General features: G+C 43.1%; 43 protein-coding genes. 13 read left to right on the forward strand and 30 right to left on the reverse strand.

The genetic code is table 11. From position 1 onward, the window contains the following. Positions 1-230 precede the first annotated feature (230 nt). Complete coding sequence (locus F0364_RS15530; RefSeq protein WP_153798715.1) at positions 231-1,298, forward strand: PAS domain-containing sensor histidine kinase; 1,068 nt, start codon at positions 231-233, stop codon at positions 1,296-1,298. A 211-nt stretch (positions 1,299-1,509) separates the two neighbouring features. Here the strand turns inward: F0364_RS15530 and F0364_RS15535 are convergent, their stop codons facing one another. The 12 genes from F0364_RS15535 to coaE all read right to left on the reverse strand — a co-directional run bounded on the left by F0364_RS15535 (position 1,510) and on the right by coaE (position 13,116). Next, a complete protein-coding gene (locus tag F0364_RS15535) occupies positions 1,510-1,884 on the reverse strand; it encodes a VOC family protein (RefSeq protein WP_153798716.1) in 375 nt (124 codons plus the stop codon). Between the two features lie 50 nt (positions 1,885-1,934). Next, positions 1,935-4,379, reverse strand: coding sequence for an ABC transporter permease (locus F0364_RS15540; RefSeq protein WP_153798717.1), 2,445 nt, complete (start codon positions 4,377-4,379; stop codon positions 1,935-1,937). Positions 4,380-4,825: 446 nt separating this feature from the next. Next, positions 4,826-5,761, reverse strand: coding sequence for a proline dehydrogenase family protein (locus tag F0364_RS15545; protein WP_153798718.1), 936 nt, complete (start codon positions 5,759-5,761; stop codon positions 4,826-4,828). A 312-nt stretch (positions 5,762-6,073) separates the two neighbouring features. Beyond that, positions 6,074-6,820 (reverse strand): LCIB family protein, encoded by a 747-nt coding sequence (locus F0364_RS15550; protein ID WP_153798719.1) that lies wholly within the window; start codon positions 6,818-6,820, stop codon positions 6,074-6,076. A gap of 360 nt (positions 6,821-7,180) precedes the next feature. After that, positions 7,181-7,852, reverse strand: a complete 672-nt coding sequence (locus tag F0364_RS15555) for a potassium channel family protein (RefSeq protein WP_153798720.1) — start codon at positions 7,850-7,852, stop codon at positions 7,181-7,183. Beyond that, positions 7,852-8,172, reverse strand: coding sequence for a nuclear transport factor 2-like protein (locus F0364_RS15560; protein WP_207632706.1), 321 nt, complete (start codon positions 8,170-8,172; stop codon positions 7,852-7,854). The genes F0364_RS15555 and F0364_RS15560 overlap by 1 nt, the downstream gene beginning before the upstream one ends. A 102-nt stretch (positions 8,173-8,274) precedes the next feature. Further along, positions 8,275-8,634 (reverse strand): DoxX family protein, encoded by a 360-nt coding sequence (locus tag F0364_RS15565; protein ID WP_153798722.1) that lies wholly within the window; start codon positions 8,632-8,634, stop codon positions 8,275-8,277. A gap of 12 nt (positions 8,635-8,646) precedes the next feature. Next, entirely contained in the window at positions 8,647-9,216 is a 570-nt protein-coding gene (locus F0364_RS15570) for a hypothetical protein (RefSeq protein ID WP_153798723.1), read from the reverse strand. A gap of 649 nt (positions 9,217-9,865) precedes the next feature. Further along, positions 9,866-11,455 (reverse strand): family 43 glycosylhydrolase, encoded by a 1,590-nt coding sequence (locus tag F0364_RS15575; RefSeq protein WP_153798724.1) that lies wholly within the window; start codon positions 11,453-11,455, stop codon positions 9,866-9,868. A gap of 330 nt (positions 11,456-11,785) precedes the next feature. Next, the gene (locus tag F0364_RS15580) at positions 11,786-12,136 is read right to left on the reverse strand and encodes a hypothetical protein (RefSeq protein ID WP_153798725.1); all 351 of its coding nucleotides are present in this window, start codon (positions 12,134-12,136) and stop codon (positions 11,786-11,788) included. Between the two features lie 34 nt (positions 12,137-12,170). Beyond that, positions 12,171-12,530, reverse strand: a complete 360-nt coding sequence (locus tag F0364_RS15585) for a cupin domain-containing protein (RefSeq protein ID WP_153798726.1) — start codon at positions 12,528-12,530, stop codon at positions 12,171-12,173. Then, entirely contained in the window at positions 12,523-13,116 is a 594-nt protein-coding gene (coaE, locus tag F0364_RS15590; RefSeq protein ID WP_153798727.1) for a dephospho-CoA kinase, read from the reverse strand. Before coaE ends, F0364_RS15585 begins: the two co-directional genes overlap by 8 nt. 155 nt (positions 13,117-13,271) lie before the next feature. Between coaE and F0364_RS15595 the strand changes: the two genes are divergently transcribed. Next, positions 13,272-14,708, forward strand: a complete 1,437-nt coding sequence (locus tag F0364_RS15595) for a hypothetical protein (protein WP_153798728.1) — start codon at positions 13,272-13,274, stop codon at positions 14,706-14,708. Between the two features lie 5 nt (positions 14,709-14,713). Here the strand turns inward: F0364_RS15595 and F0364_RS15600 are convergent, their stop codons facing one another. The 5 genes from F0364_RS15600 to F0364_RS15620 form a co-directional block, all read right to left on the reverse strand. After that, positions 14,714-15,265: a hypothetical protein gene (locus F0364_RS15600; RefSeq protein WP_153798729.1), complete on the reverse strand. Its 552-nt coding sequence runs from the start codon at positions 15,263-15,265 to the stop codon at positions 14,714-14,716. A gap of 8 nt (positions 15,266-15,273) precedes the next feature. Beyond that, on the reverse strand, positions 15,274-15,876 hold the full coding sequence (locus tag F0364_RS15605; protein WP_153798730.1) for a coiled-coil domain-containing protein: 603 nt from the start codon (positions 15,874-15,876) through the stop codon (positions 15,274-15,276). A 33-nt stretch (positions 15,877-15,909) separates the two neighbouring features. After that, the gene (locus F0364_RS15610; protein WP_153798731.1) at positions 15,910-16,356 is read right to left on the reverse strand and encodes a hypothetical protein; all 447 of its coding nucleotides are present in this window, start codon (positions 16,354-16,356) and stop codon (positions 15,910-15,912) included. A gap of 184 nt (positions 16,357-16,540) precedes the next feature. Continuing rightward, positions 16,541-17,572 (reverse strand): YpdA family putative bacillithiol disulfide reductase, encoded by a 1,032-nt coding sequence (locus tag F0364_RS15615; protein WP_153798732.1) that lies wholly within the window; start codon positions 17,570-17,572, stop codon positions 16,541-16,543. A 656-nt stretch (positions 17,573-18,228) separates the two neighbouring features. Next, complete coding sequence (locus F0364_RS15620; protein WP_153798733.1) at positions 18,229-18,954, reverse strand: DUF5020 family protein; 726 nt, start codon at positions 18,952-18,954, stop codon at positions 18,229-18,231. A gap of 135 nt (positions 18,955-19,089) precedes the next feature. Between F0364_RS15620 and F0364_RS15625 the strand changes: the two genes are divergently transcribed. After that, entirely contained in the window at positions 19,090-20,295 is a 1,206-nt protein-coding gene (locus tag F0364_RS15625) for a hypothetical protein (RefSeq protein ID WP_153798734.1), read from the forward strand. A 53-nt stretch (positions 20,296-20,348) separates the two neighbouring features. Further along, positions 20,349-21,044, forward strand: coding sequence for a DUF1345 domain-containing protein (locus F0364_RS15630; protein WP_153798735.1), 696 nt, complete (start codon positions 20,349-20,351; stop codon positions 21,042-21,044). 334 nt (positions 21,045-21,378) lie between these two features. On the opposite strand, the gene F0364_RS15635 is transcribed toward F0364_RS15630, so the two are convergent. Then, positions 21,379-22,611 carry an NADP-dependent isocitrate dehydrogenase gene (locus F0364_RS15635; RefSeq protein ID WP_153798736.1) on the reverse strand — a complete coding sequence of 411 codons (1,233 nt, stop codon included), beginning with the start codon at positions 22,609-22,611 and terminating at the stop codon, positions 21,379-21,381. A gap of 102 nt (positions 22,612-22,713) precedes the next feature. On the opposite strand from F0364_RS15635, the gene F0364_RS15640 reads away from it, so the two are divergent. Beyond that, the gene (locus F0364_RS15640; protein ID WP_153798737.1) at positions 22,714-23,448 is read left to right on the forward strand and encodes an SGNH/GDSL hydrolase family protein; all 735 of its coding nucleotides are present in this window, start codon (positions 22,714-22,716) and stop codon (positions 23,446-23,448) included. A 280-nt stretch (positions 23,449-23,728) separates the two neighbouring features. Beyond that, complete coding sequence (locus tag F0364_RS15645) at positions 23,729-24,301, forward strand: hypothetical protein (RefSeq protein ID WP_153798738.1); 573 nt, start codon at positions 23,729-23,731, stop codon at positions 24,299-24,301. 194 nt (positions 24,302-24,495) lie between these two features. Here the strand turns inward: F0364_RS15645 and F0364_RS15650 are convergent, their stop codons facing one another. Genes F0364_RS15650 through F0364_RS15660 form a run of 3 tightly spaced genes read right to left on the reverse strand, consistent with a single transcriptional unit; the run spans position 24,496 to position 26,827 of the window. Next, positions 24,496-25,392, reverse strand: coding sequence for an FkbM family methyltransferase (locus tag F0364_RS15650; protein ID WP_153798739.1), 897 nt, complete (start codon positions 25,390-25,392; stop codon positions 24,496-24,498). Further along, the gene (locus F0364_RS15655) at positions 25,389-25,964 is read right to left on the reverse strand and encodes a class I SAM-dependent methyltransferase (RefSeq protein ID WP_153798740.1); all 576 of its coding nucleotides are present in this window, start codon (positions 25,962-25,964) and stop codon (positions 25,389-25,391) included. The genes F0364_RS15650 and F0364_RS15655 overlap by 4 nt, the downstream gene beginning before the upstream one ends. Continuing rightward, a complete protein-coding gene (locus tag F0364_RS15660) occupies positions 25,961-26,827 on the reverse strand; it encodes a glycosyltransferase family 9 protein (RefSeq protein WP_153798741.1) in 867 nt (288 codons plus the stop codon). Before F0364_RS15660 ends, F0364_RS15655 begins: the two co-directional genes overlap by 4 nt. A gap of 48 nt (positions 26,828-26,875) precedes the next feature. Between F0364_RS15660 and F0364_RS15665 the strand changes: the two genes are divergently transcribed. Further along, on the forward strand, positions 26,876-27,826 hold the full coding sequence (locus tag F0364_RS15665) for a glycosyltransferase family 2 protein (protein ID WP_153798742.1): 951 nt from the start codon (positions 26,876-26,878) through the stop codon (positions 27,824-27,826). A 66-nt stretch (positions 27,827-27,892) separates the two neighbouring features. On the opposite strand, the gene F0364_RS15670 is transcribed toward F0364_RS15665, so the two are convergent. Both F0364_RS15670 and F0364_RS15675 read right to left on the reverse strand, forming a co-directional pair. Next, entirely contained in the window at positions 27,893-30,394 is a 2,502-nt protein-coding gene (locus F0364_RS15670; protein ID WP_153798743.1) for a YfhO family protein, read from the reverse strand. A 122-nt stretch (positions 30,395-30,516) separates the two neighbouring features. Then, the gene (locus tag F0364_RS15675; protein ID WP_153798744.1) at positions 30,517-30,927 is read right to left on the reverse strand and encodes a hypothetical protein; all 411 of its coding nucleotides are present in this window, start codon (positions 30,925-30,927) and stop codon (positions 30,517-30,519) included. Between the two features lie 730 nt (positions 30,928-31,657). Between F0364_RS15675 and F0364_RS15680 the strand changes: the two genes are divergently transcribed. The 5 genes from F0364_RS15680 (at position 31,658) to F0364_RS15700 (ending at position 39,422) form a co-directional block, all read left to right on the forward strand. After that, on the forward strand, positions 31,658-32,614 hold the full coding sequence (locus F0364_RS15680; RefSeq protein WP_153798745.1) for a formylglycine-generating enzyme family protein: 957 nt from the start codon (positions 31,658-31,660) through the stop codon (positions 32,612-32,614). A gap of 116 nt (positions 32,615-32,730) precedes the next feature. Then, positions 32,731-34,059, forward strand: a complete 1,329-nt coding sequence (locus F0364_RS15685) for a Gfo/Idh/MocA family protein (protein ID WP_153798746.1) — start codon at positions 32,731-32,733, stop codon at positions 34,057-34,059. A gap of 78 nt (positions 34,060-34,137) precedes the next feature. Next, on the forward strand, positions 34,138-34,461 hold the full coding sequence (locus F0364_RS15690; protein ID WP_153798747.1) for a hypothetical protein: 324 nt from the start codon (positions 34,138-34,140) through the stop codon (positions 34,459-34,461). Positions 34,462-34,830: 369 nt separating this feature from the next. After that, the gene (locus F0364_RS15695; protein ID WP_153798748.1) at positions 34,831-36,456 is read left to right on the forward strand and encodes a beta-N-acetylhexosaminidase; all 1,626 of its coding nucleotides are present in this window, start codon (positions 34,831-34,833) and stop codon (positions 36,454-36,456) included. A gap of 161 nt (positions 36,457-36,617) precedes the next feature. Beyond that, a complete protein-coding gene (locus F0364_RS15700) occupies positions 36,618-39,422 on the forward strand; it encodes an ELWxxDGT repeat protein (RefSeq protein ID WP_153798749.1) in 2,805 nt (934 codons plus the stop codon). An 8-nt stretch (positions 39,423-39,430) separates the two neighbouring features. Here F0364_RS15700 and F0364_RS15705 read toward each other — a convergent pair whose 3' ends face one another. From F0364_RS15705 to F0364_RS15715, 3 genes are all read right to left on the reverse strand, one after another. Beyond that, on the reverse strand, positions 39,431-41,308 hold the full coding sequence (locus F0364_RS15705) for an Nramp family divalent metal transporter (protein ID WP_153798750.1): 1,878 nt from the start codon (positions 41,306-41,308) through the stop codon (positions 39,431-39,433). A 3-nt stretch (positions 41,309-41,311) separates the two neighbouring features. After that, the gene (locus tag F0364_RS15710; protein ID WP_153798751.1) at positions 41,312-41,980 is read right to left on the reverse strand and encodes a metal-dependent transcriptional regulator; all 669 of its coding nucleotides are present in this window, start codon (positions 41,978-41,980) and stop codon (positions 41,312-41,314) included. Positions 41,981-42,486: 506 nt separating this feature from the next. Further along, positions 42,487-42,663, reverse strand: coding sequence for a hypothetical protein (locus tag F0364_RS15715; RefSeq protein WP_153798752.1), 177 nt, complete (start codon positions 42,661-42,663; stop codon positions 42,487-42,489). A gap of 228 nt (positions 42,664-42,891) precedes the next feature. Between F0364_RS15715 and F0364_RS15720 the strand changes: the two genes are divergently transcribed. After that, positions 42,892-43,260 carry a response regulator gene (locus F0364_RS15720; protein ID WP_153798753.1) on the forward strand — a complete coding sequence of 123 codons (369 nt, stop codon included), beginning with the start codon at positions 42,892-42,894 and terminating at the stop codon, positions 43,258-43,260. Positions 43,261-43,393: 133 nt separating this feature from the next. Here F0364_RS15720 and F0364_RS15725 read toward each other — a convergent pair whose 3' ends face one another. From F0364_RS15725 to F0364_RS15740, 4 genes are read right to left on the reverse strand one after another with little or no spacing between them, the layout of a single operon-like run. Continuing rightward, a complete protein-coding gene (locus tag F0364_RS15725; protein WP_153798754.1) occupies positions 43,394-43,993 on the reverse strand; it encodes a chemotaxis protein CheB in 600 nt (199 codons plus the stop codon). Continuing rightward, on the reverse strand, positions 43,975-44,796 hold the full coding sequence (locus F0364_RS15730; RefSeq protein WP_207632707.1) for a CheR family methyltransferase: 822 nt from the start codon (positions 44,794-44,796) through the stop codon (positions 43,975-43,977). Before F0364_RS15730 ends, F0364_RS15725 begins: the two co-directional genes overlap by 19 nt. 5 nt (positions 44,797-44,801) lie before the next feature. After that, positions 44,802-45,170, reverse strand: a complete 369-nt coding sequence (locus tag F0364_RS15735; protein WP_153798755.1) for a response regulator — start codon at positions 45,168-45,170, stop codon at positions 44,802-44,804. 17 nt (positions 45,171-45,187) lie between these two features. After that, positions 45,188-48,796, reverse strand: a complete 3,609-nt coding sequence (locus F0364_RS15740) for a response regulator (protein WP_207632708.1) — start codon at positions 48,794-48,796, stop codon at positions 45,188-45,190. Between the last annotated feature and the right edge of the window lie 423 nt (positions 48,797-49,219).

Consider the following 49,219-nt stretch of genomic DNA (forward strand, 5'->3'; position numbering starts at 1 on the left):
CCGCTGTTGCCTTCACAATATTGGGCTTCCTGCACCAAAGAATAACCTTGTAAACAATATAACCCACAGCATACTGTCAACGGATTTGTATATCTTCATTTCACTGTATTTTACCGTTGCTACATTAAACCAAACTTACGGGTAAATACCAGTACTTTACCGGTAAAAAACAGCAGCGCTTGTTTTTACAGCGGACGATTGCAACACCATAACCTTTACAGCTATATCCCATGGAGAACACGAGCCTTAATTTTGAACTTTTTTTTGAATTATCCCCAGACCTTTTGTGCATTGCAGGATATGATGGCTATTTTAAGAAGATAAATAAAGCCGTATCTACCCTGCTGGGCTACAGTATGGAAGAACTGTATGCCAGGCCCATAAACGATTTTGTTTACCAGGATGATAAAGACACTACCGCCAAAGCAAGGGAACAGTTAACCAAAAGAAACCCGCTTTACAACTTTGAAAACAGGTATACTACCAGCAGCGGCGAAATTGTTTGGCTTTCGTGGACTTCGCTGCCCGTGGACAGCGACCAGCTTATTTTTGCCATTGCCAAAAACATTACCCACAAAAAAAGGCTGGAGGAAGAGCGGAACAACATGCTGGCCAACCTGGCAAAAGTAAATTATGACCTTAAGCAATTAACCTATACCACATCACATGATTTAAGGTCGCCAGTGAATAACCTGCTTTCCATTTTCAGCCTGATAGATGTAACAAAGATTAACGATGAAGGCACTGTTGAACTGATAGAAATTTTAAAATCGGCCGGTGAAAACTTAAAGCAGGTACTCAACAATTATGTGGATGCACTAAGCGAAAAACATAAATCGTACGCGCCACTGGAAGAGGTTAACCTGCAGGAAAGCCTGAACACGGTGCTGCAATCTGTAAACGTTTTGATAAAAAGTTCAAAAGCTGTTATCCATTCGCAACTTGCGAAGCCAGCCACCATTAGGTTTAACAGGGCTTACATGGAAAGCGTATTTCTTAATTTAATAACCAATGCCATAAAATATGCCCGGCCCGGTTATATACCGGAAATAGTGGTGTATTCTGAAAAAGCAAATAACAGCAGCCGCCTGGTTGTTGCTGATAAAGGGCAGGGCTTTGATATGGAAAAGGTAAACGGGAAGATTTTTGGGCTGCACCAGAAGTTTCACAACCATACAGATAGCAAGGGCGTAGGACTATACCTGGTACACAGCCATATTACCAGCCTGGGCGGCCATATAAGCGTAGAAAGCAGGGTTAATGAGGGTACCAGGTTTATTATGCAGTTTAAGGAGTAATGCTTGCGGCAGAACGAATTGCACTATCCTTTGTTGATGGGGCGTGGCTGCAGGAATAACCATGAAGGTCCGCTGAGCAATCTTGCGTGGCAAGGCAGCCGCGAAATTTCGGAAGAACACTTGTACGCCGCCGCTATGGGCAACTGCAGATTACCCATCCCGGAACATCCGGGAAAGGGTTCTTTAGCATCCTCAGCCATAGTAATGCCAGCTAAGGCTTTGTGGGAATTCCAAAACAATGAGAATACCCGTCACCGTCGGTAACAAAGAACTCAGTTTGCCCGTAATCTCTTTGCACAATGTCTGACACTTCGAACCCAAGCTGCGTTAAACGCTCCCTTACCCCATAAATGTCCGAAGGCATCCAGTAAAGCCTGATGCCTTCATAATTTTCCGGCCTGGCCGGCGTATCATCTTTTTCGTTAAGCCAAAAACAGGTGTACTCATTGTGAACCATGCAGCCAATAAGTTTCTCTCCCCTTTTCATTTCTCTGTCCATTGTAAGGCCAAGGCCCTCCACCCAAAAACGCAGGCTTTTCTCCAGGTCAACACTGGGTATTACAGGTATGCAGGATTTGACAGTCATATAAATGGTTGTTTATAATACAACGTCTATTGTTTTTGGCAGCGGCTAAACTATTCCGTCCTCAAACTCTTCACCGGGTTTGCCATTGCCGCCTTTATTGCCTGGAAACTTATGGTTGCCAGTGCAATAACTACTGCTACAAGACCGCCCGTAGCAAATAACCACCAACTGATCTTGATGCGGTACACATAATCCTGCAACCATTGGTGCATGAAGTACCAGGCAATGGGGGATGCAATTACAAACGCGATTGAAATAAGTACGATGAATTCTTTTGAAAAAAGATAGACAATGTTTGATGCGGTTGCACCAAGCACTTTTCTTATGCCCACTTCTTTTAATCTCTGCACTGCCATGAACGATGCTAAACCGTATAACCCTAAACAGCTCAAGAGTATGGCGATGGCTGCAAAAATTTTATACAACTGCGCCAACTGGTTTTCCTGTTTGTAAAAACTATCAATCTTATCATCAAGAAACCTGTACTCATAAACGAAGTTTGGAAATGTTTGCTCACATATTGTTTTAACAGATTCCAGCGTAGCGGAAATATTTGCTGTAGCCATTTTTATTCCCGCCTGGCTGTACATGGTGTTGTTGGTGGTAATGAGCAATGGTGCAAGATCATGACGGAAGGACCGGTTGTTAAAATCCTTCAGTACCCCAACAACAGGACATTTTATCCTGTCACCCCATATACTTATTTCTTTGTTCAGTATATCTTCCGGTTTATTAAAACCCAAGCTCTTCACCAGTGATTCATTCACCAAAAACTCCTGTGTGTAGCCGGAAGGCTTTAAGTTTCTTCCGGCAATTAAGGGCAGCTTGTATGCGGAAACATATTCGTCGTCAGCAAATTTTGTAATGACTTTGAAATCCGCCTCCTTAGTTGCACGGTCAAATTTAAATGTGCTCCATATATCATTAGCATCTTCAACCGGCGTGTTGGAACTGAAGCTTACATTCTGCACGCCGTTTACTGACAACAACTTTTCCCTCAAATAATCCAGCCTGCTAATGCGGAGGCTATCTACACGGAAAGGCACATTTATGATCGCTTCTTTATCAAACCCTATTGGCTGGTCCATAAAGTAACTCATTTGCTTAACAATGATGAATGTACCGATGATAAGCGCCTGTGCAATGATGAACTGAAATACTACCAATCCTCGTCGTAACGAAATTCCCTTTGCAGTATTTACCGTGAGTTTGCTTTTCAGAGCATTAACAGGATTAAAACGCGACAGAACAATAGATGGGTAAAAACCCGAGAGTGCAGTTACGGCAAGTGTTACCGTCAAAAGAAATAAAATGATCGCAGGATTAGTCAGCACGTTGAATGAAAGCGAAAGCTCCAGCAGTTGGTTTACATAAGGCATTACAAAGATTGCAACTGCTACAGCCAGCACTACCGCGCCTGTAACAATCAAAAATGTTTCGATGATGAACTGGAACTGCAATTGAAATTTGTTGCCCCCCAAGACTTTTCTTACACCAACCTCCTTTGCACGGTTAACGGCCTGCGCAGTAGAGAGATTGATGAAGTTTACACTGGCAATTAACAGGATGAATGCTGCGATAAGCCACAACACATTCAGCAGTTGCCGGCTGATTGTTTTGTTGCTGTAATTACCTGTTTGTGTATCGTAATGAACTTCGGTTAACGGTTGTACAACGTAACTATCCTTATTGCCGGCAGGTACCACTTTTCTTGCGTATGCCTGTAGCTGCCGGTTAAAATTATCGGCAGGAACATTGGGCGGCAACATAATGAAACAACCGAAACCAGCATTGGCCCTATCCCCCCAATCGGTAGATTTCTCAATAATACTTCCGGTAAAGCTTGACCCATAAGTCACCACAACCTTTAGCTGAAAATCAGTATTGGCAGGTATGGTTGCAAGAATGCCTGACACTTTCAATACTTCTGTGCCGTGCTCGAATATAAACCCGCCTGCTTCCAGCTTAACAGTTTTGCCCATGGCTGTTTTCCAGTCACCAAAATATTTTTCCGCCACTTCTTTCGTCAGCAATACATTGTTCGGTTCTTTTAAAGATTCGTACGACCCGGCAAGCAAAGGATAATCAAACATCTTAAAGAACGACGGCCCTGTAAAGAATACACCTTTAGCTTCTTTAAACGTTTTTACCGTTCCGTTATCGCCAGGTACCAGCAATTGATCATCGCTACTTGCAAAAACCGGGGCTACCTCCTCTATTTCAGGAAAGGCCGTTTTTAATGCGCCGGGCATGGGAAAAGGAACGTCTTTTCCATAAGAAATATCGGCCGCACCTGCGTGGTGATATTCAGTTAACACCCGATAGACACGATCTTTCTTTGAGTGAAAATTATCGAAGCTTGTTTGAAATTGTATAATAATGAAAATCGTCAGGCAAACAGCAATACCGACAGCCAACCCGGCGATGTTGATAATGGTGTAATCCCTGTTACGTGTTAAGCTTCTGAATGCGGTCTTAAAATAATTTTGAAACATACCCGGCGGTTTAAGCTTTAAGGGCGCAAACGGAATGCCATTACACAATCGGCAAGAGCAGCCCTTATCTGGCGCTGCCGGCAAAAACGGTACTGCACGTTTTTGATACATCAGTGTTCGTTTTTGTTACAGTAAAAATCAAAGTGTGCAGTAATATGTTGCAGTTTGTACCGTTTAGCCGCCAGGGCTGTAGCATTGTGATTGAGTTTAAAGCGTCGCTTTAAAAGGCCAGGGTATAGCCCCTAATGGTAAAACAGCCCTTACATGCCTAAAAACAATAGCGTTTGTGCCGGTGGCAACCCCGGCATTACAGCCTCCGAGGATGAGTTCAATACAATCGCAGTCCCGTAAACCCATAATTAGCATGCCTGGCTACCCAAGTTCAGTCAATATAGGCTTAAGCCGTACCTCGCTGCGTTTAAGCCCAATATTTTAGCAGTAGTCAACTATTCTACAATATCAGCAAGTCCTCTGAAAAGGTTTAGAGGGTATTCTGCCCAACGATTGCACAAATACAAGTACCATTCTTTTCCATAAACAACATAAATCCTGCATTTATAGCCCTTATCTTTAAAAGTTTTCAGTTCTTCATTGCAAATCCCTAAAAGTCTTTCTATTACGTAATTTGAAGGCGCATGTTTATCAATAAGTTCAATCGATCTATTATGAATTTTGCTATCGTGAGATGCAATCGCACATTTATGATTAGCCGCCAAAAGTTCCTCTACATAACTCAAATAAATTTCATCAAGTTCCTTTCCTCTGGCAATTGAAAGGCCTTTTGGTGTATCGTAAGCACCTTTTACCATTCTAATGCTTCCAGGAAGTTTGATTAATTTTTCAAAATCTTTTCTTGTTCTGTACAGGTAGGCTTGCAATGTGATTCCTAAATTTGAATGTGTTTTTAAAACTTCTTCATAAATTTCGATGATCAGATTAGTACGGTCAGTTCCTTCCATACTAATGATCACTTCCTGGTTTATCTTATTTGCTTCTTCACAAATAAGTTTCAAATTATTAATAGTCAAATCTCTTGAAACCAAAAGCCCAATATGAGATAAATCTAACGAAATTGAAGAGTTGAGGCTTTCAGACTTCACAGTTTTTGCAAAACGTATAAATTCACTAGCTGCCTCGTTAGCCTCTTTCTCGCTTCTAATACTTTCGCCCATAAAATCTGTTGTAACAACAAAGCCATTCTCATTAATTCTTTTGATGGTTAAAATAGTCTCCTCAATAGTTTCTCCGCCGATATATCTGTCAGCCGCTTTCTTTAGAGTATTGAAGAGTTTCTCGTTTTGAAGGATGAACTTTTTGACGTCTTCATTCAACGCTGCTTTTCTTAAAGCATCTGACGCAATTTTTAATAAATCTTGTTCCATAATTTCCCTGTCGCCTGTTTTCTGTTTGCATAACTGCCAAACCTTTTTGTAGAACTAAACCTTGTTAGCCTTTCCTGCTTTATGCCAAAGGTCAGAACTTACAGATTCAGCAAAAAGATACGCTGAGAGTTCCATCATAAGGATAAAAATACTCAAATGGCTAACCCCTTACCACGCCTGCAGCCCATTAAACCAAAGATTAACTCCACTCAAAATCCGTAACTCATTTACCCGGCTACCGAAGGTTGAGTCAGCATAGGCTTAAACCAAATCTTCCTTTTGTCTAAGCCCTATATGCTAAGTGCAGCAATTTTATGTCGTTAAGTAGTTCAAATTATTTTCTCTTGCTTTGGTTGTTAGGTCAATGACGTCAAAGCGTCTAACTTCTGTAAAACTTCCCATATCACTGTCGCTATTGATGAGGATTGCACCGACTAAAATTACGAATTTGCAGTTGTAATTTGTCTTGTCCACTAACTCGTTAATGCGTTTGTCAATGGCCTCGTAAATCACTTCTGTTGCTTCAAAAAGCGGAGTTTGGGCTTGCGTAATTCTGTCTTGCTGGTTCAGCAAAATTTGTTCAATGATGTTCATTTGATAGTCCAATTCGGTCACGCTTCCTGCCACAATTTGATTGTTGAGCAGTTTTCCTAACGCTCCTTTTGCCGCACCGCAGCACCCGCTATTTTTACTTTGGCCAAAGCGATGAATTTCGCCAATTGTACCACCTTTGGTTATTCCGATATGTGGGCCATAATAAATAAAAACAGCACCGTCATCTGGAACGTGGCTGGCAAATGCTCCCATTCCTGTAAGCCCTGTAAACGGGAAGCCGTCTAAGCCACCCATTTTAAATGGTCCCAAAAACTCTTGGGTTCGTGCAGGATATTGAATACTGTTTACATCATCGCTACAAATGCTGTCGGCCAGCATTACTTGTTTGGGTTCTAAATCCAGTTTGTATTCTACAAAGTCTATGATTTTGTTTACGCTGTCTATAGTGGTTATAGCTTTGGGGTACCACTTATGAATAACGTCTAACTTTTCTCTTTTTTTCATTTTAATTTATTATTTAAAGAATGATGTTGTTTTTGGGTTGAAAGGCTGATGGCAACTCGGTTTCGCCCAGCATTTCTCTCATGTCAATTTATATGGTCCGGCTCATTTGGGAAATAGGAACATCGTTGGCACTTCCTTCAAACGGATTTCGGTGCTCTCGCCTACCTGCTCTAACGATGTATAAACCCAGAAAATCAGAACACTAAACGGAATAACCAGCCAAACCATATTTAGCTAACCATTTTAAGCCTGCCACTTGATAGAGAACAACAGGAATAATTCCCATAATTAATGTGATGTAAATATTTCTTCTTGTCCAAAGAAGAAACTCTGAAAGTTTATATGATTTACCCGAATGCATTATTTTGAATTATTTGAAGTGAACTTACTTATTAAAATACCCACCAAAACGACGGAATAAAATTGCCCTGAAATGCCAAAAAAAGCGGTGATTAGTTTTGTATGATGAGTATTTGGCGTGATGTCTCCAAATCCGATACTGGTAAGTGTTATAGAACTAAAATAAACCAAATCAATATAGGTATTGGCAGGACTTGAAAAATCAATACCTTTAAATGATTGCGGGTTTTTATAAACGAAAAACTGCAACAGAAAAGTGCTGATTTCAATGAGCAAAAAATAGCCACAGGCCGAAGCCGAAATAATATCGGTATTGATATAACTTGGCTTGATTAGGTATTTTAGCACCTCCCAAAAAATAAAAAGAAAGAAAATAACATAGCCCATGTTTAGGAAAATAAAATAGTAGGGATTGTTGCCAAAAAATGTTAACCCAATTGGCAATGCAACAACCAAAAGAAAAAGTGCTTTCTGAATTCGATTTTTCCATTGTCCTTTTTGTATAAAAACACCAACACTTGCAATGCCTAAAATTACCATATTTACAGGCCAAATTATTTTTGTATAAAAATCTAAATCATCTAAAAAGATGCCAATAAAAAGATGCTGAATTAAAGCAAAAAGCAATAATTCATATTTTCGTTTGTGTATGTAGGTTAAAATATTTTTCATTAATTCGCTTGTCCTATATCCAAACGGTTTATTTTTCCATCGGAATTTATATGAAATTTAAAATAGGTTTTAAAGTCGCCCCAGCTTTCGGTGTGGAAGTTTCCTGTAATGTCAAGTCCGTTATTTTCCACTTTGTCAATGCTTGTAAATTTTTCATGTCCGCAAGCCTCGTTTACAAATTTTGAAAAGCTTCTTATATTTCCATCATCATACAATTTTGTGTCATCTGTAAAGTATGAAAGAAATGTTTTAATATCACCTTGTTGCCAAGCGTCAAAAGCTTTTTTTACGGTCTCGTTTATTAGTTTTGAAGTATCCATTTTGATATTTTTATTAACTTAATTTTGTTTTGCATTGGTTTGCCAACAAGCTGGAAACTTAAAGTTGAAAACATCCTGGTCGTGTAAATTATTTTGTTCAATTTAGTTGGTTTTAGAAAGTGGATGTTGTAAATAAATGATTATCAAATTGAGCAACAGAAAAGGCAATTCGATGGCAACGCCTTTTAGATCTTTTCCTAAGAGATGAAAGCAGATAATCATTAAAATTCCCGCTGCCATTAAAAAATTCCCCCAAATAAATGTCTTTGTAAAAAGGATAAGCAAAGCGCTAATAATTGTAACTGCCCCGTTTATCATTATGGCAGTTTTGCTAAAATTCCATTTACTGAACATTTCCAATATTTCAGTTTTCGCGGTCAGCATTGCATAGCCTTGTTTCAGTCCCATAAAAACAGCACAAAGCGTTAAAATTGAGTTGAAGATTTTGATTGCTGTTGTCATATTGTTTATTTATTAGTTGTTTGTCTGTCGACGGTTAGTACGGTCGTTCGTTAGGGTTGGGATTGTACCTAACGGGAACAGCTTAGCAAGGTGGCGGCAGTTGCAACTGATGCCTAATAGCAAATAAGAAGGTTGAGTATATATGCGCCGCCCAGCCAAATGGTCCAGCCGCTTGTTAATCAAAGATTGTTTTTTAGGTAACAAGATGTCTTGCGCATGATTGTTTGTCCCAACTAATTTTAGGGCCGTGTCACCAATTTTGGCAAATTGAAACTGATAGTAAGTTATGTCAACCTTTAAACGGCTTTTGAAATGGTTTAAGAATTTGTCCAGTTGATAGATGCTTAATTTGCGGGGATCCACAGATGGGTAAAACGAACAACTAAAAATTGAGCTGTCACCTGAAAGTCTGCTCCAAAAATTAGCTTGTCCTCTTTGTGCGTAATCCCAACCGCCAGGAAATTGAAAGGTTGCTGTGCCGATCTGTTGGATGATGTGATCAGCTTGTTCTTGGAATTTCTTCCCGCCACGTTTAGCGTTGTTGAAAAAACAGAATAAAACTGCAATAGAAAGAGTTGTCATTGTGGTACGGAATGTCATTTGTGCTTGCCTATAACGTTGCCGCTTTGGCGAAGGGCGGATACCCATCCGTCAGCCGGGAACTGTTGGTGGTTAAAGTTAATGAGTTGCTGATTATTGTTACTGCTTTATGTACAACATTTTGCCGGGAACTGCTGCCGCGTTGTGCCAGCAAGCCTTTTGTCTATGCACGGTTAACTGTAGCCTTGGGTAGCCGGCAACTGATAATTCATAAGCGCAGCAGCCTGCATAAACCCGGCAGGGCACCTTCGCAGCCTGGCCAAACAGGATAACCTAAATATGCGAAAAAAAATTAAACCCTGCAATATTTCTTACGGTCTACCACGATCCCTATTTACCCGGCGCTCTTAAATCCCTTAAATCCAATCATCAATATTGGCGGATTTTTACTTTACTGCTGTTAACAGTTTTGGCAAGACTGAGAAGAAATTTTTCTGTAGCCGAAGGCGGCAGAATCAAAGCCTATCCTGCGGGAAAAGCTGCGTAGCGAATCCCGCCGTTGAAGAGTGCGACGCAAGTAAAGCCTCATAGCAGTTCCTCTGCCGGGCTCAAAATAATTCTCTCAGTACATAGGGGCACAACACTTTAAAGCGGATGCCTGTAATTACTGTAAAAGTTGGTAAAGCGGTTATTAAAAGTACTTTATGCGAAAGTTGGAAAAACAGGCGGGCTCGTTTGCTCCGCCTTGCTGGTGCAGGCCCGGGCGTGGGGCACGGTCCCACTGTTTTAAAAAATCGGCACTTAAAAACCAGGCTTTGTCTGCACCGGCAGGTAATTGCTGCCAGTCTGTATTGTTGGTGCTGTAATAAAAACGTAACCGGTAGCCATTTTCTACGGCAATCTTTAGCTGTGCCGGTTTGGCGGCGTTTAACGTAGCGGAATACAATACCTGCTGGTTTCCTTTTTCTACTTTCCATACCTGCACGGCGCCGCCTGTTATACCTATGCCAGCGGCAGCATTATCGTCACCATATACCACCAGGCCTTTTAACGCGTTGTTTTCGTTTAGAATTTCAGCAGTTATCTCATAAGTGGCTTTTACCGGCCTTACGCAAAGAGCTGTGCCAGTACTGTTGTTATCTGCCTTGCCACTTAAAAAAAGCATGCCGCCCTCTGTTCTCACCACTGGCTGGTAAGCCCTGAAATTCCATTGCCAGTTGGCATTAAGGCTGCCGCCATCAAAATCATCCATCCATTCTGAAGATGCAGGCTGGTGAGAACCTTTTACAACAACAGGCGCCGTTACAGACGGGCTTCCATTGTTGTTAAAATATGGCCAGCCTGTGGCATCGTTCCAAAACATTTCGTCCAGCATACCCTGCCTGCCGGTAAAAACATTATCGCTGGTATGATAAGCATGGTATAAGTAAAACCAGCGCTTACTGTCTGCCATTACCGGCGTGCCATGACCGGTACACATCCAGTTACTGTTGCCCTGCAGAATAGGGTTAGCGCCATTTTCTTCATACGGCCCTTTAATGTTTTTTGACCGGGCTACACGCACATTATAATCGCAGGGCACGCCGCAGCAGCCACCTGCTGAATAAAACAGGTAATAATAACCGTTTCTTTTTACAATGCTTTGCCCTTCCATGCCATTACGGTTATCATCCCGCAGCAACGTAAATGGTTCTCCTTCCAGCCCAAGCCCATCGGCAGTAAGTTTACTCCCCAGCAGTTCAATGGGGCGCTTATCAAGCCCGTAAGCCTTCCAGCTTATATACAAATCATTGCCGTCTTTTATTACAAAGGCATCAATGGCTTCGGTACCAAACTTTACCAGCACACCTTTATCAGTAAAGCCTTTAGCCGGGTCATTGGCCACAGCCACACCTATATAAGAAACCTTGTTAGCATCTCTTGCCGTATAGTACACATAAAATTTTCCCTGGTAAAAGTAAAGTTCCGGCGCCCAGAAAGAGGACGTTGTCCACGCCGGCTTTGTAGAGAATATATAGCCAATCTGTTTCCACTGCACCAAATCTTTAGAGGTAAACAAAGGGTATTGCGGCCCCCATTCAGAGGACGTGCCGGTGGCATAATACGTGTCGCCTACTTTAATAACAGAAGGGTCGGCAAAGTCGCCCGGCATAATGGGGTTATGGTACACCGCACCGGTATCGGTTTTATAGCGGGCCTGCAGGGTGGTGCAGCTCCCATTCACCAATAATAACAGCAGCCATAAACGGGCAGCAACGGGCAGGTGGTTCATACGTAGCATGCAGTGTAATTTTCAGCAAAAGAAACTTATTATGCAAATATGATACCGCAGCGGCAGTATCATTTTTTATTCAATTTGTAACAATGGGCTGTTTTGGATACCAGCTATAGTACTTTGTGGCATCGTTCCTTGCGTCGCAATCCGTTCATCTGTTGGTTCATTGGGCGGCTTTTCAGACCCGGGTAGAGAATATCGAACAAGGAACAAGGAATTTTGAATGAGGAAGGAAAAGCCAAACTTGCGGTTCACGATTAACTCACGAAATGAATATCGAACAGGAAACAAGGAATTTTGAATGAGGAATTGAATTGTCCATTCACCACTCACCACTCACCGCCTCGCCAGGGCTTCTGTTTTACTGAAGAAGAAGTTTTTAAAGTGATAAGTAAGCGTGTAGCTGTTGGCAACCGTATCGTTATTGTATGATATCTCCAGGTTAAATTCAAAATTTCCCCTTTTAGCTACCCATTTATCCTTCTTTATTGTAAAAGAAGAATCCTTATCAGCAGGTTCTCCGATGAACAGCCTGTAATCATCCCGCTTTTGCTGCAGGGCTATACTGCGCCATTTGTAGGGCAACAAGGTTTTGGCGGTGGCGGGCACCGCTATAAACCAAACTATCGCATACAAAACAGAGGCTATGGCAAAAACAATAAGCGCAACTATGGTTAAAGGCTTCATGTATGTATATTTTTAGCAGCCCTGCAACCGGCCACTATATTATATCCAGTTCCTTCTTCGTAAACTCATTCTGTTGGTTGCCGGTGTTTAAGGTACTTGCAGGTTCAAAAAGCATCACCCATACTTCCTCCGGTGCATTGGGCCGGTGCTCAACACCGTGCGGAACAATAATAAATTCGCCTTCGTTTACCTGCACGTTCCTCTCACGAAACTCCATGATAAAGCTTCCTTTCACCACGTAAAACAGCTCATCTTCATTCTCGTGGTGGTGCCAGGTAAACGGGCCTTTAAACTTTACCAGTTTTACCTGCTGGCCGTTCAACTCGCCAGCAATAGCCGGCGACCAGTAATCTTTCACCAGGCTGAACTTTTCTGCAAGGTTTACTTTATTCATCTGTAGCTTTTTTCAATAGTTCTTTATGCAGGTTTACTACCTGCGGTAATACCAGTTGCTGTTCATCATTCACAATCACAAAATCGCACAACCGCATCTTGATGCTGTCATCAACCTGGCGGCCCATTCTTGCCATTACATCCTGCCGGCTAATGTTATCCCTGTCCATTACACGTTTAATACGCAGCGGTTGCGGGGCAAATACACCGATAATAACATCAAGGTGCCCGGCAGAACCAGCTTCAAACAGCAGGGCCGCCTCTTTAATTACATAAGGCGCATGCTGCTGCAGCATCCAGTCTTCCGCGGCCTGTATTGCCGCCGGGTGAACGAGTGCATTTAGTTGCTCCAGCCTGTAGGGGTTATTAAAAACAATGTCAGCAATGTACTTCCTGTTCAGCAGCCCGTTGCTGTAAGCGCCGTGGCCAAATGCCTGTATTATCTGTTCTCTTAAACCGGCATTATCGTTCATAATGCTTTTGGCCGCACGGTCAGCATCAAATACCCGTACGCCAAGCACTTTAAAAATTTCGGCTATTGTACTTTTCCCGCTTCCTATACCGCCTGTGAGGCCAACTTTTAACATGCGCAATTGCTTTTTTAACCGCCGTGAAGATACTGATTTGATATAGCGCTTACACGGATACATGTTAAACTATTAGGCTGCAGTAAATGGGAAATATACCGGCCAACCTTTAAATTTGCCGCGTTGTTAATCTGTTCACTACCATAACCACTGCTATGCTCCGCAAAATTGTACTGCTTACCCTTACAGCCGTTTTTTGTTTATCTGTTACCGGGCAGGACGCCAACTACTGGAACTCTAATTACGGGCCGGGGGCATTTTTTACACCGGGTGCTGTGGTGGCCTATAATAAAGACAGTGGCGTATTTTTCTTTAACCCTGCTTTAATGGGCCTCTCAACAAAAAGCAGTACCACTATCAGCGCCAACATTTACCAGCTATCCAATACAAAAATAAAGGATGGTGTAGGCACGGGGAAAGACCTCCTGGCATCCAATACCGCCATTGTGCCGCTGATGGTTTCGGGAAGCATTTCTATCAGGGGAAAAAAACCTTTTACAGTTGGGTATGCGCTGATGAACCAGCCGGTGGTTAATTATATTACCTCTCAAAGACTGGATGCACAAAAAAACGTGCTGGACGATTCTTACAGCCCCGGCAATGAATTTTTTATTGGCCAGTATTCTGAACAAAACAGGATAACACAAACCACGGGCATACTAAGCTTTGGCATAAAACTTTCTGAACGCTGGGCCGCGGGTTTATCTATAGAAGGCATGCTGCACAAACAAAATTACGATGTTGGCTATAGCGCAAGGGCTATTGTGAATGCGCCGGACAGCATCTTCCCTCCTCTTTCAAGCTTTGTAGTGAATTATATGGCAACCTACGTTAATGTAAACATGCGCTTTAAGGCTGGTGTTGCCTACAATGAAGGGCGCCACCACGCTGGCTTAACAGTCAGCACACCCACGCTGCGTATTGCCGGAACAGGTACTTTACTAAGCGATATTGTTATCAGCAATATCAGGAGCGTTCCCGCCAATATTAATATAAGCCTGCTGGCTAATGCCAGGCAGGAAAACCTTACATCCAGGCACAGGATGCCGGTAAGCATTGCCGGCGGCTACGCTTTTGATTTTAACAATGGGGGGCAAATTTATTTTGCCGCTGAATATTTTAACAGGCTTAAAGATTATAATGTGCTTTCGCCCAGGGGCGATTATTTTATAAGGCCCGACACCGGCGAAAACAACAAAAACACCACCTCCCAACTACGGCTAAGGGATTCCAGGAAAGCCATTACTAATTTTGCTATAGGACTAGCCTTGCCAGTAAAACAAAATGTAATGGGTTATGTTTCTGCGAGAACTGATTTTAACTACGACAACCTGCCATACGATGAAGAGGGTTATACCCCCAACATTTCAAGCTGGAACATCTACCACATGCAATTGGGCGTTAATGTAAAAAAACGAAAATTTAACCTGCGGACAGGTTTGTTGCTATCGTATGGTGTTACCAGCAAGCATTACCAGCAGGTTAACTTTGACAACCCTGATGAAAGCAATTTTCTGCTGGGTGTTACCGGGCAAACAAAAGCCAGGCACTATACATTGGGTGTCATGTTCTCCTATATTCATAACCTGTAGCGCCGCTATTTATTTTCCTGGAAAAAATCTATCAGCCTGCCGGTATTTTTCTGAATGTAGATAACCAGTGTTTTATCAGTACCCTGGTATAACAATTTATTGCGCTGTGTGCCGGCGTACATTACTGTGGGCGGGCCCAGGTGCTTTACAATATCATCATACCTTGAATGCCCCGGCCTTAGTTTACGCAATTTTTTAAGAAAAGACGGCGTGTTAAAACCCTCCTGGTAAAAAGTGGGATTTTCTTCTGTTTTTCTAAAGCTTTCTGAAACGAATGCATAGTCGTTTACCAGGCTGTCGACGGAGATAACTACCTTAAGGCTGTCACCAAAATAACTATACGTAAGCGTTTGGCCGGATGGCGCTTTAATAACAGATTCAGGTTCGCCGAAAGCTTTCAACACCTGGGAATAGGTAGTAAAGCCTGTTTGCAGGTTATCAACGGCTGGCTGGTATATTTTACGGTTAACGTCAAAAGGATTTTTCTTAATGCCTGCGCAGGATTGTATAAATCCGGCAACAGGCAAAAGAATACAAAGCAGTATGCTGTTTTTCATACGTGTGGCTAGTTGTTTGTTTTTTGCAGGGCGTCAATTTTTTCTTCCAGCTTTTTTAACTCTTTCGATTTACGCTTATAATGCCTTTTTTGGTCAGAAGTTGAACTTTGCAAATCAGCCAGCTCTGCCGTTACCTTTTTTAGCTGCGCCCTTAGCTCGTTCAGTTCCTTGTCTTTTTTATACACCTGCACCCTTTGGGGAAGGCTGGTTAAATAAGCCGATGCTTTGGCATACAGGTCGCCGTCAAGTGAATCAGACAGGTAAAGGCCATCCATTTTACGGAACGTCATTTCCACGGTGGTAATTTCATTTTTCCTGCGGCCTGTTGAATTCACTTTCCAGAACACATCCATTTCGTTATCAGACAACGTTTTCATTTTTACATGGCGCCCAATAATAAAGCCATCATCTTTTCTCACTTTACCTTCGTTTTCTTCCATCTCATGCTTAATGGCTTCTGTCACCAGGTCTTCTGATTCATTAAACGATAACGATAAAGCAGTGCAGGTTTTATCTTCCACCTGCAGGTAGGATTTTGTTACGGTTTGTGCGCTGATTGTAAGGCACACGAGGGTACAGAACAATGTTGTAATTGTTAGAATTTTTTTCATACTAAAATGTTAACTGGTAAATAAATTGGTTGGTTACTCAATAGAGCCGGAGGCTTGCAGGTTGCTGTTGTTTAAAACCCTTACAGTATAACCGGTTTTCCCGATTAGCTCTTCATACTTAACCGGCTGGTTGTTGCCGTCTGTTTTTACAGGGTTAATGCTGCCCTGGCCGGTAGCGCCGTCAACCGTGCCGAGTGTGGCATAAATAAGGTTGCTGCTGTCGGCAATGGTCATGTAAGCATTTAAGGTAACGCCCGGCACCAGGTAACTGTTAGATAGCTGGATGTTGATTGCAGCATTGCCGTCACTTAGCTGCTGCACAGTAAATACACCTGCGGGCATGGGTGTGCCAGATGACTGGTTAAACAGAACATACTGCCTTGAAGCAAGTGCCGGGCCATCATCTTTACTGCATGAAAACATCAAAATAAACGAAAGAAAAAGGGCCGAAATTACAGCAGTTTTTGTTAGTCTTCTCATACGTAAATGTTTGGCATCATTTAATCTAAAATGATACCACCACGCTACGGTAACCTGTTAAACATGCTGGCTATAATCGGGAAAATAGGAGGCTTTTAACAAGGGCTTTTCATATATGCCCAACCACTTAACAATTCATTATAAATCAACGGAAAATACTATAAAAATGTGCGGAATTTAATACTCAAACATGCCCTTTTCCGGCTGCGGGCATTACCCTTTTGTCAAGGTTATTGCTTCTTTCCTCACAAATATGTTTAACAATCCTGTCGGCATGTTCCCTTGAGTTTTCTATAAACCATTTATGGGTGTTCATACCGCCGCATACTACGCCGGCCAGGTAAACGCCGGGGTTATTCGTCTCCATCGTTTCTTCGTCATAAGCGGGACAAGAAACTTCATCTTCAGAAAGGTTAATACCAAACTTTTTCAGCAGGTCAAAATTGGGGCGGTAACCCGTCATGGCCATCACAAAATCATTGGCAACGGTTACCATTCCATCTGGTGTTTGTATGTCAACCTCATGCTCGCTGATGGCGGTAATTCCTGAGTTGAAATAAGCCTTTATACTGCCTTCCTTTATCCGGTTTTCTATATCGGGTTTAACCCAGTATTTAACCCTGTGGCCAATCTCGTTGCCACGTATAACCATGGTAACATCGGCGCCTTTACGCCAGGTTTCCAGCGCCACATCTACAGATGAATTGTTGGCGCCCACTACCAGCACTTTTTGAAAAGCATAATAATGCGGATCTCGGTAATAGTGCTTTACTTTGGGCAGGTCTTCACCCGGCACATTCATGTAAATTGGTATATCATAAAACCCGGTGGATACAATAATATTGCGGGCAGTGTAGCTTGCTTTAGAAGTAGCTACTTCAAACAAATGGCTTTCGCCAGCTTTGTTCAGGCGTTGTATGCCGGTTACTTCTTCAAACAGGTGTATGTTAAGGTCGTAAGTTTGTTTTACCCTGCGATAGTATTCAATTGCCTCCAGCCGGTTGGGTTTTGCGTTAAGGCTCATGAAAGGAACGCCACCAATTTCCAGCCTTTCCGACGTTGAGAAAAAAGTCATATAAAGCGGGTAGTTAAAAAGGCTGTTCACCAATGCGCCTTTTTCAATAATCACATAACTTAAACCCGCTTTTTTTGCCGCTATGCCACATGCCATGCCTATAGGGCCACCGCCTACAATTAAGATATCGTACCTGCTCATGTTTGCAAATGTCGTAACAATTGAGCAGATAACATGTAGCCGGTTAGCTTAACCGATAGTTATGAAATACAAAAGCGGGTGGATACCAGCGCCTGGTTTTTCATGGCATCGTCCCTTGCGTCGCAATCCGTTCATCGTTCCATTCATTGGGCAGCTTTTCAGACCCGTGTAGTGCCGGTGCGTGAAGACACGCACCAGGGTAGGTTGTAGTGCCTGCCGCCTTTGGCGCCAGACACGTTGCCTAAGAGGTTTAAACCATGATTTCAACAGATTCTGCTGATAATGACATGCATCAAGCCACCTCTGTTTCGGCGCAACACTTTACGGGCAGAACATGCCAAAGTGCTACCCGCTTTAGAGCGAAATGCTTTGTTTATATCTACGGGGATAAGCACAAACTGTTCCTCTGGAACATAAAAGAACGTTGACGGATATTCTGACGATCCTGGTAACAAACTTCACTTAATTTCTGCGCAGGCCAACTGTGAAAATCACCTTGAGTAATTAACCAACCCTTTAATAAGCTGTATGCCGCCAAATACAATGGCGCCCCAAAAGATAAAGCCAATATCTGCAAGCGTGGCAACTGTTGCTGGCGAACCTCCTTCGTCGGTTTGTGACGCATACCCCAGGAGACTGCACAGCCATACCAACCGCTAAAACTGGTACTTTACGCCAACGGTTGGATAAAGCTGGATAACATTATCGCTTTTGAATATGTGATAGAACACGTTTACGCGGGTGCCTGCGGATAAACCGCCTTTTATTCTTATCCAAAACTGCGGATCGCCAAAGAAGGCGAATTTTTTGCCTTTAAGATGTTGTGTATGCTCATTGCCCTGGTTGCGGTTTTCTGTCCAGAAAACAAAACTGCCCGCTGTAAAAAAACGATAGTTGCTAATGCCTTTGCCAAAGTAAAAGGTAAACTGGGGGTCGTAACTGGGTTTTGCAAAAGCATTGTACCGCACGGATAAATTGGCAGCCAGCCAGGCACCCTTCCACTGAAAGGGATAGGAAACGCCAATGCCATAGGAATTGGCAATATAAAACCCAAAAGACGATGGGGTTACACCCAGCCCGCCGCTATAGTTGAAGTAAAGGTACACGGGCGGTTTCCAGAAACGCAGCGATTGCGAAACCTGGGTAAACACCTGGCTTATGTTATTCTTTGTTCCATTCATGTCTGCCTGCACCTTTAACAAAAAAGACCCTGTACCGGCGGTGTCAATCAGCTTGAAATATTCAAAACTGAACGTTACGAAATTAGCGGCTGCCGTTTTGGGGTCCACCGTGTGCCTGAGGTCGTAATGCAATTGCAGGTTTTGTGACAGGCCCGAAACAGCGGCGAAGAAAAAAGCTAAAAAGAACATCTGTTTGTGCATACTTAATATTTTTATGTGCGTATTCCTGTTGCACAAAGCTCTCTTGCAGAGTGCGGCTGGTTTGGAACTGCAACGGAATTCCCCGGAATTGGGCTGGAAATCTGCAGCATCTGTAAGTAAATACCGAGTAATCCGATGAAAGATTTGAATGAGCAGGCTTTTATGCAATTATTTAAGGAGGTATGCCGGAAATGCTTTGGCCATACCCTTACGCAACCACTTTCTGAAACCGACAGCAAACTGTTGGCTAGTAAAATATTTGAACAAACCGGGTTAGTGATCGGGGTTAAAAGCATTAAGAATTACTCAAACTACATTTTAAGCCCGCTGGACGCAAAGAAGGAGAACCCCTCCGCCGCCACGCTGGATACCCTGGCCAGGTATGTTTTAAACGCTCCGGAAACAGATGAACTGCAACGCAAAAGCAAGGAAAGTCATTTTCCCTATTGGTTTGAGTACAGGAATGGCTTTACAAGCAGTAATCAAGCGGAAAATATGCCAGGGCCGGCCCGGCAAACAGGCAAAGTAACCCGCAAAAAGTGGCTGCTTGCGGTTAGCGCGATACTGGTTGTAGCAGTGGCCTTTTTTGCGGTAAATTTTTTGTTTACCCGAAAGAGCCAGGTTTTTTTTACAGATGACTTTAATTCCGTAGCTACCGACACCCTGGAAAAAAAGGGCTGGATAATTAAACAGCAAGACGGAACTTACTGGAACAGGCGCCACCTGCAAAACGGGCACCTTACTTTATTTACCCTGGTGGGCGATAACTGGCCAGATACTGCAAAACCAAAGCTAAAGGGCATAAAGAACTTACTGGTGCGCAAAATTGACAGCGATTGCTTTAGCACTGAAATTCACCTTACGGGTTTTGTACCCAACAGCAGTTGGCAGCAGGCCGGCATTTTGCTGGCAGAAGATTCAACATTTACGGGCAAGGCGTTGCGGTTATCCATTGGATATAACGATTTTTTTGGCGGGTACAGTAACCCAGCCGAAGTACTTATACAGGCCGTTGGATCTGTAATAGCTGACAACCGCAGCAAACCGGAGGAGATTGCGCATGTTGTGCTGTTTTCCGGCAACCCGCAGAAAGACAGCCTGATTGCAGGTAACCTATCCAAATCTGCTCTGAAAATTGAAAAGAAAGGTACCCAATACCGTTTTTTATATTCAACAGGGAAAATGGAAAACTTTGCGTTTAAAGAAGCAGCCCGCGGCGATTTTTCCATACAACCCAGGTATATCGGCATTTTTGCCATGCAAGGCTATGCCGAGACTGAAAAACCGCTGACAGTTTCATTTGATTCTTTTAGTTTGTTTGAAATGGATTGCAGCAATTAGCAAAGCAGGTACGTCAGTGCACGCAAATACATTAACGATTATTACAGCAACTTATGCCACACACTTTAGTCAAAACACCCAATTCCTACATCATTACCCGGCCATTGTACCGTGTACTGATAAGCGTTGCCGTAGCAATGATAACCTTCCTGATTATACGGAAAAGTAACCAGCAACCGCTAATGACCACCATGATAGTGTGGGATGTATTCGCTTTTTGTTATACCGTGGCAGGCTGGGTGGTATTTTTCCTGCTATCCCCTACTGCCATCCGCAATAATGCACAGAAAGAAGATGGCAGCCGGTTGTTTGTTTTTTTCATTATCGTTGTTGCTTCTTTTGCCAGCATGTTTACCGTGTTGCTGCTGATGCTTACTAAAGCATCTTTTTCCGGCCAGGGCAACGGGTTCGGATTGTTTTTACTGGTTGCCATTTCAGGCATGCTGCTTTCCTGGCTGATGGTACACACCACTTTTAGCTTTCACTATGCACACATGTACTATTCTGATGATGACACGGATAAAAAACAACATGCCGGCGGGCTTGAATTTCCAAAGGAAAAGCAGCCGGACTATCTTGATTTTGCTTATTTCTCCTTTGTTATCGGCATGACGTTCCAGGTGTCTGATGTGGAAATATCATCCCGCAGCATACGCAGGCTGGCGCTGCTGCAGGGGCTGCTGTCTTTTGGCTTAAACACTTTTGTGGTAGCACTTACCATTAACCTGGTTGCCGGGCTGATGAAATAAACGGCATAAACCCCGGAAAACAGGCAGGCCGGCTTATAGCCGGCCTGCAAAATGATTATTGTTAATCCTTCAGCAAATAAAGTAAGAATGATATTGTTCAACCCGTTTGGGGTTGGGGTTCGATTACCGCATGCTATCCCCGGATTTTAGCCGGGGCTATTCACATTTTAGCCCTTTGGGCTATGGCGCCAAAGGCGGCAGCAACAAAACTACCCTGTGGGAAAAGCTGCGTAGCGAACAGAACGTACAAGAGTGCGACGCAACGATGCCTCATAGTAGTTCCTACAGCCGGGCTCAAAAAAAAATTCTTAATCACCAGCCGGTTACCAACTACTTATTTGCCCAGTTTCTTCTTCAGGTTTTCGTCAAGTGCATCTAAAAACTCCTGTGTGTACAGGTAGTCTTTACCATGCTCAACTTTGTTGCCGTGGATACATACGGCCAGGTCTTTGGTCATTTTGCCGCTTTCAACAGTTTCTACGCAAACAGCTTCTAATGCATGGCAAAAATCAATCAGCTCCTGGTTACCGTCCAGCTTACCGCGAAACTCCAGGCCCCTCGTCCACGCAAAAATGGAAGCGATGGGGTTGGTAGAAGTAGGCTTGCCTTTCTGGTGGTCGCGGTAGTGGCGTGTAACCGTACCGTGTGCAGCTTCTGCTTCCATTACTTTACCATCCGGTGTAACCAGTGTGGAAGTCATGAGGCCAAGACTGCCAAAGCCCTGTGCAACGGTATCGCTCTGCACATCGCCATCGTAGTTTTTACAAGCCCAAACAAAGTTGCCATTCCATTTTAAGGCACTGGCCACCATGTCATCAATCAGGCGGTGTTCGTAAGTGATGCCCGCTTCGTCGAATTTGGCTTTAAACTCAGTTTGATAAATGTTCTCGAAAATATCCTTAAACCGGCCATCGTATTTTTTGAGGATGGTGTTTTTGGTAGAAAGGTACAGCGGCCATTTTTTCATGAGTGCCTGGTTAAAACAGGCACGGGCAAAACCGGTAATGCTTTCATCTGTATTGTACATGGTAAGCGCAACGCCGTCTCCCTTAAAGTTGAATACCTCAAACTCCTGCACAGTGCCGCCTTCACCTTCAAACTTAACGGTTAGTTTACCTTTGCCCTTGGTAACAAAATCCGTAGCACGGTATTGATCGCCAAAAGCGTGGCGGCCGATACAGATGGGGGCCGTCCAGTTGGGCACCAGCCTGGGCACATTGGTGCACACGATGGGCTCACGGAAAACGGTACCATCAAGGATGTTGCGGATAGTGCCGTTAGGGCTTTTCCACATTTGTTTAAGCTTAAACTCTTCTACACGGGCTTCATCGGGCGTAATGGTAGCGCATTTAATGCCCACACCATATTGCCTGATGGCATTGGCCGCGTCAACGGTAACCTTATCATCGGTTTCGTCGCGGTATTCAATACCCAGGTCGTAGTATTTTATATCAACATCAATGTAGGGAAGTATAAGTTTTTCTTTGATGAATTTCCAGATAATCCTTGTCATTTCATCGCCATCCAGTTCTACCACCGGGTTGGCTACTTTAATTTTTTCGGCCATTGCAATTGTTTTTGGGTTAAACAAAATGTGTACAAATGTAGGGGGTTTGAAATTTTTTTTGAGAGAAAACAAAAAGGTCATTTTTTCCGTAATTAGTATACAATGAAACGCTTTGCAGGCATATCTTCTTTACTTGTTCTGTTGTTGCTGGCGGCAGCCCATGGCTGTAAAAAAGCAGCCGCCCCACAAATTGGCAGCAACCCTCCAGGTGCTGATACCAGCCTTGTTGAGGATACCGCATCTTACAGTTTCCTGGCATTGGGAGATTCTTACACCATTGGCGCTTCGGTTCTGCCTGCGGAACGCTTTCCTGCACAAACGGTTGAACTGCTTAGTTCCATCGGTAAAAAAGTAGGGGCCTTGCAATATATCGCCACATCCGGCTGGACGACCAGTAACCTTATTGCAGCCATTAACCAGCAAAACCCGAAAGGCCCTTTTGACATTGTAACCCTGCTGATTGGCGTTAACGACCAGTACCAAAGCCGCGACTCCACCGGTTACCGGGAACGGTTTACCCAGGTATTAAATATGGCCATATCACTCGCCGGCGACAGGAGCCATGTATTCGTACTTTCCATACCCGACTACAGCGTAACACCCTTTGCGGCAGGCAGCGATAAGCCAGCCATTCGTGAACAAATAGATTGGTTTAACAGCATAAACCTGCAGGTTTGCAACGCTTACGGCATTAGTTACTCGGATATTACCGGCATCTCCCGGGAGGCTGCCAACGATATGAGTTTACTTGCTAACGACGGCCTGCACCCGTCCGGTAAAATGTACCTGAAATGGGCGCAATTGCTGGCGCCGAAGATTAAGGGGGTATTGAAGTGAACCTGCGGCTATTGAAGAATGGTTTGGTGGCCGGCAGAGGGACTTCGTGGCGTCCCGGTTGCGTCGCACTACGTTCATCGTTCTGTTCTTTGGGCGGCAGTTAAGCGTAGGGGCAAGAATAAGCCGTTATTTACCAGGCGAGTAACTAACATCAATTATGTTTGCAGTAAAAAACAAAATAATGCTTAACCTGTTGACAGACGTTATCACCAGACGAAAACACAAAGTCTTCTCAGATCAATAGACAATGGTATCGCAAAATTAAATGCGATGGCCACCTTTGAATTCATGGAAAAAAATCTTCACAATAATCCCCGCTATAGCGCCCCCCAAGAAACTGAATAGGTATGAGTTCCAGGTTTATTCGCAAAACGGTGAAGACGGTATTATTCATGAAATTTTTAAACGTATAGGGGTTACTAACAAATTTTTTATTGAGTTTGGAGTGGAAAACGGAACAGAATGCAATACTACCAGCCTGTTGTATAATGGCTGGAAGGGTTTATGGATTGGAGGCGAGAAAAAGTATGTTGAAAAAATTAATAAATCTTGCAAAAACATAATAGACCAAAAGAAGTTAACTATTATAAATGCTTTCATAACCGCTGAAAATATTGAATCACTGTTCTTAGAAGCCAATTCTCCAGCTGAGCCCGACTTACTATCAATTGATATTGACAGAAACAATTACTATGTATGGAATGCAGTAAAGAACTATTTGCCGAGGGTTTTGATTATCGAGTATAATGCAATTTTTAGACCAGGAGTTCGATTTTGTGTTCCATACGAAGCCGCACCCTCCTGGGATGGAACAAGTAGCTTTGGGGGCAGTTTAAATCTCTATATGAATTAGGATTCAAAAAGGATATTGCCTGGTGGATTCTGACTTTACCGGGACCAATGCTTTTTTTATAAGACAAGATTTGGTGACGGATTTGTTTCAACATCCTTTTACTCCGGAAAATCACGATGAACCCCCTCGGTATTTTCTGAATCGCAAGGATGGGCACCCACGAAAGATTAAACTTTGACACTTAAACACTTATTTTATTTGGCCAACAACTCGTTCTCGGTAATTTTTTTAGCCAAAGTCTCATCTTCCTTGTGAAAAAGACAGATATTATAGTAATAAATGAGGCTCCCACTTCCATTTGCGTAATGGTGCAATTGAGATACGATGTCTTCGTTTGACAATGAAGCAGATATGACAAACCTACCTCTGTCATCAAAAAAAAGTATGTCAGAGTAACCGAGACTGGCTAAAGAAAAAATAGTGGAGAGCCCATCTTCGCCGATAGCATTCATGTTATCTCTGTTATACTCAAAGTATACTACAGGTTTAACTTGCTTAAGATAATTAAAGGCACCTCGCAATATAATAGTATCAAAGCCTTCAGTATCAATTTTTAGAAACTTAATTTTGCTTTTATCCGGTATGTCATTTATAACTGTATCAAGTGTCAGGAGTTGCACTAAGCTGGCTCCTTCTTTGCCAGGAATGATCGTTGTATTCCAACCCTGTTTATCTAAAGTGACATTAATGCTTGAATCCGTTTCACCAAGAAATTGTTTTATCGTGGTAACGTGCTTAAACTGAGCAACATTTCTTTGCAAATAACGATAAGAAAGTTCATCCCCTTCTATGCATACTATAGGAATATCCTTGATTGATTTAATAATTGCTACAGTATCGCCTACATTAGCGCCAACATCCAGCAAAACAAGATCGGGATACTTTTCGTTAACAATATTTACCAACCTGGCAATTTCCCCATTAAAGTCTTTTTGCTCTTTGTAAGTACTAATGAGTGGATTGTTCGCAGGCAAAACAATTTCATAGTTGCCCACCATAACATTTTTGTCTTTCTTTAGTATCGGGGCAGCAGGTACTTTCATGAAATCGTATCCAAAATATCTCAAGCACTTTCGTAAAAATTTTTTCATCTTAATTTCTTTATTTTTAGAACAAGAACAACATTATAGTCTATTTCACAATCACTCTCAAAAAGAATAGTATAAGACAAATTATCCATCCCGTTTAATTGATTTAGCATGAATTTTAGCCCCATGTTTTTATGAACATGAAATAAATTTAATGGCTGCCCTGTCTTTTTGCAATAAGATTCATACTTAGGTTGATCCGGGAATACAAGAATGAGATTCCCCTCATTCTTTAATATCCTTGTAAATTTTTGTAACGCTTCGCGGGTATTGCTAAAATCTTCAATAAGATGACTTGTATAAACGTAATCGAAAGTATTATCCGCAAGAGGTATTTCCTCCTTCATTACATCGCAAGGTATGTCAACTTTGTCTTTTCCTGTATTAGCGTAGGGGTTTAGAAAATCAATACCCATACAATTTTCATTTTTAATTTTATCGCCACCAAAGCCAATATCGCAACCATTGCCGACACAGTATGGGGTAACCAAATGCCTCACTTTCGACGTTTCAGATGGATAGCGTTGCTTTATTCCCAGTTTTCTTTTGATTTTTCTGATTATTTTGCTAATCATTTTAGGTAAGTGTCTATGAGTTTATCAATATATTTCAATACGTATCCGGTTGTATGATTTGAGCATTTGGGTATTCCGGCCTCTCCCACAAGTCTGCATATAGGGCCATTTTTGCTTACAACATTATGGTAACAACCTGCAAATTCGCAATACTGCTGTAAAAAAAAACCTTTAAAAAGTTCCGGAAAATGCCTGAGAAGAGGGTTCACAGCTCCAAAAAATATCAGGGAAGGAACACCAAAACTTGCTGCAATATGACTTGGGCCAGAGTCAATACCGATAAAAAAAGAGCTTTTGCCAATAAGGGCAGACAATTGCCGCAAATTTGTTTTTATTACTTGGGCTCCAGGGATGTACTCAGGATTTTTTCCTATTTGTATTACTTCATACCCCAAGTCATTCATGTGTTTAATAATAAGCCCCCAATCAATGCCAAAAACCCTCCGATAATTTCTGTCCGAGAAAGTTTCTATATGCAATATCACATAACACTTGCCCACTGAATCCGAATGCATTTCATCTTTGTTCAGATAAATTCTTGGGTATTGATTGACTCTCGGAATTCCGGCTCTGTCCTGATAAGCATGCAACAAAGGCGTTTTTGGTTTTCTTTCATAGGAAAAATCAAGATTAACAAAAACGACCCTTGTCCCTAACAGTCGCTCTGCATTGGAAAAAATTTTTTCAAACAGGTTTAGCTCCTTCTTGAAAATGACGTTTTTATGTGGATAGTTATCGAACAGTTCATTAAACTTTGTATGAACTACTATTTTTTTATTTTTTTTGGCATATTCCCTAATTATCGGCTCTATCCATAAAACATCTCCGATTTGTCTTTTTCTTATGATATACTTGAAAATCATTTTCTTTAGTTCTTCGATGCAAAAAATATTTTAATACCTACATTTGCAATGATGGCAGGCAAAGTCAAAGTTTCTATCTGCATTCCCGCTTATAAGCGAACAGAATATCTAAAAAGACTGCTTGATTCAATTAGGCGGCAAACATACCAAAATTTTGAGGTTATTATTTCTGACGACAGTCCAGACAACTCTGTTAGCGACTTGATAAAAGATTTTGCGACAGAATTGAACATTAGGTACTATAAAAATAACGTTCCGTTAGGCACACCTTCAAATTGGAATTTTTGCATTTCAAAGGCTAATGGGGATTGGATCAAACTAATGCACGATGATGATTGGTTTACAGATGATAAGAGTCTTCAGAACTTTGTTAACCACACCAATCTGGGTAAAAAATTCATTTTTTCTGCATACGTTAATGTTTATGCAGGTTTCCAAGTGAAAAAAAATGCTGTTCACATAAAACATGCTTGGAAAAAAACGATTATAAAACAGCCCGGATTACTCCTCGCTCAAAATATTGTGGGGCCGCCTAGCGTTACATTGCTTCATCATTCCATAAAGGAAAAATATGATGAACGGCTGAAATGGAGAGTTGATATGGAGTACTATATAAGGGTTCTTAAAAACGAAAGTAATTTCACTTACATAGATATTCCTCTAGTTAATGTAGGAATTAGTGAAACTCAAGTTACTCAATCCTGCATTTACAAACCCGAAGTTGAGTTACCGGAAGGGTACATACTTCTGGAAAAGCATGGCACCGGGCAGTTAAAAAATATATGGATATACGATGCATGGTGGCGGCTTTTAAGAAACATGAAAATCAGGAAAAAGGAGCAATTGGAACGATACGTATCTAATGAATGGCCAGCGGCAATTGTTTCAATGGTATCCGATCTGGATACATGTCCTGAGATGTTTTTGAAGGCAGGAATTTCGTCCAAACTATTCATGGTAATTTCTTACTTCAAAAATTTCAGAAAAATAAAGCAATAGGGCTTTTGTAAGGCCAAACAGTAGCCATAAGCGTGTGGACTTACATTTTAGGGAATTGTAAAATTTTCAGGAAGCTTTATTTATATTTCTTTTTTTCCTGCGATATTCCTGCCATATTGCAATAATAATAACCAGCCAGCTTAAACCTGAAGCAACTCTTTGTATAGTAAGGCTTCCATAGTATGACGCTGGCTTGAACTCAAAGCGTATGGTATGAGTGCCAGCAGGGACCGGCAAGCCTCTCAAAGCATAATTAGTTTTAATTATCATTGCCTCTTTGTCATCAACGTAAGCTTTCCATCCCCTATCATAGTAGATATCGCTAAATACCGCAAATTGGTTACTTTTTGCTTTAAAGCTATATGTGGCTACATCATTATCATTGTCGATAAGTAATATCTGAGCACTTGAATCAGGTTGAGGTGAAAGGCCAATGCTCTTTTGATATGATTCTTCTATAATGGCTGTATCCCTTGTATTCGCAGAATCTAGGGCTTTCATAGCGCTGACCGGATCTCTAACATACTGAATACCCTTTACAAGCCAGCAGCTTCCAAAAGCATCAGGATTAGTATAAACCTGCGGTTGCCCCTGCTGGTCCTGCTGTATTACATATTTAGTATTAAGCATATTCAAAACCCTAAAATTCATTGGTTGTTTTCGGAGTTGATAATTGAGGACGTCTTCCGCTAGTCCAAGCTTTGCCGGACTGTATCCACCTACAGAATTATGATGATACGAAGTATGAGCATCGTTAAATATGTTCGTGGTTAAATTTAAAACCCTGTAATACCCCGTATCTTTTAGTATCTGCAGGTCAGCCGCAGATGGTTTAAAATAATTTTCATCATACTCTTCCTGCGTTTGAAAGCTTTCATCATTTAAGTATCTCCTACCAATTGCCAAAACATCAATAGAGCTCGACACAATCAGTACTATTATAGCTGCTCTTGCTTTTATTTTATTTTTAACTACCAGCCACAAAGTTCCGAATGCAAGACCAATAAAAATGATAGATCTTATCAGGTCTCCGGCAAACAGGGCTTTACGGTCTTGTATAAGGGCATTATAAAAGCTCTTTGCTTCACCTTCGTTACCACGGGTAATTTGTGATAAAAAACTTTTTACACTTTCATCATTATCCGCGCCAACATAAGTAAAAAAGAAGTACATGACTATAGCTACGCCCAATACACATCCTACAGCAAGGCCGGCATTCTTCAATGCCTTAAACCTTTGCGACAGGTCTTTCTCCTCGAAAAAGAATTTCTGCAATGCCAGTACTGCTAATAAAGGAAACAACAATTGAGGAATAACCGCTGCTTGAGAAGGGGCCCGAAACTTATTATAAAGAGGGAGATAATCAAACAAAAAATCGTTCAAAAAACTAAAATTCCTGCCCCACGAGAGGGCGACAAAGAAAACAGATGCGAACAGTATCCACCATTTATCTATTGATTTCACATATACCAAACCCAAAATAAACAAAAAACAAATGACCGCGCCCAGGTAAGCAGGTCCGGAGGTAGTCTCATTTGGTTTTGACATTCCCCCCCAATAAGCAGGCATATAAGAGGCTATCTGAACAGCCTGATCTTCAGGAATGCCTTTTTCTTCAGCCAGTTTTGCAATATGGGAAGTGCCGTCTAGTTCTCCGGAACTACTTCCCCCAAATATCCTGGGGATCAGCATAGTGAAACTTTCTGCCTTCAAGAAACTCCAGTTGAAAGCATAATCAATTGGAAGCCCGGATGTTTGTTTGCTTTTGCCTGCAGTAGTATCTATACTTAAAGTGCCGCCGCGCATAGTAGCTTTCGAATAATCCAAAGTCGTTGCTAATATAACTATGTTTCCCAAAATACCTATCACAACGCTTGATACAAGAGTAAGAGTAGATAGAGTGATATGTTTGTAATCTCTTCGTTTTATAAAGTAAACTGCATAAAATGCTGCAACAAAGAATGCGAGAATAGCAAAGTAATATGACATTTGCAAGTGATTCATTTGTATCAGGAGAAAGCTAAAAACTATGGTTGCTGCAGCCCCAATCCAGTACTTTTTTTGAAATACGAGCAAGATAGCTGCAAGCAGAGCAGGCATATATGCCATTGCCTGTACTTTTGTTACATGTCCCACCACAATAATAATAGGGTCGTAAGTGGCATAGGCATAGGCTATACTTCCTAAGATACCTATCCATGAGTTTACCCGCATTACCTGACTCAAAAAATAAAAACAGGTACATAGCAGAAAAAAGAAGCTGATGGGTTGAGGTAAAAAAAGAGTAAACAAGTAGTGGAGGTAACCGAGGTTTACTGGATCATCTACATCCATGGCAATCTGGTAACCAGGCATTCCGCCAAACATACTATTAACCCATAACGGGAAATGACCATGAGTTTCTTTATACTTAAATGAAGACTGTGCCATACCCTTCCAGTGAGAAAGGTCGGCTTGGTTTACCACTTTACCTTCCAGCGCTGGTTTACAATAGATTACGGCAACTACTAAAAAAATGCCCACAGCTATAATGTGGGGCAACAGGTTCTTCCACGAAAATTGCTTCATGCGGTTGTTTTAAACTTGGCAAACGTACATGAACAATCTAAAACGGCAAAGAGTTTAGCGCTGGATGGTTGTGCACCAACAAAATTTTAACCGCCCGGCAGCGGTTACCACCAAACCGCCCCCTACCTGGCCCAAAATTTCCACCAATGTTTCCTCTCCTCAGCTACGGTTTCTTCAGAGTAAGATTCTCCATCCTGGCCCAGCACCCTGGCTGCAAGGGCCCGGGCAATGCTGTTCATTTTTTCCAGCACATCGGCATCGGGGTTAAAAACGGTAATATTTCCAGATTTAAATTCAAACTTGGCAGGTTTATAAGTAATGGCCCAAGGGTCGTCAACCAGCCAGATGGCTTTAAAGCTGCTGCTGTTTTTGGAAAGGCTTGCGCTGGCTGCAAAAGATGTTTTTGAGAGGTTATCGAAACGCATTTCCCTGTCGTTGGCTATATAGGCAATCCATTCTTCCAGGGTTATTTCTTTGGAGGCATCTACATCGTACCAGTTGTCTTTGCGGGTTATATGAACTTCATAGCCCATTTTAAACCAGTGTTTTAAGGTTTAGAAATTTGGAGTGTTCCTGTAATGCCCTAACAGCATCCTGGAAAAACATGTTCTTTGCAATAGCTGTGCCGGAAAACGGATTGCTCATTTACAACTACTTACGTTTAAGCCGTACTAAAAGTTTTTCCATTTAAGAGAAAAGGGCCCTCCCAAAAAGAAATATAAAACCGGGGATAATTGTATAAACGCAGGATGTGCTACTACTGCGCCAGGGATTGAAGCGGTTACCCCGCTGAAGCCATCGCAGCAAAGCCTTGTGGCGGAGTATGAGCACAACCGAGAAAAAGCACCTAAATGTTGCTTCGGCGAAGGTTGTGAACGCAGTTCTGTCCGGTGCCCTTGCCATAGCTTGGGCAGGCGCCATGAATATGTATGATGTAAGATGTTTTTAAAGTACGATTTACGAAGTATTTTTTTACCACCACCCACCTGCCTGGGAATGTACGATGCAAAAAAGCGTACAAACTGCCAGCCCTCCCCTTTCGCCATTTACTTCTCCCCCACTCGCCTTACTAACCATAGTGCCACGTACCAGGTTTACGGATTTCGTAATAATCCGCGCAAACGTTTGCATTTTTTCGTTACAGGGTGTAACCTTGCAACTTAAATGAGATATGTTTGCGTGCCGTAACCCGTTGCTTTGAAAAGAGTGACTATACCATAGCAACAGTTTTTTATTTATCTTTTGCCGCTCTAACCAATGAACATGAAACAGTTGATAACATTGCTGAATGTATGCCTGGCCTTTTCTTCTTTTGCTCAAAACAGCGTCGGGGATTTTAAACCCTATGAAACCACTATACCCGGCAGCACCGTAAAATTTACCATGACTCCCATACCTGCCGGCAGTTTTGACATGGGCAGCAGCGATAAAGACCCTTTGCACAAACCTGATGAAGGCCCGCAAAAACAAGTGACTGTTGATGCTTTCTGGATGGGCGTGCATGAAGTAACCTACGACGAATTCCTGCTGTTTTTTAACGACCAGGCTACCAGTGTTAACAGCGATGTGGATGCAGTTACCCGCCCCACACCGCAATACATAGACTTAAGCTGGGGTATGGGCAAAGCCGGCGGTTTTCCGGTTAACAGTATGTCTCAGATGGCGGCTGCAACTTATTGCCGCTGGTTGTACAAAAAAACGGGTGTATTCTACCGGTTGCCTACCGAGGCGGAATGGGAATATGCCAGCCGTGCCGGTAAAACTACCGCTTACTATTTTGGGGATGACAGTGCCAGTTTGGGCGATTATGGTTGGTTTGCCGGCAACAGTGGCTTAAAGTACCATAAAGTAGGCGAAAAGAAGCCCAATGCATGGGGCCTGTACGATATGCTTGGCAATGTGGCCGAATGGACGCTGGACCAATATGATGAAAATTATTTCACCACCATTGGCGACAATCCCAAAAACCCGTTGGTGCCCGCAGAAAAGCGTTACCCACGCAGTGTACGCGGTGGCGGCTACCTTGAAAATGCCGGTGCGCTACGCTGTGCCAGCCGGGATAAATCCATTGCATCCTGGAACCGGCGCGACCCACAGATACCCAAGAGCAAATGGTGGCTTACAGATGGCATGCAGGTGGGCTTTAGGCTGGTAAGGCCGCTGGTACAGCCTTCTGCCGACGAAATTGAAGCCTTTTATAAAAATTATACCGGCCGGTAATGGCAAACGGGATAATTAATAACCAGTAAATAATAAATATCAACCAACAGGCTCCTGCAGAAATGTGTAACTTACGGGGCTTTGAAAATTCATTGCAAACTCTCAAATTCAACAATATGACTAACGATGCAACAAACACCGGCGGCAAATCACGCCGCGATTTTGTAAAACAAACATCCCTTATTGCCGGCGGGTTAATGGCTGCCCCTCTGCTCAGCAAAGCCAATTTTTTCTCCGGCTCGGATGATGCCATAAAAATTGCCCTGGTTGGCTGCGGCGGCCGCGGTACAGGCGCAGCTTCACAGGCTTTAAGTACCAAACAAAATATAAAGCTGGTGGCCATGGCCGATGCTTTTAAAGACAGGCTTGATGGTGCTTACAAAGAACTTACCAGCGGCGAAAATTTTGACGCCAAACGTGTTGATGTGCCTGAAGACAGAAAATTTGTTGGCTTTGATGGATACCAGAAAGCCATTGCACTGGCCGATGTGGTGATACTCGCTACACCTCCCGGCTTCAGGCCCATTCATTTTGAAGAAGCGGTAAAACAAGGCAAGCATGTGTTTATGGAAAAACCCGTTGCTACAGACCCCGCGGGTGTGCAAAAAGTATTGGCTGCCGCAGAGCAGGCCAAAGCCAAAAAGTTAAACGTGGTGGTGGGCCTGCAGCGCCATTACCAGAACTCTTACCGCGAACTGTTTAAACGCAAAGACCTTGTAGGCGATATAACTTCTTCGCAAGCCTGGTGGAATAACGACGGCGTTTGGGTTAAACAACGCCAGGCTGGCCAAACCGAAATGGAATACCAGATGCGCAATTGGTACTATTTTGTATGGCTTTGCGGCGACCATATTTGCGAACAGCATATACATAACATAGATGTTATTAACTGGTTTAAGGGTGGTTACCCTGTAAAAGCCCAGGGCATGGGCGGCCGCCAGGTACGTACCGGTAAAGAATACGGCGAAATATTCGACCATCATTATGTTGAATTTGTTTACGAAGATGGTTCCATACTTAACAGCCAGTGCCGCCACATACCCGGTACCATGAGTAAAGTGGATGAACTGCTGATTGGCACCAAAGGAAAAATACAGGCTGGCGCGGCCAATATTGTTGACCTGAAAGGCAACGTATTGTACCAGTTTGATAAAAAGACCGAAAACAATCCCTACCAGACAGAACACGACGAACTGTTTGAAGCCATTGCCAAAGGAGAATACAAATTCTGGGATGCGGAAAACGGGGCCAAAAGCTCAATGACATCCATACTGGGCAGGATGGCTACTTACAGTGGCGAAGTGATTGACTGGAACAAAGCCATTAACAGCGGTATTGACCTGCATCCCAAAACCTATACATGGGATACGGTGCCGCCGGTAGTGCCCAACTCACAAGGTGCTTATGTAATTGCAACGCCGGGCGTTACAAAATACAGCGTGTAGAACAACATTTATAGTAATTATTTCAAGCCGGAACTGCGTTTCCGGCTTTTTTGTGTATGGTACCGGCTGTAGAATTTTATGGCATCGCCTGTTGCGTCGCACTACGTTCATCGGTTGGTTTTTCATGGCATCTTTTCAGACCCGGAAGTTCAAGTGTCTGCCAGCTTTGCTGCCAGACACGTTGCCATTCAAGGTCATCACAACCCACATCCATTCCAGAAAGCTTTAATCGGTTTTTATGCTTTTCTCACCCGCAGGTGGCAGAAGCGGGTGCAACAGGTTATGGTTGCAGTGTCTGCCAGCTTTGCTGCCAGACACGTTGCCAATCAGGGTATCTACAACCCACATCCATTCCAGAAAGCTTTAATCCGCAGCGCCGCTTTATGCTTCTGGCACCTGTAGGTGGCAGAAGCGGCTGCAGCAGGTTATGGTTGCAGTGTCTGCCAGCTTTGCTGCCAGACGCGTTGCCATTCAATTCAAGTGGCTAATAGAACATAAGGAGCAGAGAATTCCGCTCCTTACTTAACCTTCCTTGTTCTTTGTTCGATATTCTCTACCTGGGTCTGAAAAGCTGCCCAAAGAACAGAACGATGAACGTACTGCGACGCAACGATGCTTTATTGAAATACCGGACTTCTGGCGCCAAAACGGAGAAATAATAACAGTGCTTTAGTTATCATAAACGACTCAAACGTTTGCGTTGAAAGGATATGTTTATTTGCTTAGCTTAGCACGGCCTATAAAACACTAATGCTTTTTAAAACAAGATTCATGAAAAAATTACTGGCTATTATGAGCGCCGCATTTGTAACAGCATCTGCAATGGCGCAGGTGAACATTATTCCCAAACCCGCGTCGCTACAGGTGGGCAACGGCACTTTTACCATTACCCCTTCTACAAAAATTTCGTTAAGCACTGCCGGGCTTAACAGGCAGGCTGCTTTTTTTAACGATTATCTTCAAAAGTTTTATGGGTTTAAACTACCGCTGGCACAAGGCAGCAAAGCTGGCAAAAACAGCATTGTGCTTGGTTACAACAAACTAAATGGCAGCAAGCCCGGAGCGTACAGTCTTGAGGTAAACAACCATGGGGTAACCATTGGAGGAGACAATGCTGCCGGTGTTTTTTATGGCATACAAACCTTGATACAGTTGCTGCCGGCTCAGCCATCAAAGGAACTGGCCATTCAGCAGGTAAGCATTGTGGATTCTCCCCGTTTTGCCTACAGGGGCATGATGCTGGATGTAGGCCGCCACTTTTTTCCTGTAAAAGATGTAAAGAAGTTTATTGACTTTCTGGCCCTGCACAAAATCAACAACTTTCACTGGCATCTTACTGAAGACCAGGGCTGGAGAATTGAGATAAAGAAATACCCCAAACTTACACAGGTAGGTGGCTGCAGAAACGGTACCATCATTGGCCACCACCCCGGCACCGGCAATGATGATACCAAAGATTGCGGCTACTACACGCAGGCCCAGGTAAAAGAGATTGTAAAGTACGCCGCCGACCGTTTTATAACCGTGATACCGGAGATAGAACTGCCGGGCCACTCGTCTGCCGCCATTGCAGCTTATCCAAAACTTAGCTGTTTTCCTGACGAGCCTACAGAAATAGCCAAAGGCGTAACCTGGGCAGGCCCCAAAACAGGCAAGCAGGTGCAACAATCCTGGGGTGTGTACAGCGATGTATATTGCCCGAGTGAATACACTTTTAAATTTTTGCAGGATGTAATGGATGAGGTGGTACAGTTATTTCCGTCAAAATATATTCATATTGGCGGTGACGAATGCCCCAAAGACGCCTGGAAGAAAAGTGAATTTTGCCAGAAACTTATTAAAGACAAAAACCTGAAAGACGAGCATGGCCTGCAAAGCTATTTTATTGGCCGCATTGAAAAATACCTGAACAGCAAAGGGCGCAACATTATTGGCTGGGATGAAATACTGGAAGGCGGCCTTGCCCCCAATGCTACTGTAATGAGCTGGCGTGGAGAACAAGGTGGCATTGAAGCCGCCCGCCAAAAACATAAAGTGATTATGACGCCTACCACTTATGTTTACTTTGACTATGCACAAAAGAAAAATGAAGACTCACTGGTTATAGGCGGTTACCTGCCGCTAAAAACGGTTTATAACTACAACCCGCTGCCGGCTGAATTAACGCCGGAAGAGCAGCAATACATCATCGGCGCACAAGCCAATGTATGGACTGAATACATAGCCAACGCCGGCAAACTGCAATACATGATTTTTCCGCGTATGACTGCCCTGAGCGAAGTACTGTGGAGCAAACAGGATGACAAAAACTACGAGGATTTTAAAACCCGCCTGGCCGAACAATTTAAGCGCTATGACTTATGGAAAGTGAAGTACGGGCAGATTGGAGATGAATAAAATATTGTTTTGATATTGAAGCCCTGGCCAAAAAATGCCAGGGCTTTTTTATGGTTTTAAAAGAAAATTAATTATTCCAGGAATTAGCTGAGTATAAAAACATGTAACTATTTTAGCCGGATTCGAAACTATTATCCAATATCAAACGCCGTAAAATACCCATGAAGCATATTTACCTCCTGGCCCTGTTGTCACTGTGCATCAACCTGAAAGCGCAGAATTTTCACATGATTGAGGATATGAACAAAGCAACGGATTCGTATCCAACAAGTATTAATTCTAACAATTATAACTACACGTTTAGCAAACCCTTTTCTGTAACGAACGGCTTGGGGTATTTTGTTGCCGATGACGGGATTCATGGCAAGGAACTATGGATGACAGATGGCTCGGAGGATGGTACTAAATTAGTTAAAGACATAACACCAGGAACAGCTTCCTCTTCTATTTGGGATATTGTTGAATGTAATGACAGGTTGTTTTTTACAATACTCAACTCTGCTAACTCTTATGATCTTTGGGTGTCTGACAAAACAGATGCCGGTACCTATTCTATCAAAAATCTTGATAGGATAGCTGGACTTACCGTTTTGAAAAATGAAGTCTATTTTATTACGAATGCAGAGCTATGGAAAACAGACGGTACACAGCAAGGCACAGTTATGATAGCCAATTTTAACACAGAAAAATACTCCTGGCGAAATCCAATTTATATTATTGGTTTAAAAAACAGCGTATTTGTTTGCAACTTCTACGGCATCTGGCAATTCGACGAAAAGTACTCTGGGAGACTGATTATGAGCGATAAATACCACTACCCCAGACAACTCATAGAAGGACCTGGCGAAAGTATTTTTTTTGTCGCATCGGACAACGAAAATAACATATCGGACCAAGTTCTCTGGGTAGCTAACCTGACTACCGGAGAAACGCGGATAGCACCGGGCATGCACGATGGTTACCCATCCTACACACCAATGGTTGCAAAAGACGGGATTTTGTATTTTGCAGGCTCCTCTTCAAAACAAAATCCAGCAAGTTCGGCCTTATACAAATATGACATGACCTTAAAAACTGGAACCAAGCTCATAAAAAATTATACAACTTTCGGCCAGTTAGATGACATTTCAATTTCAGGTGATGACATTTACTATATTGTTGGGTTTTTGCAAGGGGAAAACGCCTCTCATAACCAGTTATGGAAATACCAAGGTTCTAACCAGGTAGTTTCACTAATCAAAGATAGCAGTCATATCTCAGCTTTGATAGGTATCAATAATCAACTTTACTTTACAGAACCTTCTGATCAAAACCATTTTTCACTTTGGCGATCGGATGGCACTCCTACTGGTTCAGTTTTTATAAAAGATTTCTCTTATCACCTACACGGTGGCACCGGTTTTTGCATGCTTAATGGCTCCATAATTTTTTCTGCCTTGGGAATAGACAGAAGCATCGGAATGGAACTCTGGAAAACAGATGGCACTACCAATGGCACCGTTATTTTAAAAGATATCAATCAAACCACAACAGGCTCGTCCTATTCCGCTTGCCTTACCGCATACAAAAACAACCTGTTCTTTGTTGACAGCAATCTATCTTATATTAGGAATGGAACCTCCATAGTAAAAAGACTTGATAAAGTAGCAGCACTATCATTGAATGAATCAGACAGTATGGTAGTGCTTAATAAGCAGCTTTTCTTTTTTGGCATAGACCGGAGTACCGGGAAATCAGGACTGATGAAATCTGATGGTACCAATACCGGAACGGTGATTATAAAAGAGTTTCCTGATAACAGCCGGGAGGTTAAATGGATTTCTTCAGGCAATAACCTCATTTACTTTTATACTTATAATGGTCAAAATAATCCTTCTTATCTCTGGCGCAGCGATGGCACAACTGATGGAACTTTTATCATTAAAACAAATACTGAAGATTTAGGCTATTACAGTTTAAACTTAGTAAACAGGCTAACAGCGGGAAAATATTTTTATTTTATAAAATATGGTTCGCGTGGAGATCAACTTTGGCAAACGGATGGTACTGCTGCCGGCACAAAGCGTGTTAAAAACAATTTCCCCGACGGCAATGAAAATGCGAGATACTTATGCGAGCTGAATGGTCTTCTATACTTTTCCGCAAGAAATGGCAATAGCCGGGCTCTTTGGAAAACCAATGGTACAGAAGAGGGCACAGTTATAATTAATGATAAGGTTCGGAATGTAACAATGCTTTCAAGAGCCGGCAACAAAATATTCTTTTCTGCGTATGACGAAATTAATTCGCAGCAACCTGGGCTTGCGGTTTCTGATGGTACAGAAAGCGGCACCAGGATTATTTTTAGAAACATCAACATTATGGAAAGTTATGTGCGACAGGATGTAAATGGCGTGTTTTGTTTTTTTGCTGATGATGGCAACTCCGGCACGGAGCTTTGGAGAAGTGATGGAACAGAAGAAGGTACTTATATGCTCAACGATGCCACACCCGGGCCAGGCCCATCAACTTCCTTGCGGCAAACAATTTGGAATAAAACACAAGCAACCGTCGCCCACGGCAAGCTTTACCTGGTTATCAACAAAAAGCTTTGGATAACAGACGGAACCAGGGAAGGCACACATGAAGTTCAGGATACAAATCTCGCCAACGCAACCATCGCAGGTGATTTCAGGGCCGTAGGTAACCAAATCTATTTTTCAGCAAATACTTACCAGTATGGTACAGAACTTTACACAGGCACCGTAGATGTACCATTATTGCCTTTGTACATTTTTAATGGCACAGGCGATTTTGACGACCCGGCTAATTGGTTAAATAACCAAATGCCGCCTCAAGACGTACCCGGGGGCGTTGAAGTTGTTATTGATCCCGTAGGTAACGGAGAGTGTATTTTAAATGTGCCACTAAATTTAAAAGGCGGCAAGCTTACGGTAAAACAGGGTGCAAAACTGTTCATCAGATAAATCCTCCCTCAACTCACTATCAGCACCGGTATTTCAATCCGGTGCCTTACCTGGTTAACGGTTTCACCGTAAAGCAGGTCTTTAAGACCGGTGTGCCGGTGAGCGCCCATTACCAGCATATCCGCGCCGGATTCTGTTACAATACGTACAATTTCATTGATGCGGTTGTGATACCCCAGGGAGGTTTCAACTTTATAACCCATAGCGGTTAACTGCCCGGCAAAAGATACCAGCCGCTGTTCGTCTTTGCGGGTTTCGTTATCATCCGCTGATTCCCGAAGATACCCTGCAGATGCAGTTTCCACCACATGAATAAGCGTGTACTTTGCTGCATGGTTGCCCTGTTTCAATGCATGGGCAATGATTTTTTCATCCTTACCGGTAAAGTCAAGCGCTACGGCTATATGGCTTAGCGGCGTTACAGAAAGATTGCTCAAAACCGGCACATCCCCATGCATGCTAAGGTTTTTCTTTGCCCGGCGGCTTTTAATTACAGGATAGAAAGTCATGGTAAGAAAAAGCCAGGCAAAAGCCAGGGCTGCCGCGCTAACCAGTATTTTTAACCCTATACTGCCTGTTTCAAACACCTGCACTATTTCTTCCACCACCAACTTTACATTCAAAAACACCAGTATAGACGCTACCAGCCACGCGGCTATCTTAACATGCGTTCTTATGGCAAATTCTCCCATGCCCTCTTTATCGCTTACAAAATGTATTAGCGGTATAATAGCAAAACCCAACTGCAGACTCAGTATTACCTGGCTTAATACCAGCAAGGCATCCAGCTTATCTTCTCCGTAAATGCCAATAACCAGTACGGCAGGCACAATGGCAATCAGCCTGGTTAGCAGGCGGCGCAGCCACGGATTAATACGTAACTGCAGGTAGCCCTCCATTACTATCTGCCCTGCCAGCGTGCCCGTAACGGTGGAGCTTTGGCCGGCAGCTATTAACGCGATGGAGAACAGGTAAGGCGCCAGTTGGCTGCCCAGCAATGGGCTCAGCAGTTCATGCGCATCTTCAATCCTGGCTACCTGTGTATTGCCGCTTTTAAAAAATACCGTTGCGGCCAACACCAATATAGCGGCATTTACAAAAAAGGCTGCATTTAAAGCAATGGTGCTGTCAATCATGTTAAACCTTATAGCCTTTCTGATGCCTTCTTTATCCGGCTTTATCTTACGTGTTTGCACCAGTGCGGAATGCAGGTACAGGTTGTGCGGCATTACGGTAGCGCCAATAATACCTACAGCTATATATAACGCTTCGCTGTTAAGTGCTGTTGGCACAAAACCTTTCACCACTTCACCCATATCGGGTTTAGCAAGAAAAATTTCTATTAAAAAAGACATGCCGATAATAATCACCAGCGCCAGTATAAAAGCTTCCAGCTTACGTATGCCGTAGTTCTGCAGCCACAGCAACAGCAAGGTGTCCAGCACGGTTATGCTGATGCCCCAAATAAGCGGCAGGCCGGTTAACAGGTAAATACCCAATGCCATACCCAGCACCTCTGCAAGGTCGCAGGCAGCAATAGCTATTTCGGCAAGTATGTACAGGCAAAAGTTAACTAATGGCGGGTACACTTCCCGGTTGGCCTGTGCAAGGTCTCGCCGGCGTACAATGCCCAGCCTGGCACTAAGGCCCTGCAGCAGCAGCGCCATCAGGTTGCTCATTAACAGTACCCATATTAGCTGGTACCCGAATTTGGCGCCACCCTGCAAATCGGTAGCCCAGTTACCGGGGTCCATGTAACCTACGCTTACCAGGTAAGCCGGGCCTATATAGGCAAGAATCCTGCGCCAGCCTTTGCGTGGCCGGGTGGTGTCTACAGATTCATGTACTTCGCTAAGTGAAATGTTTTTGTATGGAGAAGGCTGCATAGGTTAGAGTGGTTTTACGTATAATACCTGGGCTAGCTGCAGCGATATATTTACCGGTGCTGCAATGTCTTTTATCCGTAGTTCTATTGATTGGTCAAAGCCAAATTTCCTGGTTACCTGCAAACGGCTGCCAATACTTATATTCTTATGTTTCAGCAGGTCCAGCAATTCAGACGACTGGTCTTTTACCGAACTCACTTCAGCAGGCGTATTAACAGGCAGGTCGTTAAGGCTTATGTCGTGCTGCACCTGCATTTTACCGTTTACATCGGGTATTGGGTCGCCATGAGGGTCAAACCGTGGAAAATCCAAAAAAGCATCCAGTTTGTCAATTAGTTTTTTGCTGGTAATATGTTCCAGTTCTTCAGCCACTTCATGCACTTCATCCCAGCCAAACTGTAGTTTTTCCACAAGAAAGTATTCCCATAACCGGTGCTTACGTACTATCCCCAATGCGGCTTTACGGCCTTCCGTAGTTAAGTTAAACCCCCTGTAAGGCTCGTAATTCAGCACTTTCTTTTGCTTTAACTTTTTCAGCATATCCGTAACAGATGCCGCTTTTGTTTGCAACTCGGCCGCCAACTCGTTGGTGGTAACAATAGCGCCGGGTTTTTGAAGGTGATAAACCGCTTTTATGTAATTTTCCTCAGCCACCGAAAAATTAGACCCCATTTAAAAATAAATTTAGACAAATCTAAAAAATAATTTACCAGATATCAAAACATTTTTATGGTACCAGCGACGGTACCCTGCAGGAGCTTCGTTGCGTCGCAAGCACTTTATCGTCCGGTTCATTGGGCAGCTTTTCAGACCCGGATTGGGTAGAGATGCAATGCTTCGCATCTTTACCCGCCAGTAAAATAAGCAAGCGGCTGCACCATCGGGTGAGGGATTGAAGCGGATACCCCGGTGAGGGTATTGTGCGCCGGGTTTTGTGCCGGAGTATGAGCACAACCGAGGGAAGGCAACTAAATGTTGCTTTAACGAAGGTTGCGAACGCAGTTCTGCCCGGCCCGAGGCACGAGGGACACCCCCCAAAATTATCAGGATTAATGCACAAAGACGCTGTGCCCCAAAAGAGGTTTACCCGTATCAGAAAAGCAATTGAAACAATTTTGCAGCGCGGAAAATAGGTACAGAAACAGCGCACAAAAGGGCAGGTAATAATCGGCAGGCCTCTACCCTATGTAGTTGTACGCGTAGTCAAACATATTTTTATGTTCATCATCGTCATCTAAAAAATCATCCTGTTCAGCCAATTCTTCCAGCTTTTTTTCTGCTTTGCTGCGCAGGTATATTATTACCGCGGCGCCTGCCACGGCAGTAATTGCAGCAGCAACCAGGATTTTCTTCATCGCCTTATTTTTTTTCTTTTCCATACGCAATAGCCATACCATATTTTATACCTTGACAATGCAGGTGGGCATAACGCCCACAAAATTAAAATAAACACCGTAAAAAAGAAACCCGCAACATCAATCTTTGCCGGTATAAGATTTTTATAACAAAACTGTTGCCTGTTGGTTATTTATTGTACCTGCAACAATATCACACTATTTAAAAAGCTATATATTCGCCCGGCTATGAACAGTGCTAAAGTTTTGATATTTGATGATGATGCTGACATTTTACAGATATGCACCATTGTACTGAAGAAGAAGGGCCTGGCAGTGCATACGGAAATGTCGTCTGAAAATTTACTGGAAAAGGTTAGCCGGCATAGCCCGTCTGTAATACTGATGGACAATAAAATTCCAGGTATGGATGGGGTTACCGCTACCCGTATGATTAAAGAAAACGAAGCATCTAAGGATATTCCCGTTATTTTCTTCAGCGCCAATACAGATGTGGCTAAAATGTCTGAAGAAGCCTCATGCGATTTTTATCTTCAAAAACCTTTTGACATTAATGAGCTTGAAACCATTGTGATGAAAGCTTTGAAGCTTTCGTAGAGTTTCATTTTCTCATTACTTTATTTTGGATACACTCTGGTGGTTACTTAGAGTTTTTTAAATGGAAGCGCAACAGATTTTAACTGCGCCAAAAATGAAAGAATTGTAACTACAACAATGTAGTTATGGCTGTTTACGATGCCTGCCCTTGTAACAACAACCCCTGCATGAATAAAACCATATCATTAAACCCCAGCACATAATGCGGTTTAACCAGTTGTATGGCCTGCTGCGGCATATAACTTACTTCCGCTTCATCTGGGCTTTGCACAACTGTTATGCCCTTGTGCTGGCGTACATGTAAAAGTCCGGTGGCGCCATCGGCATTAGCGCCGGAAAGCAAAAGGGCAACCAGGTGGCTTTTGTACGCTTCGGCGGCAGATTTAAACACCACATCTATACTCGGGCGGCTGAAATTTACCTTCTCTGAATAGTCAAGCGAAAAGCTGTGATTTTTTTCTACCAGCACATGGTAATCAGGCGGGCAGATATATACGTGGCCGGCTTGTATTTTTTCTTTTTCTTCCACTTCTTTTACACGCAAAGCTGTTCTTGTGGCCAGCAATTCTTCCAGTGCCGACTCGTATTGAACATTACGGTGCAACACCACCAAAAAAGGTATGCTGAAGCCGGAAGGTATTTGGGAAAACAGCCTGAGCAACACCTGCAGGCTGCCCGCAGAGCCACCGATGGCTACCAGTTTAGTTATATGCTTCAGGCTATTTTTTTCCATATTTTCTCCCGCCCTTCTATTTGCCTGTACCTTGACACTACAGGTGAAAAACGCAGCGACTCCTTGGCGCCCAGCACAAGAAAACCAAACAGTTCCAGGCTGCTGTCGAAAACATCCAATACCCGTGCCTGCAAGGGCTTATCAAAATAGATTAAGACATTCCTGCAAAAAATTAACTGGAATGAATTAAAGGAAAAATCTGATACGAGGTTATGGGTGGAAAACACCATTTTTTGCGACAGGCTTTCATCGAACTTGGCCAGGCTATAATGTGCAGTATAATACGATGAAAAATCGGCCATGCCACCGGCAGCTATATAGTTTTTTGAATATTGCTGCATAGCGCTTACAGGAAAAATACCCTTCCTTGCTTTTTCCAGCACGGTAGGGTTAATATCTGTACCATACAGCAAAGATTTGTGCAGCAGGCCGGCCTCTTTCAGCAGGATGGCCATGGAATACACTTCCTCCCCGGTGGAGCAACCGGCATGCCAGATACGTATGAACGGATATGTTGCAAGCAGCGGGATTATTTTCTCGCGGATTACTTTGTATAGCGACGGATCCCTGAGCATTTCAGTAACATTAACACTTATCTCTTCAACAACACGGCCAATGTAGCCATCGTCAGTTGTTACCTTATGCCTGAATTCGGCAAAGCTGTGAAAATTATCAAGGGTTAAAAGCCGCTGCAGCCGCCGCTTTAGCGAGGCTTTTGAATAACCGGAAAAATCATACCCATATAACGCGGCTACATCCTGTACAATCTGTTCTATTTCTTCTTCTTTCAGGTTTATTTCCACGCTGTTTATTTTAGGTAATCGTTCAGCATCAGCAACAACGCATCCACATCAACCGGCTTGGATATATAGTTGTCAGCGCCGGCCGCGAGGCATTTCTCCTTATCCCCCTTCATAGCCTGCGCCGTAACAGCTATTACGGGAATGTTCTTAAACCGGTCATCCGCTTTCATTAGCTGTATCGCTTCATACCCATCCATTTCCGGCATCATCATATCCATCAGTACCAGGCTTATCTCGTTGTCTTTGCCCATCATGTCAATTCCATCCCTGGCGGCAGTGGCCGAAACGGTTTGAAACCCTTTTGACTTAAGCGTTGCCGTTAATGCGAAAATGTTTTTACTGTCATCATCTATTATCAACAGTTTTCTACCCATAAAAGTTTTGAGGAAATTTATTTAACGTAACCTGTTTCGTATAACCATATTCTAAGCAGCGAAATCAACTGGTCTGTATCAACCGGCTTGGATATATAATCTGAAGCGCCGATCTGAATGCATTTTTCACGGTCTCCCGTCATTGCCTTGGCGGTAACAGCTATGATGGGCAGCTTTTTCCATGCCGGGCTCTTTCTTATCTCGGCTATGGCTTCGTAACCATCCAGCACAGGCATCATCATATCCATAAGAATGATGTTGATATCCGGGTGCTGCTCCATCAACTGCAGCACTTCTTTGCCATCCATAGCTGTAAGCACCTGCATCTTATGTCGTTCCAGCGCTTTGGTCATGGAGAAAATATTTCTTACATCATCGTCCGCAATCAACACTTTTTTCTGCTGCAGCACATCATCCAGCGAACCCAGTTTTTTTGTCCCCGGGTCTTTTTTCTGCTTATGTTCTTCTACCAGGTGCAGAAAGAGCGAAACCTCATCTTTTATGCGCTGATAAGAATGTGCTGTTTTAACAACAATGCTGTCGGCATATTGCTTAATGCGCAACTCCTCTGTCTTGGAAAGGCTTTTACCGGTAAAGATGATAACTGGAACATTTTCCAGGTCGTTGTTTTGCTTTACGGCTTCCAGTGCTTCGTAAGCTTTTTGATCAGGGATGCCCATATCCAGAATAACGCAGTCAACTTCTTTGTTCTTCAGCAGGTCAACACTCGCCTCTACGCTCCCTGATATTTCCGAATTTACATCGTAGGTGGAAAGAAAATAAGCCAGCGCCCTGGCATGCCTTGTGTTTTCTTCTACAATGATTACTTTTTTGGATTCTTTCTTTAACACATATTCAATCCGGGAGAAGATATTCTCCACCTGGTCCAGCGGGATGGGCTTATTGATAAAATCAACTGCCCCTCTTACAAGACTTTCTTTCCTTGCTTCAAAAGATGACATGGTGTGCACCGGTATGGGCTTGGTTACAGGATCTTTCTTTAGTTCATCCATTACCTGCAGGCCGTCTTTAACGGGCAACTGTATATCCAGCAATATGCCGCTGGGCCGGTAAATACGTGCCAGGTCTATGGCGTAATCACCTCTTACGGTAACTATTCCTTTGTAGCCTTTTTGCCTTGTAAAGTCCAGCAGTACTTTGGCAAAGGGGGTATCGTCTTCCACTATCAATATGGTTTTATCGCCCGGCTGTATGTTGTTACGGTCATCGGGTACATCTTCGGGTATGGCATCTGTTGTGTAAGGCCCAATTTGCTTTTCCTCTGCTGTAGCCATAATATCTTCCATTGGCGGTGTATGTGGCTGCTGCGTCTCTCTGTTGGCGGAAAGCTCCACCGCCACCTGCCTGTTAAACGGCAACCAAAAAACAAATTCGCTGCCCTTATCCGGTTCGCTGGTAAGGCTTATATCGCCACCGAGCAATACCGCTAATTGTCGGCTGATGGAAAGGCCCAGTCCGGTACCGCCGTACTTGCGCTTGGTTGATCCATCGGCTTGCTGGAATGCCTCGAATATCAAATGCTGTTTGTCTTTGGCTATGCCTATACCTGAATCCTTTACTGAAAACTCCACAAACCCTTCCCTTGTTGCTGAAGGACGTACAGTTAGGTTAATATAACCTTTGTGTGTAAACTTAAGCGCATTGGAAAGCAGGTTCTTCAACACCTGTTCCAGGCGCATTTTATCGGTTTGAAGGTCTGCCGGTACACCTGGCTCAATGGCAAGGTTAAGCGCCACATTTTTTTCTTTGGCCAGCGGCTCAAATAAGGCCCGCATGTTTTCAAGAATAACCGCCGGTTGCAAAAACTCGTAATCCAGCTCCATTTTGCCAGACTCAATTTTCGACAGGTCAAGTATCTCATTTATCAACTGCAGCAACCCGTTGCCGGAACTTTGAATAACGCTGGCATACTCTACCTGGTCAGCCTTTAAATTGCCATCACTGTTTTCTGCCAGCAGCCTTGACAACAGTAATATTGAGTTAAGCGGCGTTCGCAATTCATGTGACATGTTGGCCAGGAACTCCGACTTATACTTTACACTCAAAGCAAGTTCTTCGGCTTTCTTCTGTATATCCAGGTTGCGAACTACAACCAGGTGGTTTTTTTCCTCCAGTTGTCTTGTACGCTCTTCCAGTTCCTGGTTTACTTCCTGCAGTTCCTCCTGTTGTACTTTAAGCTCTTCTTCAGATACCTGCAGCTTTTCAGCCTGTGCTTCCAGTTCGGTATTCAGGTTTTCCAATTCGCTGTGCTGTGCCTGCATTTCTTCTGCCTGGGCCTGTGTTTCTTCCAGCAGTTCCTTAAGTTTTGCACGGTTTTGGGCCGTATTTACAGCCATGCCCAACCTGCCGGAAACCTCGTTAAAAAAAAGCATTTCCCGTTCATTGTATGGCGATAAAGATGCCAGTTCAATAACAGCTATTAAGCTTCCTTCAAAAAATACAGGAAATACAAAAATGTTCTTTGGCTTTATTTCGCCACCACTAAAGCTTATCAGCAAATCCGTTTCATCAATACCCGTTAAGTTTATCTGCTTTTTACTCAAGGCGCACTGCCCGGCAAGCCCTTCGCCAAACATCAACTCTTCTTTGCCGGGTATGGGCTTAAAAGCATAGCTGCTTTTTATACGCAGCCAGTTGCCGTTTGCTACAACATAAAAAACGCCGGCCTGGCTGGCAGTGTAACAGCAAATAAAGTCCAGGGCGTCAAAAGCAATAGCGGCAGTGTCTTTATCGCCGGCCAGTTTTTCACTTAAACCTGCAATGCCCTTTTGCAGCCATTCATTAGAAGAAATGAGCCCGAAGGAATAATCCAGCGATTTAGCCATTTCATTAAGCGAAGCTGATAAACTGCCAAGCGAATCATTTTCTTTATCGTTTACCCTCACTTTGTAATCCCCTTTGGAAATATCATGCGCTATCCTCTCTATTATGCGAAGACGGTTTTTTATCTCTTCGTCTTTTCTATACAGTGTAAGGTTCAGCGCCGCCTTTTCGTCATAATCATCGCTCACCTTTTTGTAAAACAGTATGGTAATTAAAAAAGAAAGTGCTGCCGCTATAATTATCAAAACCGGCGTATAATCTGCAAACCGGTTCATACGGTGTGTACGTTCTGCCAACAACGTATTTTCGGTGATCTGAATTTTACGGACTATCTCCCTTGCGCTGTCCATAGCGTTTTTACCTTCCTTAAGTTTAAACACATCTGTTGCCAAACCTGCTTTTTTCTCATCAATTAGTTGCTGCAGCATATTAAACCGGCGGTTAATAAGGCCTTCCAGTTCTGAGCAAAGTGTCTGCTGTCCAGGGTTATCCTGCGTCAGTTCCCTTACTTTCTCCAAAGCAGCTATTGCTTTGGCCATGGCTCCTGAGTAAGGTTCCAGAAAATCTTTTTCGCCCGATAACAGGTAACCACGCTGGCCTGTTTCCGCATCCTTCATAAACGAGATAATTTCCTGGCTTTCACGCAGCACGTTATCCGTATGGTTAACTTCACGGGCACTGCCAATAAGGTTCTGGATGCTTACATAAGATGCCACCGAACTTATCAGCAGGAACAATAACGACAAGCCGAAGCCAATCTGCAGATTTCTTTTAAAACTCATGCTCATGATTAGTACAGTTGAGTGTTTTCATTTTACGGACAGCAGGCGCATGTATCGGTAAGACTCTCTTACATCAATACAACCTACCTTAAAAAGTACTTCGTAAATCGTCGTACTTGCTTTTACATCGCACAACACACATCCAACATCTTACATAAAAAAGTACATCGTACTTCGTAAATCGTACTTTTTTACATCGTACACCCCACATCAAACATCTAACATATCACAAGTACTTCGTAAATCGTACTTTTTACATCGTACATCCCACATCCAACATCTAACATATCACAAGTACTTCGTACTTCGTAAATAGTACTTTTTACATCGTACATCCCACATCAAACATCTACCATAAGTAAGTACTTCGTACTTCGTAAATCGTACTTTTTTACATCGTACATCCCACATCCAACATCTAAC

The organism is Foetidibacter luteolus (assembly GCF_009650435.1).
GTDB classification, from domain to species: Bacteria; Bacteroidota; Bacteroidia; order Chitinophagales; family Chitinophagaceae; genus Foetidibacter; species Foetidibacter luteolus.

Bases quoted from the DNA above. Each gene is read 5' to 3' on its own strand.
- F0364_RS15605 (WP_153798730.1), bottom strand. From the start codon at position 15,876: ATGAAAAAAATTCTAACAATTACAACATTGTTCTGTACCCTCGTGTGC.
- F0364_RS15540 (WP_153798717.1), bottom strand. From the start codon at position 4,379: ATGTTTCAAAATTATTTTAAGACCGCATTCAGAAGCTTAACACGTAAC.
- F0364_RS15705 (WP_153798750.1), bottom strand. From the start codon at position 41,308: ATGCAGCCTTCTCCATACAAAAACATTTCACTTAGCGAAGTACATGAA.
- F0364_RS15625 (WP_153798734.1), top strand. From the start codon at position 19,090: ATGAAAGATTTGAATGAGCAGGCTTTTATGCAATTATTTAAGGAGGTA.
- coaE (WP_153798727.1), bottom strand. From the start codon at position 13,116: ATGTTAAAAGTTGGCCTCACAGGCGGTATAGGAAGCGGGAAAAGTACA.
- F0364_RS15530 (WP_153798715.1), top strand. From the start codon at position 231: ATGGAGAACACGAGCCTTAATTTTGAACTTTTTTTTGAATTATCCCCA.
- F0364_RS15535 (WP_153798716.1), bottom strand. From the start codon at position 1,884: ATGACTGTCAAATCCTGCATACCTGTAATACCCAGTGTTGACCTGGAG.
- F0364_RS15600 (WP_153798729.1), bottom strand. From the start codon at position 15,265: ATGAAAAACAGCATACTGCTTTGTATTCTTTTGCCTGTTGCCGGATTT.
- F0364_RS15660 (WP_153798741.1), bottom strand. From the start codon at position 26,827: ATGATTTTCAAGTATATCATAAGAAAAAGACAAATCGGAGATGTTTTA.
- F0364_RS15575 (WP_153798724.1), bottom strand. From the start codon at position 11,455: ATGCTACGTATGAACCACCTGCCCGTTGCTGCCCGTTTATGGCTGCTG.
- F0364_RS15685 (WP_153798746.1), top strand. From the start codon at position 32,731: ATGACTAACGATGCAACAAACACCGGCGGCAAATCACGCCGCGATTTT.
- F0364_RS15580 (WP_153798725.1), bottom strand. From the start codon at position 12,136: ATGAAGCCTTTAACCATAGTTGCGCTTATTGTTTTTGCCATAGCCTCT.
- F0364_RS15710 (WP_153798751.1), bottom strand. From the start codon at position 41,980: ATGGGGTCTAATTTTTCGGTGGCTGAGGAAAATTACATAAAAGCGGTT.
- F0364_RS15640 (WP_153798737.1), top strand. From the start codon at position 22,714: ATGAAACGCTTTGCAGGCATATCTTCTTTACTTGTTCTGTTGTTGCTG.
- F0364_RS15665 (WP_153798742.1), top strand. From the start codon at position 26,876: ATGATGGCAGGCAAAGTCAAAGTTTCTATCTGCATTCCCGCTTATAAG.
- F0364_RS15700 (WP_153798749.1), top strand. From the start codon at position 36,618: ATGAAGCATATTTACCTCCTGGCCCTGTTGTCACTGTGCATCAACCTG.
- F0364_RS15615 (WP_153798732.1), bottom strand. From the start codon at position 17,572: ATGAGCAGGTACGATATCTTAATTGTAGGCGGTGGCCCTATAGGCATG.
- F0364_RS15550 (WP_153798719.1), bottom strand. From the start codon at position 6,820: ATGAAAAAAAGAGAAAAGTTAGACGTTATTCATAAGTGGTACCCCAAA.
- F0364_RS15670 (WP_153798743.1), bottom strand. From the start codon at position 30,394: ATGAAGCAATTTTCGTGGAAGAACCTGTTGCCCCACATTATAGCTGTG.
- F0364_RS15585 (WP_153798726.1), bottom strand. From the start codon at position 12,530: ATGAATAAAGTAAACCTTGCAGAAAAGTTCAGCCTGGTGAAAGATTAC.
- F0364_RS15655 (WP_153798740.1), bottom strand. From the start codon at position 25,964: ATGATTAGCAAAATAATCAGAAAAATCAAAAGAAAACTGGGAATAAAG.
- F0364_RS15725 (WP_153798754.1), bottom strand. From the start codon at position 43,993: ATGGAAAAAAATAGCCTGAAGCATATAACTAAACTGGTAGCCATCGGT.
- F0364_RS15635 (WP_153798736.1), bottom strand. From the start codon at position 22,611: ATGGCCGAAAAAATTAAAGTAGCCAACCCGGTGGTAGAACTGGATGGC.
- F0364_RS15610 (WP_153798731.1), bottom strand. From the start codon at position 16,356: ATGAGAAGACTAACAAAAACTGCTGTAATTTCGGCCCTTTTTCTTTCG.
- F0364_RS15545 (WP_153798718.1), bottom strand. From the start codon at position 5,761: ATGGAACAAGATTTATTAAAAATTGCGTCAGATGCTTTAAGAAAAGCA.
- F0364_RS15555 (WP_153798720.1), bottom strand. From the start codon at position 7,852: ATGAAAAATATTTTAACCTACATACACAAACGAAAATATGAATTATTG.
- F0364_RS15650 (WP_153798739.1), bottom strand. From the start codon at position 25,392: ATGAAAAAATTTTTACGAAAGTGCTTGAGATATTTTGGATACGATTTC.
- F0364_RS15715 (WP_153798752.1), bottom strand. From the start codon at position 42,663: ATGAAGAAAATCCTGGTTGCTGCTGCAATTACTGCCGTGGCAGGCGCC.
- F0364_RS15680 (WP_153798745.1), top strand. From the start codon at position 31,658: ATGAAACAGTTGATAACATTGCTGAATGTATGCCTGGCCTTTTCTTCT.
- F0364_RS15565 (WP_153798722.1), bottom strand. From the start codon at position 8,634: ATGACAACAGCAATCAAAATCTTCAACTCAATTTTAACGCTTTGTGCT.
- F0364_RS15595 (WP_153798728.1), top strand. From the start codon at position 13,272: ATGCTCCGCAAAATTGTACTGCTTACCCTTACAGCCGTTTTTTGTTTA.
- F0364_RS15630 (WP_153798735.1), top strand. From the start codon at position 20,349: ATGCCACACACTTTAGTCAAAACACCCAATTCCTACATCATTACCCGG.
- F0364_RS15695 (WP_153798748.1), top strand. From the start codon at position 34,831: ATGAAAAAATTACTGGCTATTATGAGCGCCGCATTTGTAACAGCATCT.
- F0364_RS15570 (WP_153798723.1), bottom strand. From the start codon at position 9,216: ATGACAACTCTTTCTATTGCAGTTTTATTCTGTTTTTTCAACAACGCT.
- F0364_RS15560 (WP_207632706.1), bottom strand. From the start codon at position 8,172: ATGGATACTTCAAAACTAATAAACGAGACCGTAAAAAAAGCTTTTGAC.
- F0364_RS15720 (WP_153798753.1), top strand. From the start codon at position 42,892: ATGAACAGTGCTAAAGTTTTGATATTTGATGATGATGCTGACATTTTA.
- F0364_RS15675 (WP_153798744.1), bottom strand. From the start codon at position 30,927: ATGGGCTATGAAGTTCATATAACCCGCAAAGACAACTGGTACGATGTA.
- F0364_RS15690 (WP_153798747.1), top strand. From the start codon at position 34,138: ATGGCATCGCCTGTTGCGTCGCACTACGTTCATCGGTTGGTTTTTCAT.
- F0364_RS15620 (WP_153798733.1), bottom strand. From the start codon at position 18,954: ATGCACAAACAGATGTTCTTTTTAGCTTTTTTCTTCGCCGCTGTTTCG.
- F0364_RS15740 (WP_207632708.1), bottom strand. From the start codon at position 48,796: ATGAGTTTTAAAAGAAATCTGCAGATTGGCTTCGGCTTGTCGTTATTG.
- F0364_RS15735 (WP_153798755.1), bottom strand. From the start codon at position 45,170: ATGGGTAGAAAACTGTTGATAATAGATGATGACAGTAAAAACATTTTC.